The organism is Streptomyces sp. CB01201, assembly GCF_002803085.1.
Lineage (GTDB): Bacteria > Actinomycetota > Actinomycetes > Streptomycetales > Streptomycetaceae > Streptomyces > Streptomyces hundungensis.
This window is the reverse complement of record NZ_NNBJ01000012.1, coordinates 229835-270424: the sequence shown is the minus strand read 5'-3', so window position 1 is coordinate 270424 and position 40590 is coordinate 229835. Positions and strand designations below refer to the sequence as shown.

The 40590-nt window shown below is 71.8% G+C and carries 33 protein-coding genes and 2 pseudogenes (1 of these 35 running past the window's edge); 16 read left to right on the top strand and 19 right to left on the bottom strand.

What is annotated here, in order from left to right:
• The 8 genes and pseudogenes from CG740_RS25655 to CG740_RS25620 form a co-directional block, all read left to right on the top strand.
• Positions 1 to 1440 (top strand): annotated as a pseudogene (locus CG740_RS25655) (nitrate- and nitrite sensing domain-containing protein); the annotation flags it as partial.
• A 9-nt stretch (positions 1441 to 1449) separates the two neighbouring features.
• The gene (locus CG740_RS25650) at positions 1450 to 1863 is read left to right on the top strand and encodes a roadblock/LC7 domain-containing protein (protein ID WP_100577622.1); all 414 of its coding nucleotides are present in this window, start codon (positions 1450 to 1452) and stop codon (positions 1861 to 1863) included.
• 179 nt (positions 1864 to 2042) lie between these two features.
• Positions 2043 to 2450 carry a DUF742 domain-containing protein gene (locus CG740_RS25645; protein WP_053727885.1) on the top strand — a complete coding sequence of 136 codons (408 nt, stop codon included), beginning with the start codon at positions 2043 to 2045 and terminating at the stop codon, positions 2448 to 2450.
• Positions 2431 to 3012, top strand: a complete 582-nt coding sequence (locus CG740_RS25640) for a GTP-binding protein (protein WP_100577621.1) — start codon at positions 2431 to 2433, stop codon at positions 3010 to 3012. The genes CG740_RS25645 and CG740_RS25640 overlap by 20 nt, the downstream gene beginning before the upstream one ends.
• A 355-nt stretch (positions 3013 to 3367) precedes the next feature.
• Positions 3368 to 6586 carry a sensor histidine kinase gene (locus CG740_RS25635; protein WP_100577620.1) on the top strand — a complete coding sequence of 1073 codons (3219 nt, stop codon included), beginning with the start codon at positions 3368 to 3370 and terminating at the stop codon, positions 6584 to 6586.
• 10 nt (positions 6587 to 6596) lie between these two features.
• Entirely contained in the window at positions 6597 to 7010 is a 414-nt protein-coding gene (locus tag CG740_RS25630) for a roadblock/LC7 domain-containing protein (protein ID WP_053725133.1), read from the top strand.
• Positions 7011 to 7121: 111 nt separating this feature from the next.
• Positions 7122 to 7706 (top strand): DUF742 domain-containing protein, encoded by a 585-nt coding sequence (locus CG740_RS25625; protein WP_100577618.1) that lies wholly within the window; start codon positions 7122 to 7124, stop codon positions 7704 to 7706.
• On the top strand, positions 7687 to 8268 hold the full coding sequence (locus CG740_RS25620) for a GTP-binding protein (protein WP_100577617.1): 582 nt from the start codon (positions 7687 to 7689) through the stop codon (positions 8266 to 8268). The genes CG740_RS25625 and CG740_RS25620 overlap by 20 nt, the downstream gene beginning before the upstream one ends.
• A gap of 93 nt (positions 8269 to 8361) precedes the next feature.
• Here CG740_RS25620 and CG740_RS25615 read toward each other — a convergent pair whose 3' ends face one another.
• From CG740_RS25615 to CG740_RS25595, 5 genes and pseudogenes are all read right to left on the bottom strand, one after another.
• Complete coding sequence (locus CG740_RS25615) at positions 8362 to 9144, bottom strand: alpha/beta fold hydrolase (protein WP_324901157.1); 783 nt, start codon at positions 9142 to 9144, stop codon at positions 8362 to 8364.
• A pseudogene (locus CG740_RS25610) lies at positions 9137 to 9559 on the bottom strand (TetR-like C-terminal domain-containing protein); the annotation flags it as partial. The pseudogene CG740_RS25610 and the gene CG740_RS25615, both read right to left, overlap by 8 nt.
• Before the next feature lie 56 nt (positions 9560 to 9615).
• Positions 9616 to 9831, bottom strand: a complete 216-nt coding sequence (locus CG740_RS25605; RefSeq protein WP_100577616.1) for an acyl-CoA carboxylase subunit epsilon — start codon at positions 9829 to 9831, stop codon at positions 9616 to 9618.
• A 36-nt stretch (positions 9832 to 9867) separates the two neighbouring features.
• Complete coding sequence (locus CG740_RS25600; protein WP_100577615.1) at positions 9868 to 11451, bottom strand: acyl-CoA carboxylase subunit beta; 1584 nt, start codon at positions 11449 to 11451, stop codon at positions 9868 to 9870.
• 242 nt (positions 11452 to 11693) lie between these two features.
• Positions 11694 to 14084: a polysaccharide lyase 8 family protein gene (locus CG740_RS25595; protein ID WP_100577614.1), complete on the bottom strand. Its 2391-nt coding sequence runs from the start codon at positions 14082 to 14084 to the stop codon at positions 11694 to 11696.
• Positions 14085 to 14330: 246 nt separating this feature from the next.
• On the opposite strand from CG740_RS25595, the gene CG740_RS25590 reads away from it, so the two are divergent.
• On the top strand, positions 14331 to 15386 hold the full coding sequence (locus tag CG740_RS25590) for a substrate-binding domain-containing protein (protein ID WP_100577613.1): 1056 nt from the start codon (positions 14331 to 14333) through the stop codon (positions 15384 to 15386).
• A 756-nt stretch (positions 15387 to 16142) separates the two neighbouring features.
• Here the strand turns inward: CG740_RS25590 and CG740_RS25585 are convergent.
• Positions 16143 to 17450, bottom strand: coding sequence for a M64 family metallopeptidase (locus CG740_RS25585; protein WP_234376479.1), 1308 nt, complete (start codon positions 17448 to 17450; stop codon positions 16143 to 16145).
• A gap of 235 nt (positions 17451 to 17685) precedes the next feature.
• Here CG740_RS25585 and CG740_RS25580 point away from each other — a divergent pair, with 235 nt between their 5' ends.
• Both CG740_RS25580 and CG740_RS25575 read left to right on the top strand, forming a co-directional pair.
• Complete coding sequence (locus tag CG740_RS25580; RefSeq protein ID WP_100577611.1) at positions 17686 to 19017, top strand: helix-turn-helix domain-containing protein; 1332 nt, start codon at positions 17686 to 17688, stop codon at positions 19015 to 19017.
• Between the two features lie 197 nt (positions 19018 to 19214).
• The gene (locus tag CG740_RS25575; protein ID WP_100577610.1) at positions 19215 to 19844 is read left to right on the top strand and encodes a YceI family protein; all 630 of its coding nucleotides are present in this window, start codon (positions 19215 to 19217) and stop codon (positions 19842 to 19844) included.
• A 49-nt stretch (positions 19845 to 19893) separates the two neighbouring features.
• Here CG740_RS25575 and CG740_RS25570 read toward each other — a convergent pair whose 3' ends face one another.
• On the bottom strand, positions 19894 to 20208 hold the full coding sequence (locus tag CG740_RS25570) for an ArsR/SmtB family transcription factor (protein WP_100577609.1): 315 nt from the start codon (positions 20206 to 20208) through the stop codon (positions 19894 to 19896).
• Between the two features lie 158 nt (positions 20209 to 20366).
• On the opposite strand from CG740_RS25570, the gene CG740_RS25565 reads away from it, so the two are divergent.
• Positions 20367 to 21080 (top strand): SDR family oxidoreductase, encoded by a 714-nt coding sequence (locus tag CG740_RS25565; RefSeq protein WP_100577608.1) that lies wholly within the window; start codon positions 20367 to 20369, stop codon positions 21078 to 21080.
• 19 nt (positions 21081 to 21099) lie between these two features.
• Here CG740_RS25565 and CG740_RS25560 read toward each other — a convergent pair whose 3' ends face one another.
• The 8 genes from CG740_RS25560 to ureA form a co-directional block, all read right to left on the bottom strand.
• Entirely contained in the window at positions 21100 to 21996 is an 897-nt protein-coding gene (locus CG740_RS25560) for a hypothetical protein (protein WP_100577607.1), read from the bottom strand.
• Positions 21997 to 22091: 95 nt separating this feature from the next.
• Entirely contained in the window at positions 22092 to 23435 is a 1344-nt protein-coding gene (locus CG740_RS25555; RefSeq protein WP_100577606.1) for a hypothetical protein, read from the bottom strand.
• A 163-nt stretch (positions 23436 to 23598) separates the two neighbouring features.
• Positions 23599 to 25242, bottom strand: a complete 1644-nt coding sequence (gene cimA / locus CG740_RS25550) for a citramalate synthase (RefSeq protein WP_100577605.1) — start codon at positions 25240 to 25242, stop codon at positions 23599 to 23601.
• A gap of 309 nt (positions 25243 to 25551) precedes the next feature.
• Entirely contained in the window at positions 25552 to 26865 is a 1314-nt protein-coding gene (locus CG740_RS25545; protein ID WP_100577604.1) for an MFS transporter, read from the bottom strand.
• Between the two features lie 99 nt (positions 26866 to 26964).
• Positions 26965 to 27570, bottom strand: coding sequence for a TetR/AcrR family transcriptional regulator (locus CG740_RS25540; protein WP_100577603.1), 606 nt, complete (start codon positions 27568 to 27570; stop codon positions 26965 to 26967).
• 44 nt (positions 27571 to 27614) lie between these two features.
• A complete protein-coding gene (locus tag CG740_RS25535) occupies positions 27615 to 28652 on the bottom strand; it encodes an agmatine deiminase family protein (RefSeq protein ID WP_199846569.1) in 1038 nt (345 codons plus the stop codon).
• A gap of 11 nt (positions 28653 to 28663) precedes the next feature.
• The gene (locus CG740_RS25530; protein WP_100577601.1) at positions 28664 to 30346 is read right to left on the bottom strand and encodes an urease subunit alpha; all 1683 of its coding nucleotides are present in this window, start codon (positions 30344 to 30346) and stop codon (positions 28664 to 28666) included.
• Entirely contained in the window at positions 30346 to 31041 is a 696-nt protein-coding gene (gene ureA, locus CG740_RS25525; RefSeq protein ID WP_100577600.1) for an urease subunit gamma, read from the bottom strand. Before ureA ends, CG740_RS25530 begins: the two co-directional genes overlap by 1 nt.
• 139 nt (positions 31042 to 31180) lie before the next feature.
• Between ureA and CG740_RS25520 the strand changes: the two genes are divergently transcribed.
• Positions 31181 to 32626: a cytosine permease gene (locus CG740_RS25520; protein WP_100577599.1), complete on the top strand. Its 1446-nt coding sequence runs from the start codon at positions 31181 to 31183 to the stop codon at positions 32624 to 32626.
• 34 nt (positions 32627 to 32660) lie between these two features.
• Here the strand turns inward: CG740_RS25520 and CG740_RS25515 are convergent, their stop codons facing one another.
• Both CG740_RS25515 and CG740_RS25510 read right to left on the bottom strand, forming a co-directional pair.
• The gene (locus CG740_RS25515; protein ID WP_100577598.1) at positions 32661 to 33746 is read right to left on the bottom strand and encodes a branched-chain amino acid aminotransferase; all 1086 of its coding nucleotides are present in this window, start codon (positions 33744 to 33746) and stop codon (positions 32661 to 32663) included.
• Between the two features lie 235 nt (positions 33747 to 33981).
• Complete coding sequence (locus tag CG740_RS25510; protein ID WP_100577597.1) at positions 33982 to 35031, bottom strand: 3-isopropylmalate dehydrogenase; 1050 nt, start codon at positions 35029 to 35031, stop codon at positions 33982 to 33984.
• 164 nt (positions 35032 to 35195) lie between these two features.
• Here CG740_RS25510 and CG740_RS25505 point away from each other — a divergent pair, with 164 nt between their 5' ends.
• Entirely contained in the window at positions 35196 to 36770 is a 1575-nt protein-coding gene (locus CG740_RS25505; RefSeq protein WP_100577596.1) for a purple acid phosphatase family protein, read from the top strand.
• Between the two features lie 21 nt (positions 36771 to 36791).
• Here the strand turns inward: CG740_RS25505 and CG740_RS41605 are convergent, their stop codons facing one another.
• Together CG740_RS41605 and CG740_RS25500 are read right to left on the bottom strand one after the other, a co-directional pair.
• Entirely contained in the window at positions 36792 to 36920 is a 129-nt protein-coding gene (locus CG740_RS41605; protein ID WP_267895424.1) for a hypothetical protein, read from the bottom strand.
• A gap of 193 nt (positions 36921 to 37113) precedes the next feature.
• On the bottom strand, positions 37114 to 38553 hold the full coding sequence (locus tag CG740_RS25500; RefSeq protein WP_100577595.1) for an MFS transporter: 1440 nt from the start codon (positions 38551 to 38553) through the stop codon (positions 37114 to 37116).
• An 85-nt stretch (positions 38554 to 38638) separates the two neighbouring features.
• On the opposite strand from CG740_RS25500, the gene CG740_RS25495 reads away from it, so the two are divergent.
• Positions 38639 to 39589, top strand: a complete 951-nt coding sequence (locus tag CG740_RS25495) for a LysR family transcriptional regulator (protein WP_159030404.1) — start codon at positions 38639 to 38641, stop codon at positions 39587 to 39589.
• 167 nt (positions 39590 to 39756) lie between these two features.
• Positions 39757 to 40590: the start of a phosphocholine-specific phospholipase C gene (locus CG740_RS25490; RefSeq protein WP_100577593.1), read on the top strand. It continues 1212 nt past the right edge of the window; 834 of the gene's 2046 nt are visible here — the first part of the coding sequence; it begins with the start codon at positions 39757 to 39759; its stop codon lies beyond the right edge, outside the window.

Below are 40590 nucleotides of genomic sequence, written 5' to 3'. Positions count from 1 at the left end.
CCCGGCGGTCGGCTCGGCGCGGGCGCCCCGCGCGGCCAGGTCGCCGGCGGCCAGGGCCCGCGCGCGGCCCTTCCGCCCCGCAACGGCGGCCCCCAGCAGGGTCAGGCCCCGCAGCAGGGCCAGCAGAACGCGTTCGGCAGCGCCCCGGCGGCCCCCCGCCGCGGTGACCGTCCGATGACCCCGCCGCCCGGCGCCCCGCGTGCCGAGCTGCCCGGCGGCAACCCGCAGGCGCAGCAGCCGGTCCGGCCGCAGGCCGCGAGCTGGGGCACCGACCCGTCGTCGGCCCTGGACGCGCCGCGCGGCCACGAGGAGCCGGAGCAGCACACCGGCCAGTACCCGCGTCCCGCCCTCGACGACCGCCAGGGCCCGGCCGCCACGGCCGAGTTCGCGCGCCCGGACTTCGACGGCCCCCCGCCCGGCGCCCAGCAGGACCAGGGTTCGGGCACCGGCACGTTCGTACGCCCCGACGTGTTCGGCGCGCCGACCGCGCAGGACCCGGCCGCGACCGGGCAGTTCGAGCGCCCCGGCACCTACAACGGCTACGGCGACCAGGCCTCCAACACCGGCTCGTTCGCGCGTCCGGACCAGGACCCGTCCGGCACCGGGCAGTTCGAGCGCCCCGCGCAGGACCCGTCCGCCACCGGCTCGTTCGCACGGCCCGGCCAGGACACCGACCCGTACGGGCGGCCCGCGGCCGACGGCCGGCAGAACCCGGCGGCGACCTCCGGGTTCGCCCGCCCGGACTTCAACGCGCCGCGGCCGCCCGCGCCGCAGCCGGTCCAGCCGCAGCAGTACCAGCAGCAGCCCCAGCAGGTCCAGGACTTCGGTCCCGGTCCCGGTGCCCCGCGCCGGCGCCCCGAGGCCGACGGCTTCGGCGCCCCGCGGCTGCCCGCCGCGAGCCTGCCCGCACCGTCGGGGCCCGAGGACGGGGGCGCCGCGGAGCGGCTCGACGAGGCACGGCGGCCCGGCGACGGGTGGGCGCTGCCGCCGGCCGGCGCCGGTGACGGACGCACCCCGCTGTACGACACGCTGGAGACCAACTGGTTCCAGCAGCAGGGCGGCCAGCAGCAGGGTGGTGCCCCGCAGGCACCCCAGGACCCCCAGCAGCCGGCCCCCGAGCGGCTCCCCGTCCGCGAGGGCGGCGGCGCCTGGCGCAGTTCGCCCAACGACGACCTGGTCCGCCAGGCCGAGCGGGCCCGCAAGCCCGCCGCCGGCGGCGTGACCACGTCCGGACTTCCCAAGCGGGTCCCGCGCGCCAACCTGGTGCCGGGCACCGCACAGCAGCAGAACCACCAGGCAGGACCCCAGGTCTCCCGGGCGCCCGATGACGTGCGCGGCCGACTGACCAATCTCCGCCGGGGCATCCAGCAGGGCCGGCAGGCCAACAACGGCTCGACCGGCAGCTTCCACGTGGACCCCACTCACCAGCAGGAGCGTTAGTTGAGTCCGATGAGCCAGGCGGCACAGAACCTGAACTGGTTGATCACCAACTTTGTGGACAACACCCCAGGGGTGTCCCACACGGTGGTGGTCTCCGCCGACGGCCTGCTCCTCGCCATGTCCGAAGGTTTCCCGCGCGACCGCGCCGACCAGCTGGCCGCCGTGGCGTCCGGTCTGACCTCGCTGACCGCCGGGGCCTCCCGGATCTTCGAGGGGGGCAGCGTCGCCCAGACCGTGGTCGAGATGGAGCGCGGTTTCCTCTTCCTGATGTCCGTGTCCGACGGTTCCTCCCTGGCCGTGCTCGCCCACCCGGAGTGCGACATCGGCCTGGTGGGCTACGAGATGGCCCTCCTGGTCGACCGCGCGGGCAGCGTCCTCACTCCGGACCTGCGCGCCGAACTCCAGGGCAGCCTGCTCCACTGACCGCAAATCCCCCGGCCGAGCCGCTCGCGAGGCCGGGGGTCGGGAGCCGAGGTGCCGCCCCCTCCGGCGCGTACGACTCCCGCACGACGCAGAACATCCGTCCTGGCCGCACCACTTCCCCCCCACCGGCCCTGTCAGACGGCTTGCAGATGCCTTGCTGTCCCCGCCCGGAGGAACCAATGACCCCGCCACCCGCCTCACACGATTCGTACGGCGCGCTGCACGACGCGGCGTACGACGGTGAAGGCGACCAGCCGCTGGTCCGTCCGTACGCCATGACCGGCGGCCGGACCAGGCCGCGCTACCAGCTCGCCATCGAGGCGCTGGTCAGTACCACAGCAGACCCGGCGCACCTTGCCACGCTGCTTCCCGAGCACCAGCGGATATGCCACCTCTGCCGTGAGGTCAAGTCGGTGGCCGAGGTCTCCGCGCTGCTCCAGATGCCGCTCGGGGTCGCCCGGATCCTCGTAGCCGACCTGGCCGAGGCCGGCATGGTGGCCATCCACCAGCCGGGCAATGGAGAGACCGGCGGTACGCCGGACGTAACGCTGCTTGAGAGGGTGCTCAGTGGACTTCGCAAGCTCTAGCGGCGGTGCCGCCCGTTCCACCACGTCGGCGAAGATCGTGGTGGCGGGCGGCTTCGGCGTGGGCAAGACCACGTTCGTCGGCGCGGTCTCGGAGATCAACCCCCTGCGCACCGAAGCCGTCATGACCTCCGCCTCCGCCGGAATCGACGACCTGACCCACACCGGAGACAAGACCACCACCACCGTGGCCATGGACTTCGGCCGCATCACCCTCGACCAGGACCTCATCCTCTACCTGTTCGGCACCCCCGGACAGGACCGCTTCTGGTTCATGTGGGACGACCTCGTCCGCGGCGCCATCGGCGCCGTCGTCCTCGTCGACACCCGCCGCCTCGCCGACTGCTTCCCCGCCGTCGACTACTTCGAAAACTCAGGACTCCCCTTCGTCATCGCCCTCAACGGCTTCGACGGACACCAGCCCTACACCCCCGACGAAGTACGCGAAGCACTCCAGATCGGACCCGACACCCCCATCATCGTCACCGACGCCCGCCACCGCGCCGACGCCAAGAGCGCCCTCATCACCCTCGTCGAACACGCCCTCATGGCACGACTCAAGTAGGCAGCGCCCTACGGCAGTTGTCGTAGGCGAAACGGGGGCGGACTGTGTCCTTTGCCACGATCCGCCCCTGTGTTCATAACGTTTCGACAGAGAATTCCCGTGTCACCGCAACCCGCCGCGTTCATCCGGTGTCACTGCGCTCACAACAGCCCCGTCATTTGGCGGGGCTCGCTCTTTATGCCCGTTTTATCTGAGGTCTTGGCCACTCGGAACCCGAGATTCCAGACGTTTGGATGGCGACCGTCCCACGTGCTGGAATTCGACGAACTCCCGAGTAGTACGGCCCCGAGAAGTACGGCTCTGAAAGACACGCGGCACGCCCCACGGGTGCCGGCTCCGAGAGGTTGTTGGTCGAGTGAAGCGAAGCAGGACGAGCTCCGCGACGCAGCAGGCGCGGGGCAACTTCACCCCGCCGCAGCGCACGGCGGTGGCACAGCCCGCGCCCCAGACCTCTGCCCCGGACAACGGCAAGAAGGCCGCCCCGGGCAGCAAGAGCCGCTTCTCGCCGCGCAACTGGCGGGTGGCCACCAGGCTGAACGCGATCCTCCTCATCCCCGTTCTGGTCGGCCTCGTCATGGGCGGCTTCGAGGTGAACGGATCCATATCCACCTGGCGCGACGCCCGCAACGCCGAGAAGGTCGCGAACATCGTCCGCGCCGCCTCCGACTACGGCCAGGCCCTGCTCAACGAGCGTGACCTCACCGCTCAGCCGCTCCTGGAGAACAAGCGCGACAGCGACGTCGTCAGCAAGGCGTACGCGACCTCCGACGCGGCCCGCGCCAAGTTCGACCAGGCCGTCCAGGGCATGCCGGACACTCCCAGCCTCAAGCGCCGCCTCGCCAAGGTCCACGAGGCGGAGAAGACCCTCGACGACCTGCGCAAGACCGCGTACGCCAAGGGCGTCGAGGCCAAGAACCCGGTGCTGACCGAAGAGGGCTACACCGCGATCCCGCACTACCTGAGCACGTTCTCCAACGAGCTCGGCCTGGGCACCGGCAACATCACCAGCTACGGCCGCATGGTGTACGCGGTCGACCTCGCCAAGTCGGCGGAGTCGCTCCAGCGTTCCATCGGCCTGCACCTGCTGCTGCGGCCGAGCGACGACCCCAAGACCTTCCAGATGCAGGTCAAGGCGTTCAACTCGTACAACTACCTGGAGTTCATCGCCCTGGGCGAGTTCGACGCGGGTGGTACGGACGCCGACAGCAAGCATCTCAAGGACGTCATGGCGGAGAAGGCCAAGAAGGCCGCCCAGGACTTCCCCGGCGTGAAGCTGAAGGCCGACGACGGTCCGCACATCAGCGCGGCCCCGTCCGCCGACGGCTCGATCTACAGCGGGATGGCCGCCGCGATCGGCGATGCCCAGAGCGTCCAGAGCCTCAAGCAGCTCAAGGCCCAGGGCATCACCCCCGAGTCCTGGACGGCCGCCGCCACCTCCAAGTTCGACGGCTACAGCCAGGTCGAGGACGAGCTGGTGACCCGGGCCGTGACCGAGGCCGGGCAGATCGCCGACGACGCCAAGACCACCGCCTACGTCAACGGCGCGATCGTCGTGGTCGCCCTGCTCGCCGCGTTCATCCTGGCCGGCATCGTGGCCCGCCAGATGAGCCGCTCGATGCGCCGGCTGCGCAACGCCGCCTTCGATGTGGCCGAGCAGCGCCTGCCGATGCTCGTCGACCAGCTCTCGCGCACCGAACCGGGCCGGGTCGACACCCGGGTCGAGGCGATCCCGATCGACTCCACGGACGAGATCGGCGAGGTCGCCCGGGCCTTCGACCAGGTCCACCGCGAGGCCGTCCGGCTCGCCGCCGAACAGGCCCTGCTCCGGGGCAACGTCAACGCGATCTTCACCAACCTCTCGCGCCGCAACCAGTCCCTGATCGAGGGCCAGCTGACCCTCATCACCGATCTGGAGAACAACGAGGCCGACCCGGACCAGTTGGAGAGCCTGTTCAAGCTCGACCACCTGGCGACCCGTATGCGCCGCAACGGCGAGAACCTCCTGGTCCTCGCCGGCGAGGAGCCGGGCCGCCGCTGGGACCAGCCGGTCCCGCTGGTCGACGTGCTGCGCGCCGCCTCCTCCGAGGTGGAGTCCTACGAGCGCATCGAGCTGTCGGGCGTGCCGGAGGCCGAGATCCACGGCCGGGCCGTGACCGACCTCGTGCACCTGCTCGCCGAGCTCCTGGAGAACGCGACCACGTTCTCCTCGCCGCAGACCAAGGTCCGCGTCACCGCGACCCGTCTTCCCGACGGCCGTGTGATGGTCGAGATCCACGACAAGGGCATCGGCCTGACCGCCGAGGACTTCGCGGACATCAACCACCGCCTGGCCAACCCGCCGACCGTGGACGCCGCCGTCTCGCAGCGCATGGGCCTGTTCGTGGTCGGCCGCCTCGCCGACCGGCACGGCATCCGCGTCCAGCTGCGCCCCTCGGGCGAGCAGGCCGGAACCACGTCCCTGGTCATGCTCCCGGACCCGATCACCCACGGTGGCGGCGGCGAGAGCGCGCCGATGGGCGACGACTTCACGGTCTCGTCGATCATCCCCGCACAGCAGCACCGGGAGCAGCCCTACGAGGCCGTGCCCGCGCCGATGCGCACAGCGGCCGAACTCGGCTTCGACGACTCGCGGTACGAGAACGCCGAGCAGTCCGACCCCCGTGAACTCGACCCGGTGAACCGGTCGTTGATGCGCGAGGAGCGCCGAGCGGCCCTGGAGGCCCAGGCGCAGGGCGGCGAACGCCCGCTGTTCCGGGACGAGATCGAGTCCCAGCAGAACCCGGCGTACGACGGCGCTTACCAGAACCAGCAGCAGTACCCCGCGCAGGAGCAGTCCTACGAGGGCTCCTACGAGCCCCAGCAGGGCGCCGGCTACGACGGCTCGTACCAGAACCAGGGGTACGCCCCCGAGCACACCGGGGGCTACGCCCAGGACTCCTACGCACCCCGTGACGGCTACCGTGAGTCCGCCTATCCGGAAGGCTCCTACCGGGAGCCCGCAGCCGACCAGGGCCCCTACGAGGCTCCCTACAACGGCCAGGCGCCGCAAGGCGATTGGCCGGGGGCGAGCACCTACCAGGAGCCGTACGCGGCTCCCTTCCAGCCGGAAGCGGAATCCGTGGAGGAATCCCGGGGCGTTCCCGCGGGTGCCGCGGACCGCGTAGGCTTCGACCGTCCGGGCCCCACCCCGGCCCCCGCCCACGAGATGACCGACGCCGGTCTGCCGAGGCGCGGCAGCCAGCAGAGCTGGCCGGCCGAGCCCGAGCAGGAACAGCAGGCCGAGACGCCGGACGGACCGGCAGGCGACTGGCGTTCGACCAACGACGAGCGCTGGACGCGGGCCGAGAAGCTGCGTGAGCCCAAGGCCGGCGGGGTCACTCCCTCCGGTCTCCCCCGGCGGGTGCCCAAGGCCAATCTGGTCGAGGGCGCGGCCGAGCAGACCCCGCAGGGCGGCCCCCAGGTCTCCCGCGCTCCGGAGGACGTGCGGGGCAGGTTGAGCAACCTGCGCCGCGGTGTCCAGCAGGGCCGTAACGCGGGGTCGGACACCAGTAACACCTACAACCAGGAGCGTTAGTGTGAGCCCGATGAGCCAGGCGGCGCAGAATCTGAACTGGTTGATCACCAACTTCGTGGACAACACCCCCGGGGTGTCCCACACGGTGGTGGTCTCCGCCGACGGACTCCTGCTGGCGATGTCCGAAGGCTTCCCCCGGGACCGGGCCGATCAGCTGGCGGCCGTGGCCTCCGGTCTGACGTCCCTCACCGCGGGCGCCTCCCGGATCTTCGAAGGCGGCGCCGTCAACCAGACGGTGGTGGAGATGGAGCGCGGCTTCCTCTTCATCATGTCGGTCTCCGACGGTTCCTCCCTCGCCGTCCTCGCACACCCCGAGGCCGACATCGGCCTGGTGGGCTACGAGATGGCACTGCTCGTGGACCGGGCCGGAAGCGTGCTGACTCCCGACCTCCGCGCCGAGCTTCAGGGAAGCCTTCTTAACTAGTTACCGATCAGTTCTCAATCAGCAGACAGGCCGTGCGTTTCTCGCCACCGCCCCATAAGGTGCGGTGGCGCGGCCCCAATGGGACGGGCACCGGTAGTCGGAGGAGGAAACGTGACAACACCCCCAGGCGGGCACCCCTACAGCGGTGGACAGCAGTCTCCGGGTGAGCACGGCCAGAACCGCTTCAACTACCCCTCCACTCCCGGCAGACAGGGTCAGGGCCAGGGCGGCCACTACCAGCAGCCCTATCAGCAGCCGAACCGCCGGCCCAGCCCGTACGACCAGCCGCCGCAGCCCCGGATCGAACCGGTGCAGCCGAGGCAGACCCCCCAGCCCTCCCCTGCGGGCGGCGCGCACAACCCGCTTGTGCGCCCGTACGCCATGACCGGCGGCCGGACCAGGCCGCGCTACCAGCTCGCCATCGAGGCGCTGGTGCACACCACGGCCGAACCGTCAAGGCTGCAAGGGCAGTTGCCCGAGCACCAGCGGATCTGCCATCTGTGCCGCGAGATCAAGTCGGTCGCCGAGATCTCGGCACTCCTCACCATCCCCCTCGGCGTAGCCCGGATCCTCGTAGCCGACCTGGCCGAGGCCGGACTTGTCGCCATCCATCAGCCCGGCGGCGACGAGTCCGCCGGCGGACAGCCAGACGTGACACTGCTCGAAAGGGTGCTCAGTGGACTTCGCAAGCTCTAGCGGCGGTGCCGCCCGTTCCACCACGTCGGCGAAGATCGTGGTGGCGGGCGGCTTCGGCGTGGGCAAGACCACGTTCGTCGGCGCGGTCTCGGAGATCAACCCCCTGCGCACCGAAGCCGTCATGACCTCCGCCTCCGCCGGAATCGACGACCTGACCCACACCGGAGACAAGACCACCACCACCGTGGCCATGGACTTCGGCCGCATCACCCTCGACCAGGACCTCATCCTCTACCTGTTCGGCACCCCCGGACAGGACCGCTTCTGGTTCATGTGGGACGACCTCGTCCGCGGCGCCATCGGCGCCGTCGTCCTCGTCGACACCCGCCGCCTCGCCGACTGCTTCCCCGCCGTCGACTACTTCGAAAACTCAGGACTCCCCTTCGTCATCGCCCTCAACGGCTTCGACGGACACCAGCCCTACACCCCCGACGAAGTACGCGAAGCACTCCAGATCGGACCCGACACCCCCATCATCGTCACCGACGCCCGCCACCGCGCCGACGCCAAGAGCGCCCTCATCACCCTCGTCGAACACGCCCTCATGGCACGACTGCGGTAACCAGACGCACCTGCGTGCGGAGCCCCGGGGTGCGGGGCTCCGCGTTTCAGCGCAGCAACTCGCCCAGTTCGAGGGCGAATTCACGGGGGCGGGTCACCACACCGACGTGGCCCCGGGGAACTCCGCGAGAGCGACCCCGTACCGCTCGGCCAGCCACGCCGCGGGCCGGTACAGCCGCAGCCGGTACGACGCCCAGCCCGCGGCGGGCACCAACTTGCCCGCACTGGCGTCGAGTTGGGCCAGATCCGGTGCGTGGGCGCTGAACTGCCCCAGGATCCGGCCCAGGAAGAACGCCGAGTTCCCCCGCACCCGCGACAGCGTGGCGAGCATCCGCGGCGAGAGCCCGGACAGGTCCGGCTCCTCGCCCCGCTCCTCGCCGCACCCCGCACCCATTTCGGCCATCGCGGCATCCACTCCGGCCCGGTGGAAAGTGGATACGACCTGGCTGAAAAAGGTGTGCTGCTCGGCCGCGTCGGGCAACAGCGAGACCAGCACGGGCTCGTGGGCGACCACTCTCGCCAGCCGCTCGGGGTGGCGGGTGAGCAGCTCCACCGCCACGATCGCCCCCGAGCTGGTCCCGAAGACGTACGCGGGCGGGCCGTCGGGCGCGACCCGTTCGAGCAGCCGGTACGCGTCGTCGGCCTGTGTCTCCACGCGCTGGTCCACATCGGGCCCGTCGAGCGGGCTGCGGGAGTGGCCGCGCGGATCGTAGGTCACCACCGTAAACCGGTCGGCGAGCGCGTCGGCGACCGGTTCGAAGATCCCCGCGTCCCCGCCGCCGCCCACGATGAGCAGCAGCACGGGCCCGGCGCCGCGCACCTCGTAGCGCAGGCTCGCGCCGGGGACCTCCAGGGTGCCGATGGCCGGTTCAGTCATGGTGTTCGTCCCCCTCTTCGCTCCTGGGCCAGTGCTCCAGGAGAACGTGCAGCGCCTGGACCCCGCGCTCCCACGACCTCCGCACCTCGCGGGGGTGGCCGAAGCCGCCCTCCGCTTCGAGCGTGAGGTAGCCGTGGAAGGTGCTCCGCAGCAGGCGTACCGCGTCGGTCAGGTCGGGCTCCGTGAGGCCGTAGCCGCGGAGCATTCCGTACGTGGTGTCCACCGTGCTCGCCAGCACGGTCGTGCCGGCGAGCAGCTCGGGGTCGATCTGGTACTGGGTAGCGGCGTACCGGCCCGGGTGGGCCAGGGCGTAGGCCCGGTAGGCGTCGGCGAAGGCGATGAGCGCGTCCTTGCCGACCCGTCCGGCGACGGCCGCCGCGATGGAGTCGATGAACTCTCCGGCTGCGGGAACAGCGAAAAAGCCCCCGCCTGTCGAGGCGGGGGCTTTCTGCGGACGGCTCCTGGGCGGGGTCAGCCCTGCCAGGAGTGGGGAGCGCGGAAGCCGGGGGTGCGCTCCAGGCGGCGCCAGCCCGCGGTGGAGCGGCCGCGCTTGGGGGCGGCGGCGGCCGGCTGGGCGGCGGCGCGGGCGAGCAGCACCGCGGTGATCGCGGCGAGCTCCTCGGGAGCGGCTTCGCCCTTCTCCACGCGGAGCAGGGACTCGGACGAGTTGGAGTTCGGGGTGGTCAAGTTCGTCTCCTCTTGGCTGAGGTCCGGTAGGCCCTCTTACTGAGGCGGGTTGCCGTGCTTGCGGGAGGGCAGGTCGGCGTGCTTGGTCTTGAGCATCGCCAGCGAGGCGATGAGGACGGCCCGGGTCTCGGCGGGGTCGATCACGTCGTCCACCAGGCCGCGCTCGGCCGCGTAGTACGGGTGCATCAGCTCGGCCTTGTACTCCTTGACCATGCGCGACCGCATCGCCTCCGGGTCCTCGGCCTCCGCGATCTGGCGGCGGAAGATGACGTTGGCGGCACCCTCGGCACCCATCACCGCGATCTCGTTGGTCGGCCACGCGTAGGTGAGGTCCGCGCCGATGGACTGGGAGTCCATGACGATGTACGCGCCGCCGTAGGCCTTGCGCAGGATCAGCGAGATGCGGGGCACCGTCGCGTTGCAGTACGCGTAGAGCAGCTTCGCTCCGTGGCGGATGATCCCGCCGTGCTCCTGGGAGACACCCGGCAGGAACCCGGGGACGTCCAGCAGGGTCACGATCGGAATATTGAAAGCATCGCACATCTGGACAAAGCGGGCAGCCTTTTCGCTCGCCTCGATGTCCAGGACACCGGCCAGGGACTGCGGCTGGTTCGCCACGATGCCGACGACCTGGCCGTCGAGCCGGGCCAGGGCACAGATGATGTTCCGCGCCCAGCGCTCGTGGATCTCCAGGAAGTCGCCGTCGTCGACGAGCTCCTCGATCACCTTGTGCATGTCGTACGGCCGGTTGCCGTCCGCCGGGACCAGGTCCAGGAGGATGTCGGAGCGGCGGTCGGCGGGGTCGTCACTGGCGTGGACCGGCGGGTTCTCCCGGTTGTTCGACGGCAGCATCGAGATCAGGTAGCGCACCTCCGCCAGGCACGTCTCCTCGTCGTCGTACGCGAAGTGCGCCACGCCGGAGGTCTCGGCGTGCACGTCCGCGCCGCCGAGGCCGTTCTGGGAGATCTCCTCGCCCGTCACCGCCCGCACCACGTCCGGACCGGTGATGAACATCTGCGAGGTCTCGCGGACCATGAAGACGAAGTCCGTGAGGGCGGGGCTGTAGGCCGCGCCGCCCGCGCAGGGGCCGAGCATCACGCTGATCTGCGGGATCACACCCGAGGCGCGGGTGTTGCGCTGGAAGATGCCGCCGTAGCCGGCGAGCGCGCTGACGCCCTCCTGGATCCGGGCACCGGCGCCGTCGTTCAGCGAGACCAGCGGGGCGCCGGCCGCGATGGCCATGTCCATGATCTTGTGGATCTTCGTGGCGTGGGCCTCGCCCAGCGCGCCGCCGAAGATGCGGAAGTCGTGCGCGTAGACGAAGACCGTGCGGCCCTCGACCGTGCCCCAGCCGGTGATGACACCGTCGGTGTACGGCTTCTTCGCCTCCAGGCCGAAGCCGACGGCCCGGTGCCGGCGCAGCTGCTCGACCTCGTGGAACGAGTCCGGGTCGAGCAGCAGGTCGATGCGCTCGCGGGCGGTCAGCTTGCCCTTGGCGTGCTGCGCCTCGGTCGCCCGCTCGCTCGGCCCGCGACGGGCTTCCTCACGCAGGGCGAGAAGTTCTGCCACACGGCCACGCGTATCGCTCGGCTCACCCGGGGTCTGGTCCACAACGGTCATGTACCGACCCTACGAAAGGGACCAAGGATTTCCTCCGTCGACTCCGAACAGTCTCGGGACCGCTTTCCTAGTGAGGCCTGACAGTAGACCCACGCCGGGCAGCCGACTCGACAGCGCAAGGACCCCGAGATCTGTTGGGTTCCGACAGCGACTCCGCACCGGTCCCGCAACGTCCCGTCGGCGTCCGGTCGGCGTCCGGTCGGCTCCGGTCGGCGCCTCGCCGGGGCGGGACCGGGCCCGGGTCAGCCCAGGACGACCTCGGTTCGCACCGTGTCGCAGGACGTTCCGGGCGTGACGCGCAGCCGCAGCGAGCGCCCGGTGGACAGCACCTCCACCCGCGGATCCCGGGTGGCGACCGAGCGCACCGGCCGGTCCCAGGTCAGCTCGACCGGTGTGCCCGAGCGCTCGGGCGCGGCGAGCGACAGTGTCGCCGTGCGGTGCGCGGTGTGGACGAGGACGCTCGCCGGGCCGTCCACGCCGAGACCGCCCGTCGCGCCCGCCGTCCAGAAGTTCGCCGCGAGCAGCCCCAGCCTGCGGGCCCACATGGCCTGCACGGAGGCCGAGTTGGCGAGAACGCGGATCTTGTCGCGATCGGCGGCGCGGACCGCGGTCTCCAGCTGACGGGCCCCGGGCAGCAGGACGTAGGCGTACGAGGCGTCGGTGGGGTCGGTGCCGTGGTCGAACCAGAGCGTGAGGTAGCGACGGGTGACGGGGTCCGCGGTGCCGCCGGTGTTGATGGCCTTCCACGTCCCGGTGCGCTCCTCGCGCAGGGCCTGTACGGCGGCACCGTCGGGGAAGACATAGCCGCCGTGGCCCGCGAGGTGCGCCCAGCGGGCCCGCCGGAAGCTGTCGTGCCGGCCCAGGGTCGTGGGCAGTCGGCGGCCGTCGACGGTGAGGGCGTCGGTGCCGGTGGCGCCGAGGTTGCGGTGGTCGGCGACCGTTTCGACCGGGGCGCCGTCCGCGGCGGTGATCCCGGCGCCCAGGCAGACGATCTCGTCGCCGACGAAGAACCAGGACTTGCGGGCGGTGAGGGTGGAGGACAGCCCCTTGAGGTGCTGGCCGACGGCCGCGTACGTACCGTCGCCGGCGCCGCCGACCCAGGTCGTGGCCGGCCTGGCCGCGCCCCACGCGCCGCCCTCGCCGTCGGCGAGCGGTTTGCGCGAGACGGTGGTGCCGGGCATGCGGTACGGGTCGGCGGTCGGCCAGAAGCCGTCGCTGTACTGGTCCCCCGCGAAGCCCTCGCCCCACCAGGCGAGCATCCCCGAGCCGGTGTGCCAGCCGCGCAGGTTCTCGCCGTTGCCGTTCTCGTAGTACGCGATCCGGCTTGAGGACATGCTCAGGGAGGCGGCGAAGCGGGCGCCGCGGTGCACCGCGCGGTCCATCGCGGGGAACAGGCGCGGTCCGGTGGGCGCGGGGGCCGCCGAGGGTGCGGCATCCACGGCCGCGCGCAGCAGGGCGAGGTTGGCGACGGAGAGGCGCTGGTCGGTGAGGACGGGGGTGGTCCGGTTGCGCTGCACCCAGCCCTTGATGAGCGCGCGCCAGCGGTCGCGTTCGGCGGCCGAAGCGCCGAGGGCCAGCATGGCGATATGGGCCATGATCGTGCGGCCCATCAGCTGGTCGTCGGTGGTCTGGCGGGAGATCGCGCGGCCGTTGACGCAGTCCATCATCAGGCCGTCGTGGAGGAAGGGCGCGTAGCTGCGCTCGACGGAGTCCAGGATGATCTGCCGGTTGGGGTCGGTGACCGCCCAGGTGGAGCCGGCGAGCAGCGCGAACAGCCGGGACAGGCCGTCGATCTGCACCTCCCCGTACGAGCCGGTGTAGGCGATCCAGGTGTGCTGGACGAACGAGCCGTCGGCGTACAGGCCGTCGCCGCCGGTGACGTACGGGAAGACGGGCGAGAGGGCGTCGCGGGCGAGCGCGATCTTCGCGGCGTTGCGGCCGAGCACCCCGCGGGTGGCGAGCACCCGGCACAGATCGGTGCGGTTGGCGCCGGTGGAGGTGCCGCTGTAGACGGCGACCGCGCTGTCCGGCACGAAGTGGTCGATGGCGGCGGTGCAGTGCCCGATCTGTTCGGCGGTGAGGGTGTCGTAGGCGATGACCGCGGTGTCGAGGACGAGCCGGGAGCTGCCGATCTGCCAGTCCCACCAGTTGCCGAAGGACTTGGTGTTCTCGTTGTAGATCTGTGTGTAGAGGTGGTCGAGTCCCTTGCCGACGGCGGCGATCAGGGCGGTGTCATCGGTGGATCCGGTGCCGGGCTGGGCCCAGGCCTGCGCCATGGTGTTGAGCCGGCCGTAGCTCGCGGTCATGTTGGCGGAGCCGGTGGCGGGGTTGGTGAGCGGCTGGTCGGGCCAGAGGGAACCGGTCGCGGGGGCCATCGCGGCGAGCGCGGCGCGGGCCGAAGTGCCCAGGGCGGCGAGCTTGGTGGCGTAGGGCTCGGCGGTGGCGTCGTATCCGGTACCGAGCGTCAGATCGCGCCAGCGCAGGCGCAAGCCGTCGAACTCATCTGCCGTCGGGGCGAGTTGGGCCGCGACGGCCGGTGCGGCGGGCAGCGTCAGACCGAGGGTGACGGCGGCGGCGCCGGTACCGGACGCGGCGAGGAAGGTACGGCGTGAACTGCCCTGCGGGGATGGCATGGTGGCGGACCTCCGGAGCGAAAGCGAGGAAGGAGGGACGGGCGAAGGAGGGCGAGCGGGAGAGGCGAGCGCGGCGCGATGGAGCGGTTTCTCTCATGAGATCGAAAGAACGCGCAATACTTCGCACATTCATCAAGGAAATTGATCGTTCGCGCAGAATCGTGCACGAACGATCTAACGAGGGTTACGCTCCTGGTCAGCGGTTGACGGCGGTCGGCGGAGGCCGGCGGGGAGGGGCGGAACCACGTGCATGCCGAGGACAGGCACCAGGCGATACTGCGGCGGCTGCGGGAGCGCGGCTCGCTTCGAGTGACGGACTTCGCCGAGGAGTTGAAGGTCTCCGCGGTGACCGTGCGCCGGGACGTCGAGGCACTCGCCGAGCGGGGTCTGGTGGCCCGGGTGCACGGCGGTGCGCTGCTCCCCGAGACGGCGTCGGCCCCGGCCGCGTTCCAGCCGCCGCCTCCGTCCGGCCCCGGGCTGGTCTTCGGCCTCGTCGTGCCGACGGCCGACTACTACTACCCCGAGGTGATCAGGGGCGCGAGGGAGGCGGCGGCCGCCCGGGGCGTCCGGCTGGTCCTCGGCCTCTCGCAGTACAGCCCGGACGAGGAGAGGGCGCAGGTCCGCCAACTCCTGTCCCACGGAATCGACGGGCTGCTCATCGCGCCGTGCGGAACGCCCGGCGACCAGGACTGGCTCGCGGCGCTCGGCGTGCCGTACGTCCTGGTGGAGCGGCGCTCCGGGGACGACGTACCGGGCGCGGAGCGGGTGGTGACCGACCACGCCCACGGCGCCCGGCTGGCCGTCCGCCACCTCGCCGGCTCCGGCCGCGAACGGATCGGGCTGCTCCTTCGCGCGGACAGCCCGCACAGCGCCCTGGTCCAGGAGGGCTACCTCGCCGGCCTCGCCTCGCTCGGCCTGTCCGCGCCGGATGCGCTGCGCTTCACGATCGCGGCGCCGGAGACCGACCCGGTGCGCCGGGACGCCCAACTCGACGCGTTCACCGCGGCGGTCGAGGCGCGGCTGCTCGACGCGGTCCTGGTCCACAACGACCACGATGCGATCGTGCTGCTGCCGCGGCTGCGGGTGCGGGGGCTTTCGGTGCCGGGGGATCTCGCGATCGTGGCGTACGACGACGAGGTCGCGGCGCTGGCCGACATCCCGCTGACGGCGGTGGCGCCGCCGAAGCGGGCGGTGGGGGTGGCGGCGGTGGACCTCCTCGCCCTCCGGCTCACCGACCCCGGGCGGCCTCGGCACCACCTCTCGATCCTCCCTGAGCTGAAGATCCGGGCTTCCAGCACGTAGGCCCGTCCGGGGGTTGGGGGGGGCGGGTTTGCGTACGCGTGCGGGGTTGGTTGCGCGGGGCGGGCTTGCTGGCGCGGGGCGGGGTTGGTTGCGCGGGGCGGGGTTGCATGTGCGTGCGGGCTTGCTGGCGCGGGGCCCTTTTTTGCGCAGTTCCCCGCGCCCCTGACCCCCATTCCGTCCGCGGACCGTGCTCGCTTCTCGCGCAGTTCCCCGCGCCCCCAACCCCCTTTCGGCCCCGCACCATGCATGGTTGCTCGCGCACGTCACCCCCATTTCGGCTGCGGGTCGTGCTCGCTTCTCGCGCAGTTCCCCGCGCCCCAACTCCCTTTCGCCCTCGCACCGTGCATGGTTGCTCGCGCAGTTCCCCGCGCCCCCAACTCCCTTTCGCCCTCGCACCGTGCATGGTTGCTCGCGCAGTTGCCCGCGCCCCCAACCCCCTTTCGGCCTCGCACCGTGCATAGTTGCTCGCGCACGTCACCCCCATTTCGGCTGCGGGTCGTGCTCGCTTCTCGCGCAGTTGCCCGCGCCCCTGTAAGTGGTCCCGAATGCCTCGGTGCTGGCCGGCGCAGGCATTCCCAGCCCGTCCGGCGATTGAGGACGAGCGCCCTTAAGGCGCGACGGGGGTGCAGGGGGCGGAGCCCCAGGGGCTGGGCCCTTCAGCGCGCTGCACGGGCGGGTGGGTGGGCAGGATGGCCGGGGCCCGGGGCGGAGCCCCAGGGGCCGGCCGGGGCCCGGCAACCCCGGGCCGTGGGGGAATCAGCGGTGGACCCCCCAGCGCACCACACCCCGCAACCCCGCCCCCAGCAGGGGATCCCGCACCGAGGGCGTCCGGTCGGACACCAGGACCGAGAGGGTGTGGGACCCCCGGCCGAGGCCGAGAGCCCGCACCGACAGCGACGTACGGCCGTCGTACCGCCGCAGCTCCCGCCCGTCCAGGTACCAGCGGACCGTCAGCTGCCGGGCCCCGGCGAGCCGCGGCACCACGACCCGGGCCGTGTCGGACGGGCGCAGCGTCCGCGCCGTGGAAACCCCCGGCGTCGCGATCGACGCGTGCCGGTAGAACCCCGCGATCATCGCCTCCACCCCCGGCAGATTGAACGGTTTGCCCAGGATCCGCATGATCGACCCGTCGGTCGGCCGGCTGAGCCCGGTGACGTAGTAGCCGCCGCCCTCGTACGCCCCCACCGTCCCGCCGTCCGGCGAGGTCTCGCCGAGCCACCGGTACCACTTGGTCCGGTCCGCGGCCATCCGGTCCGCCGTCAGGATCGAGATGTTGGACTGCCCGGCCTCGGGCCCCGAATAGTGCTCGTAGCCCGGCGTGCCCGGATAGAAGTACTCGTCGGCCAGCTTGCCCAGCGAGTGCCCGGTCTCGTGGATGGCGACCTGGCCGGACTTCGCGTTGCCGGCCGACGCCGTGGATATGCCCTCGTAACCCAGCTTCGCGGACGGCTCGTTGTACCCGGCGCCGCCGTACTTCGCGCTGTTGGCGAGGACGAGGACCAGATCGGCCTGGGGCGCCTTCGCCACGTAGGAGTCGACCTTGTCCTGGTCGACGCAGAGCAGCCGCTCGACGCCGTCGCACCAGAAGTACGAGCCGAGCGCGGTGTTCCTCGTATCGCCCTGCGCCGGGTCGCCGGAGACGCCGCTCTCGGGCGAGACCGCGTCCACCGTCCATACGTTGAAGAGGTTCTGGTACGTCGTGTACGGCTCGACGCCGGTGATCTCGCCCCACTTCTCCTTGGCGTCGGCGTGGAACCGGTCCAGCTGGTCGGCCGTGTAGCCGTCGCCCACGACCACGATGTCCAGGCGGTCCGCGGTCGAGCCGTTGTCCACCACCTTGGTGACCCGGCCGTCCGCGGCGACCGCGGCCGGCGCCGAGAGGTGCGGGGCGGGCCCGCCCCGCCCCGCCACCGGCACCAGGGCGTGGCCCGAGCCCGCGGGGGTGGCCCCGGAGGCGGCTTCCGGGCCCGGTATCTCGACTTGGACCAGCGGCCTCGGCGGGGGTGGGTCCGCGGCGGCCGCGGTGCCGGGCCCGGCGGCCAGCGCGGCCAGCGCGGCCAGCACGACGGCGCCGGCGAGCGTGACCGCGCCGGCCCCTCTCCGCGCGAACGGGCGCCTGGACGGACTGGACGGAGGCGCGGACGGAGGCGCGGACGGAGGCGTGGACGAAAGCGTGGGTGGGCGCATGAAGTCCCTTTCCTGCAACGGAAGTTAAGCATTCGGGTAAACGCATTGAACGGGCTGCTTAAATTAGGGGGCGCACGGGGCGTGCGCAATGCCCTGGGGCCAAGGGGACGCCATGGATGAACCTGCCGTGATCGGCCGCCGAGTTCAGCGACTGCGCTCCCAACTGGGCCTGACTCAGCGGCAGTTGGCCGAGCCGGCCTATACGCCCGCCTATGTCTCCACGCTGGAGTCCGGCAAGGTCCGCCCCTCCGAGGCGGCCCTCCGCCATCTCGCCGAGCGCCTCCGTACGACGTACGAGGAGCTGACCACCGGGCGCCCGGCCCGCCTTGCCACCGAACTGCGCCTGGGCCTCACCGACGCCCAGCGCGCCCTCGCGACCGGCGAGGCGGACGAGGCGGCGGTCCGCTTCCGCCGGCTGCTCACCGAGGCCGAACTGCACCACCTCGACGAGGAACGCGCCGAGGCACTGCTCGGGCTCGGCGACTGCGCGCTCGAAACCGGTGAACTGACCGACGCCGTCCGGCACTTCGAGGCCGCCGAGCAGCTAATGGCCGCCGAGCCGCTGCCCCGCCGGGTGCGCGCGGTCCGGGGCCGGGCGGTCGCCCACATCCTGGCGGGAGAGCTGCGCTACGCCTGTTACGTGCTGGAGTCGGCCATCGACGAGCTCGGCACGAGCGGCCTCGCCGACCCGGAGGCGCTGGTGCTCCTGTACGCCGCGATCATCGGGCCGTATCTGGACATGGGCGCCCAGGCCCGCGCGGCCCGGGCCGCCGAGCTGGCGCTCGCGCTCGCCCCGCAGGTCTCGGACCCGGCCCTGGTCGCCGGGATGCACCGGCAGGTGGCCCGCACCTTTCTGGCCGAGGGCCGGCTCGCCGACGCCGACGCCTCGCTCGCCAAGGCCCAGTCGATCTACCGCCAGCTGTGCCTGCGCACCGATCTGGCGCACTGCCACTGGATGCGTGGCTACGTCTACGCCCAGCAGGCCCAACTGGAGCTCGCCGAGCGGGAGTTGCGTACCGCACGCGACATGCTCGCGGCCAAGCGGGCGGCGCTGTTCACGGCCCAGGTCGAGGTGGAGCTGGCGGACGTGCTGCGGCGCCTGGGGCAGCACGAGGAGTCGATGGCCCTGCTGGCCCCCCTCACCGAGCTCGGCGACCAGCACGGCGCGGTGCACGCGGGCGGCGCACACCGGCTGCTCGGCCTGATCCGCGAGGAGCAGGGGGACGCCGAGGCGGCCGAGGAGCACTACGTCACCGCGCTCGGCCTGCTGGAGCGCAGCGGGGCGAGCGGCGATCTGGCCGACCTGTGCCGGCTCCTCGGCGACCTGCTGCGCCGCACCGGCCGCGTCGAGGCCGCCATGGACGCCTACCGCACCGGCCTCGGCCACCGCGCCGCCCCCGGCACCACCACCCTGGGCCCGGCCCCGCTGCCGCCCCGCCCCTGACACCCGCCCGGGCACTGGACCCGCCCAGCCTCTGACGCCCGCCCCCTTCCGGGGCCCGGCCGCCCAGGGGCCGACACGCCATCGCGTCGAAGTAGTTGAATCTCGAACGGAATAGTCCTACAGTGAATCCCGTTGAACTCGTTGAAACTTAAACCGCTTCGGCGCAAGGCCGCGGCACGTCCCCCAAGGAGCACATCATGGGTCTCTTCGGCCGCAAGAACAGCACCGACACCACGCTCGACTCCGCCGCGCCCGCGGCCACCGCGCCCGTCGCGGTCGACCCGGCGCTGGCCGCGCTGAGCGGTACGTACGCCATCGACCCGGCGCACAGCAGCATCGGCTTCACCGTGCGGCACGCCATGGTCACCAACGTCCGCGGCTCCTTCACCGAGCACGAGGGCACCCTCACCCTGGACGGCGCGAACCCGGCGGCGTCCACCGCCTCCCTCGACGTCAAGATCGCCAGCGTCGACACCGGCATCGCCGACCGCGACGCCCACCTGCGCAGCGGCGACTTCTTCGACGCCGAGCAGTTCCCGCTGATGACGTTCCGCTCGACCGGCGCCCAGCAGCTCGGCGGCGACAAGTACCGGATCACCGGCGACCTCACGATCAAGGACGTCACCCGGCCGCTCGCCATCGACCTGGAGTTCAACGGCACGGCCACCGACCCCTACGGCAACCAGCGCGTGGGCTTCGAGGGCGGCGCCGAGATCCTGCGCTCGGACTGGGGCCTGACCTGGAACGCGGCCCTGGAGACCGGCGGCGTCATGGTCAGCGACAAGGTCAGGCTCACCTTCGACATCTCCGCGATCAAGTCCGCGTAACACCTGGCCACACCCGCGCGGCACCCGCCCCGGATCCCCGCCGGGAGCCTCAGGGCTCCCGCGGCGGGGCCGCGGCCAGGACGGCCGCGAGCAGTCCCGGGAAACGGGCGTCCAGTTCGGCCGTGCGCAGGGTGATCTGCTTCTCCCGGCCGGAACGGCTCTCGCGGGTCAGCCCGCTCTCGCGCAGCACCCGCCAGTGATGCGTGGCGGTGGCCTTGGTGACCTCGATGGGCAGGCTGCCACAGCTGCGCGGCCCGGCCGAGCCGGCGAGTTCGCGCACGATCGAGATCCGCACCGGATTGCCCAGGGCGGCCAGCACGTCTTCGACGGCGACACGGTCGAGATCGGGGTGGTGGGTCGGCATTCCCCCAGTGTAAGCGCCATGGTAAGAGAGATCTCGTACTGTACGATGTCTTACGTACTTTCGTACCATGCTGTGCCGTGCCCTCCCCTACGGCAGGTACGGCAGCACACTGCGGACCCCCCACGGCCCCCGCCGACCGGACCCCGGAGCGCTCCCCCATGCCCCACCCGACCCAGCCCGTCGCCCTCGTCACCGCCGCGAGCCAGGGCATCGGCGCCGCCATCGCCCGCGAGCTCGCCGCCGACGGCTACCGGGTGGCGCTGCTCGCCCGCTCACCGGGCGTGCTCGACCTGGCCGGGCAGCTGGGCGGGATCGCGGTGCGCGGTTCGGTGACCGAGCCGGCCGATCTGGAGCGCGTGGTCGCGGCGGCCCTCGACGCGTACGGGCGGATCGACACGGTCGTCAACAACACCGGGCACCCCGCCAACGGCGGCCTCCTGGAGACCAGCGACGCCGACTGGCACGCGGGGCTCGACATGCTGCTGCTCAACGTGGTGCGCATGGCCCGGCTCGTCACGCCGCAGCTGACGGCCAACGAGCACGGCGGCACGATCGTGAACATCTCCTCGTACACGGCCTTCGAACCGCTGGACTTCATCCCGGTCTCGTCCAGTCTGCGCGCCGCCCTGACCTCGTTCACCAAGCTGTACGCGGACGAGTACGCGGCCCGGGGCGTCCGGATGAACAACGTGCTGCCCGGCTACGTCGACAGCTGGCCCGAGGACCCGGACACCGTCGCGCGCATCCCGGCCGGCCGGTACGCCACCGTCCGGGAAGTGGCCCGCGCCGTCGCCTTCCTGGCCTCGCCGGCCTCCTCGTACATCACCGGCCAGAACCTCCGCGTGGACGGCGGTGTGGCCCGCACGCTGTAGCGGCCCCGCCCTGCCCAGATCAGTGCGCGATACGCGCCACGAAGACGGCGAGCGTGACGGCGACCGTGAGCACGACCAGCGCCGCGGTCGCCTTCTCACGGGTGGTGTACGGCGGCACGGGCGGCAGCGACGGGAACGCCTCGTGCACGGGCGTCGACGCGGGCCCGGCGGGCGCGCGCCCGGCCGCCCTGCGGCGGGCGCCGCGCAGCAGCCCGTACAGGAGCGGGAAGATCGCCGGGCCGAGCAGCGCGGCCAGGCCCGTCCAGGCCGGCAGATGCAGCGCGGCCACCGTCAGGAGCACCGCGTCGAACCACGCCCAGCAGCCGAGGGCAGCGGTCAGCGGGGCCCGCACGAGCAGCCGCAGCGGGGCGCGGCCCCTGCGGGCCAGCGTGGTGAGGGTCTCGGCGAGTACGGCGGTCCGGTCGTCGGTGGGCCGCGCCCGCGCCCGGTCCCAGGCCTGTTGCGCGGCGCCGACCGGGTGGCCGATCACGGTCAGGACGAGGCGGGCGTCATGGCGCTGCATCCGGCCGCCGGGCCGGGACGCCGTCTGGGGGCCGGTCGGCTCGGGCACCGCGTCGGGGTCCAACTCCCGTATCCGTGCGACGAGTTCGGGCAGGCGGCGACTGCGCTCGGGGTCGTCTCCGGTCCGGCACAGCTCGTGGTAGGCCAGGAGCAGGCCGAGATCGTCGGGGAAGGTCGCGAGACCCTCGGTGAAGACCGCCTCGGCCCGGTCGGCGTGGTCGCCCGTGCCCTCGGCCGCGTGCGCGCGGCCGAGCAGGGCGTACAGGGCGGGATCGGGCCCGTCCGTGTAGAGCGCGGCGCGTGCCGCCTTGCGGGCGGCGCTGGTGCGGCCCGCCCGCAGCAGCGCCTCCGCGTCGGCGCAGGCGGCCGTGACGTCTTCGTGCCCGGCTTGCAATGTGTCCCCAACCCTGGATGTGCGGCTCGCAACTATCACCCGTTGGAACGGGGCGGGTCAACAGCGGCCGGGCAGGTCAGGCGGGTTGGGGCGGGCTACCAGTCGCCGCCGCCGAAGCCCCCGCCGTCGCCGCCACCGCCCCCGTCGCCCCAACCGCCGCCGAAGTCGGACGGGTTGAAGTCGGAGCCCGACACATCGCCGCCGTCGAAGCTGGAGCCGGCGTCGTAGGACCCGGCCCCGTAGTCGGCCGCGTAGGCGGGGGTCGACAGCATCGAGCCGAGCATCGTGCCCATCAGGAGGCCGGGCAGCATGCCGCCGCCGAAGTAGCCGCCGGCCCAGGGGCCGTAGGCCGGCCCCGCGTCGTAGTACGGACGGCGGCCCTGGTCGGTGTCGACCTCGCGGACCATCGGGTCCTGCCCGTCGCGCAGCCGGGTCGCGTCCGCCTGGCACACCGGGACCTGGCGCGGGGCGCCGCCGGCCGGGGTCCAGGTGGCGTCCTCGACGGAGGGGCCGTGGCGCGGGTCGAAGAAGCAGGGGGCGCGGCGCTCGGGCAGCGGCCGGTGCTCGCGCCGGGCGGCCAGGGTGGCGAGCGAGAACCGGCCGTCCTCCAGGGCCTGGGTCACCCCGGTCACATCGGCGGGGCGCTCGGCCTTGGCCATCAGCGTCTTGGCCGTCTCGTACGAGTCGAGGGCGCGTTCGTAGTCGGCGCGCATCGCGTCGTCGGCGCCGGCCTCGGCCGGGTGGAAGTCGAGCCGGTCGAGCTCCTCGCCGAAGGCGGTGATGTCCTCGTCCACGACGACCTGGAGGCGCTGGAGCGCGGCCCGCTCCTCCTCGGCCTTCTTCTTGCGGTTGCGGCGCACCAGGGCGTACGCGCCGGCGCCGCCCGCCACGACCACGGCGCCCACCGCGATCAGCGCACCGCTGCCGTCCCCGCCGCCGGAGCCCGAGCCACCGCCCCACGAGGCGGGGGCGTGGCCCTTCATCTGCGGGAGCGCCTTGTCGACGAAGGCGTTGAGCTGGGTGGCGGCGCTCTCGCCGGTACCGGGGGCGCGCACCGCGCTGTTCAGGTTCTGGACGGCCTGGCGCTGCATGACCTTGCTGTCGGCGCCGGAGGTGAAGGCGTCGCCGAGCCGGATCGCGTACAGGCCGGTGACGCCGGTGTCGGTGCGCAGGTTCGGCAGGATCGAGTTCTTGGGGTACGCGGTGCTGTTGGGCAGCACGGCCACGAACAGCGGCTTGTCCGCGTCCTTGATCTTCTTGGCCAGGGCGTCGGCCTGGGCCTGGCTGAGCTGGTTCGCGGCTCCGGGGTCCACGTAGACCGGGCTCTTCTTGAGGTGGTCGGCCACGTCGGACGCGCCGCTCGCGGCCATGGCGGGACCCGCCGTGGCCAGTGCGGCGAGTGCGACGGCGGAGAGTGCGGAGAAAACCCTGAGCCTCATGGTCCCGACGCTACCCGAGGCCGCGCGGAAACGGACATACGGGGTGGCGCGGCCGGGGTCGGCGGGGCGCCCGGAGGACCGGGGTCCCGCCGTGACGCGGGCCTTTGGTCCACCCCCGTCCGCTCCCCCCGGGCCCCGGAAGACCGCGTCCGCCGGACAGCGCCTAGCGGAGCGGCTGGGTCCCGGCGCGCAGCAAGCCGTAGGTGTACGCGTCCTGGAGGGCTTCCCAGGACGCCTCGATCACGTTGGGTCCCGCGCCGACCGTGGTCCACTCGCCGGTGCCGTCGGTGGTGGTGATCAGGACCCGGGTGGTGGAGGCGGTGCCGTGCTTGCCCTCCAGGGTGCGGACCTTGTAGTCGACCAGCTCGAACTTGGCGACCTGCGGGTAGAAGCGCTCCAGGCCCTCAAGGAGCGCCGAGTCCAGTGCGTTGACCGGGCCGTTGCCCTCGGCGCTGACGATGATGCGCTCCTCGCCGACCCAGAACTTCACGGTGGCGCCGTTGGCGTGGGTGCCGTCCTTGAGCGTCTCGATGATCGCCCGGTAGGACTCGATGCGGAAGTAGTCGCGCGGGCCGCCCTCCACCTCGTCGCGGAGCAGCAGCTCGAAGGAGGCGTCGGCGGCCTCGTAGGTGTAGCCCTGGAGTTCGCGGGCCTTGACCCGCTCCACGACCCGGGCCACGACCTCGCGGTCGTCGCCGAGGTCGACGCCGAGCTCCTTGCCCTTGAGCTCGATGGAGGCGCGGCCCGCCATGTCGGAGACCAGCATCCGGATGCGGTTGCCGACCAGGCCCGGATCGATGTGCTGGTACAGATCGGGGTCGACCTTGATCGCGGAGGCGTGCAGGCCGGCCTTGTGCGCGAAGGCGGAGACGCCGACGTAGGGCTGGTGCGTGGAGGGGGCGAGGTTGACCACCTCGGCGATGGCGTGTGAGATGCGGGTCATCTCGGCGAGCGCGCCCTGGGGCAGCACCCGCTTGCCGTACTTGAGCTCCAGGGCGGCGACGACCGGGAACAGGTTGGCGTTGCCGACCCGCTCGCCGTAGCCGTTGGCGGTGCACTGCACGTGGGTGGCGCCCGCGTCGACCGCGGCCAGCGTGTTCGCGACCGCGCAGCCGGTGTCGTCCTGGGCGTGGATGCCGAGCCGGGCGCCGGTGTCGGCGAGCACGGTGGCGACCACGGCCTGGATCTGGGCGGGCAGCATCCCGCCGTTGGTGTCGCACAGGATGACCACGTCGGCGCCGGACTCGCTCGCGGCCCGCACGACGGCCTTGGCGTACTCGGGGTTGGCCCGGTAGCCGTCGAAGAAGTGCTCGCAGTCCACGAAGACCCGGCGGCCCTGCTCGCGCAGGTACGCGACGGTGTCCCGGACCATCTCCAGGTTCTCGTCCAGGGTGGTGCGCAGGGCCAGTTCGACGTGCCGGTCGTGCGACTTGGCGACCAGAGTGATCACGGGGGCGCCGGATTCGAGCAGGGCCCGCACCTGCGGGTCCTCGGCGGCTCTGCCGCCCGCGCGGCGGGTCGCGCCGAACGCCACGAGCTGGGCGTTGCGGAAGCTGATCTCCTGCCGCGCGCGGGCGAAGAACTCCGTGTCGCGGGGGTTGGCGCCGGGCCAGCCGCCCTCGATGAAGCCCACCCCGAACTCGTCCAGGTGCCGGGCGATCGTCAGCTTGTCCGCGACGGTGAGGTTGATGCCCTCGCGCTGTGCCCCGTCGCGCAGCGTCGTGTCGAAGACGTGGAAGCTGTCGTCGACCCGGAGGCCGTCGCGAAGACTCTCCTCGGCGGCTTCGTTCGCCTCGTTGGTCGTCATGCTGATCTGACTCCTGTCGGGTGAGTGGCTCCGAACTCATGGCTCCACTTGCCCCCGTCGTCGCGCTCCTCGCCCCGGCCGTGGTGGGGGCCGGTAAACGAAAAGACCCCTCGCGGGTGCGAGAGGTCTGCGCGCGGGTCTGGGGCACGATGTCCGCTGCCGCGGGAGGTGTCCACGGTTTCAGCGGTCACTGCGGACCGGCGCGCTGCTGTCCATAATCATGTCGGAAGCGAGCACGCTGGCAGTCTGCCACATGGGCCGGGGGGCCCGAGCCGGGGTCTCACCATCCGGGCGCCCCGCCGACCTGCGCTAATTCGTCGGAACCGGTTCGGCCTGGGTGCGCAGGGGCTCGTCCTTGACCCGGTGGAGATCGATGTCGCGCGTCTCGCGCATGGTCAGGTAGACGACCAGGGACACGGCGGCGCAGCCCGCCACGTACCAGTAGAACCCGGACTCGGCGCCGGCCTTCTTGAACCACAGCGCCACGTATTCGGCGGTCCCGCCGAACAGCGCGTTCGCGAGGGCGTAGGGCAGGGCGACACCGAGGGCGCGGATGCCGGTCGGGAAGAGCTCGGCCTTCACGCAGGCGTTGATCGAGGTGTAGCCGGTGACCACGAGCAGGGCGAGCAGGGCGAGGCCGAAGGCCGGCCAGAAGGTGCCCGCGTGCTTGAGCATCGTCATGATCGGCACGGTCAGGAAGGTGGAGCCGACGGCGAAGGTGATCAGGAGCGGGCGGCGCCCGATCCGGTCGGACAGCGCGCCCGCGAGCGGCTGGACGCACATGAACACGAACAGGGCGCAGAAGCTCACGAGCGAGGCGGTCGACTTGTCCATGCCCGCGCTCTTGGACAGGAACTTCGTGAGGTACGTCGTGTAGGTGTAGTACGCGACCGTGCCGCCCATGGTGAGCGCCATGACCAGGAGCGCCTCGCGCTTGTGGGCCCACAGCGCCTTCAGGGTGCCCCGGTCCTCGTCGCGGGCCGCGCCGGACTCCTCGTAGACCTCGGTCTCCAGCATGGAGCGGCGCAGATAGAAGACGACGGCCGCCCCGAGGGCGCCGACGATGAAGGGGACGCGCCAGCCCCAGCTGTGCAGGGCCGCGTCCGAGAGGCTGCGCTGCATCACGATCTGGAGGCCGAGGCCGATGAGCTGGCCCGCGGTCATCGACACGTACTGGAAGCTGGAGGCGAAGCCGCGCTTCTTCGGGTCGGATGCCTCGGTGAGGTAGGTGGCGCTGGCCGCGTACTCGCCGCCGACGGAGAGCCCTTGCAGCAGGCGGGCGACCAGCAGGACGGCCACTCCCCCGTATCCGGCGACCGCGTAGGTGGGGGCGGCGGCGATCAGGATCGCGGAGGCGGACATGAGGGTGACGGTCAGCGTGAGGGCCGCCTTGCGGCCCTTGCGGTCGCCGATCCGGCCGAGCAGCCAGCCGCCGACCGGCCGCATGAAGAAGCCCACCGCGAAGATCCCCATGGTGTTCATGAGGTTGGCGGTCTCATTGCCCTTCGGGAAGAACGCGTCCGCGAAGTAGACGGCGAACGTGGCGTACACGAACCAGTCGAACCACTCGACCATGTTGCCGGCCGAACCGACCCAGATCTTCTTCCACTGCTCTCGTCCCATGGACGCCCACGGTGGCGCAGGGCCGCCCGGCGGACAAGGCGTCCGGGCGCAACGATCGGGCCTACTTGCGTGCGTTGCGTTCCCCGCGCCGGGCACGGCTCAGCGACGCATCAGCGTCTCGTCCACGAACTCCCTTACGTGGTCGAGCACTTGGGCCCTTCCGGTGCCGGGCAGGCCGACGGCGACATGCACGCTGAACCCGTCCAGCAGGGCGCGCAGGCGGTGGGCGAAACGGTCGGCGTCGACCGGGCGGAACTCGCGGCGCGAGACGCCCTCGGCGAGTATCGCGGCCAGGTCGCGGTGCCAGGCGCCCTCGATGGCGGCCTGGCGGGCGCGGGCTGCCACATCGGCGTTCTGCGAACGGTTCCAGACCTCAAGCCACAGGATCCAGTGCGGATCGCTCGGCCCGTCCGGCACGTACAGGTCGACATAGGCGTCGAGGCGCTCGCGGACGGTGCCGGGCCGGGCGAGCAGGGCGCGCCGCTCGGCGCCGAGGCGGCCCTCGCTCCACTCCAGGGTCTGGAGCAGCAGCTCGTCCTTGGTGCGGAAGTAGTAGAGGAGGTGCCCGCTGGACATGCCGACCTCGCGGCCGAGCCCGGCCATGGTGAGTCCGTCGAGTCCGCGTTCGGCGATCGTGGCCATGGCGGCGACGAGCACCTCCTCGCGGGGCGGAGCGGTGTTGCGGCGGCGGGCGGCGGGACTCATCACCCGTCAGTTCTACCCGATGCGCCCGCCGGCGCCGCCCGCGGTCACACCTTGGGCTGCTGCTGGGTGATGCAGTGGATGCCGCCGCCGCCCGCGAAGATCGTCCGGGCGTCGACGAGGGTCACCGTGCGCTCGGGGAACAGCCGGCGGAAGACGCCTGCCGCGTTCTCGTCGCGCGGGTCGTCGAAGGCGCACAGGACCACTCCGCCGTTGCAGAGGTAGTGGTTGATGTACGAGTAGTCGACCCAGCCGTGCTCGTCCTTGATGACGGTGGGGGCGGGGATCTCGACGACTTCGAGGGAGCGGCCTCGGGCGTCCTTCTGGGAGCGCAGCAGGGCCGCGTTCTCCTTGCCGAGTTCGTGGTCGGGGTGGGCCGGGTCGGGCTGGGTGTGGACGACCACGACGCCGGGCCGGGCGAAGGCGGCCACGATGTCGACGTGGCCGAGGGTGCCGTAGCCGTGCGGCGGGTAGTCGGCGGTGAGGCCGCGCCGCAGCCAGATCGCCTTGCTGGTGCCGAGCATGGCGTGGATCTCCGTCTCGACCTCCTCGCGGGTCCAGTCCGGGTTGCGCTCGGGGCCGAGCTGCACGGTCTCGGTGAGCAGTACCGTGCCCTCGCCGTCTACGTGGATGGCGCCGCCCTCGTTGACCAGGCGCGAGCTGTAGGTGCGCGCACCCGCCAGGTCCGAGACATGGGCGCCGATCTTGGCGTCGTGCTCCCAGGTCGCCCAGTCCTGGGCGCCCCAGCCGTTGAACGTCCAGTCCACGGCGGCCAGTCGGCCCTTGCCGTCGGTGAGGAAGGTGGGCCCGATGTCCCGCATCCAGGCGTCGTCGAGTTCACGCTCGACGAGGTCGATGTCGGGGCCGAGCAGGGCGCGGGCGCTCTCCGCCTGGCCCGGTCCGACGACCATGGTGACCGGCTCGAAGCGGCGCACCGCGCGGGCGACGGAGGCCCAGGCGGCGCGGGACTCGGCCAGCTCGGCCTCGTTCGGGAAGGTGACGTTGGGGCCGGGCCACGCCATCCAGGTCCGCTCGTGCGGGGTCCACTCGGCGGGCATGCGGAAGCCGTCGGCGGCAGCAGACATCAGCGTGGTCCTTACAGGAAGTAGAGGCGGTTGAGGGAGACGGAGTCGGCCGGTTCGGAGCGCAGCGGGTCGCCGTCGAGGGTGACGAGTCCGGTGCGGCCGTCCACGCCGACCGCTCCGGTACGGGAGTTGAGCAGCAGGTCGGCGGGGCCGATGCCGCGGGTGCCGCGTACCGCGACCCGGCGGCGGCGGGTGGGCAGCTGGTCGCCGCCCTGGTCGAGGGCGGCCTTCGCCACGAAGGCGACGGACAGCTCGGCGGCGGTCCCGCCGTGCGCCCCGAACAGGGGCCCCAGGACGAGCGGTTCACAGGTGTCGGTTGCCGCGTTGGGGTCGCCGGTGACGCCCCAGGCGGGGAAACCGGACTTGAGGACCATCTGCGGTTTGGCGCCGAAGTAGGCCGGGCGCCACAGCACGATGTCGGCCATCTTGCCGATCTCGATGGAGCCGATCTCGTGCGCGAGGCCGTGCGCGATGGCGGGATTGATGGTCAGCTTCGCCATGTACCGCAGGACCCGCGCGTTGTCGTCACCGTCCCCGTCGCCCTCCAGCGGACCCAGCTCCGCCTTCATCTTCCCGGCCATCGCGAACGTGCGCCGCACCGTCTCACCGGCCCGGCCCATGCCCTGCGCGTCCGAGGACGTGATCCCGATCGCCCCCAGATCGTGCAGCACGTCCTCGGCACCCATCGTCCCCGCCCGGATCCGGTCCCGGGCCATCGCCGCGTCCCCCGGCAGATCCGTCTTCAGATCATGGACCGAGACGATCATGCCGTAGTGCTCCGCGACCGCGTCCCGCCCGAACGGCAGCGTCGGATTCGTGGACGAACCGATCACATTCGGCACCCCCGCCATCTTCAGCACGTTCGGCACATGCCCACCACCACACCCCTCGATGTGGAAGGCGTGAATGGTCCGCCCCTCCAGCACCTTCAAGGTGTCCTCGACCGTCAGGCACTCGTTCAACCCGTCACTGTGCAGGGCGACCTGCACATCGTGCTCCTCCGCCACCCGCAACGCCGTGTCCAGCGCCCGGGTGTGCGCACCCATGTCCTCGTGCACCTTGAACCCGCACGCACCGCCCTCCGCCAAAGCCTCCACCAGCGGAGCCCCGTCCGAGGACGAACCCCGGCCCAGGAAACCGATGTTGACCGGCCACGCATCGAACGCGGCGAAGGCGTTGCGCAGCGCCCAGGGCGAGTTGACGCCCACACCCCAGACCGGGCCGAACTCCTGCCCGATGATGGTCGTGACGCCGGACGCGAGCGAGGCCTCCATGATGCGCGGGGACAGCAGATGCACATGGGTGTCGACGGCACCGGCGGTGGCGATCAGCCCCTCACCGGAGACGATCGAGGTGCCGGTGCCGACGACCACGTCCACGCCGTCGAGCGTGTCCGGGTTCCCGGCCCGCCCGATCGAGCAGATGCGTCCCTCGCGGATGCCGATGGACACCTTGCGGATGCCCTGCACCGCGTCGATGACGACGACGTTGCTGATCACGACGTCGCAGGTCTCGCGGACGGCGGCGGCCTTCAGATGCAGCCCGTCCCGGGCCGTCTTGCCGAAGCCCGCGAGGAACTCGTCACCCGGCGCCTGCGAGTCGGACTCGACGCGCACGGTCAGGCCGGAGTCCCCGAGCCGGATCCGGTCCCCGGCGCGGGGGCCGTGCACGGAGGCGTACTCGTACGGGTCCATCACTTGTCTCCCTCTCGCACGCCGGTTCCGAGGTATCCGCAGGCGGCGGCCCTGCGCAGGGCCTCGTCCTTGGCGCCGGGCGCGTCAAGGGGGCCGTCGACCAGGCCCGCGAAGCCGATCGCGACACGGTCGCCGCCGATGGGGACCAGGCCGACCTCCTCGCTCTCGCCGGGCCCGAACCTGACCGAGGAGCCGGCGGGCACGCACAGCCGCATGCCGTAGGCGGCGGCCCGGTCGAAGTCGAGCCGCGGGTTGGCCTCGAAGAAGTGGAAGTGCGAGGTGACCGAGACGGGCACGGTGGCCGTGTTGGTCACGGTGAGCCGCACCACCGGGTCCGCCTCCGGGTAGCCCGCGCCGGGAAGGAGCGCGCCGGGCGCGTTCCGCCCGGCCGTGCCGCCGATGGGGTCGGAGACCACCGCGAGCCGGGAGCCGTCGTCGAAGACGGCCTCCACGTGCACCTCGGTGACCACGTCGGACACGCCGGGCAGCACGTCGTCGGGGCCGAGCACGGACCGGGCCGCCTCGATGGCCTCGGCCAGCCGCCGGCCGTCGCGGGCCGCCTCGCACACGGTGTCCGCGATCAGCGCGGTCGCCTCCGGCACGTTCAGCCGCAGCCCCCGGGCCCTGCGGGCCCGGGCCAGTTCCGCGGCACCGAACAAAAGCAGCCGGTCACGTTCCGTCGGGGTCAGTCGCACGTCACCACACCTCCTGTTTGAACGTCACTCTAACCAGAGATTTCACAGACGGGAAGCATTGACGTCATGGCTTGGTGTGCGTCACATTGAGCGGCACTCAAACTCCACGACGAGTGACCCCAGAGCGAGAGGCCCCGGCATGCCCATAGAACAGCGCGGAGTCGATACGGTCCCGGAGGCGGAACGCACCAGCGGGCCGCGCGACCTCGTGTCGATCCTGCTCGGCTCGAACCTCTGCCTCGGGGTGATCGTCTTCGGCTGGCTGCCGGTCTCCTTCGGGCTCGGCTGGTGGGCCTCGATCGGCGCGGTCGCGGCCGGCACCGCGCTCGGCACGCTCCTGACGGCCCCGCTCGCGCTCGTCTCACTGCGCACCGCGACCAATCTGTCGACGTCCTCCGGCGCCCAATTCGGCGTACGGGGACGGCTGGTGGGCTCGATCGTGGGCCTGCTGCTCTCGCTCGGCTACACCGCCCTGACCGTGTGGATCGGCGGGGACGCGATGACGGGCGTACTGCACCGGCTGTTCGGCCTGCCGACCGGCGGGGTCTCGTACTCGATCGTGTACGCGCTGCTCGCCGCCGCCACCGTCATCGGCGCGGTCTACGGCTACCGCGTGATGCTGCGGCTCTCCCGCATCCTCGCGGTGGGCATGACCGCCCTGCTGATCCTCGGAGTCGTCGCCTACGCACCGCACTTCAGCACCGCCGCGCTGCCGGACGCGGGCGGCTATCTGCTCGGCTCGTTCTGGCCGACCTGGCTGCTCGCGCTCGTCGCGGCCGGGCTCAGCGGGCCGATCGCGTTCATCACCCTGCTCGGCGACTACACCCGCTACATCTCGCCGACCCGCCACCGCCCGCGCCGCGTCCTGCACGCCACCTGGCTGGGCCTGACCGCGGGCCTGCTGATCCCGCAGCTCTTCGGCACGTTCACGGCGTACGCGGCCCGCGCGGCCACCGACTACGCGGGCCCGCTGGTCGCCGCCGCGCCCGGCTGGTACCTGGTGCCGCTGCTGCTCGCGGCCTCGGCCGGCTCGGTGGGCAACGCGGGTCTGATGCTCTACTCGATGGGCCTGGACCTGGACGCGATCCTGCCGCGCGCCTCGCGCACCCAGGCCACGTTCGCGGTGGCCGGCGTCGCCACGGTGTGCGTCTTCGCGGGCCACTTCGCCTGGGACGCGCAGGCCGCGATGACCTCGTTCGTCCTGCTGCTCACGGCGATCGGCACCCCCTGGGCCGTGATCACCCTGATCGGCTTCGTGCGCTGTCGCGGCGTGTACGACGCGGACGCCCTCCAGGTCTTCAACCGCCGCTCCCGGGGCGGGATCTACTGGTACCGCTCCGGCTGGAACCTGCGCGCGGTGGCCGCCTGGGCGCTCGGCGCGGGCGCCGGCCTGCTGGCCGTCTCCCTGCCCAACTACCAGGGCCCGCTGCTGAGTTGGACCGGCGGGGTGGACTGCAGCTTCCTCATATCGGGGGTCGTGGGAGGGCTGGCGTACCTGATCCTGACGCCACGCCGGGCGGACGCGCCGGAGGGGCTGGATGCCGGGGCTGAGATCAGCCCGGCATCCAGCCCCTCCGGCGTTTAGCCGTTCCGGGGGCGCGAGCCCCCGGAAGTGCCGCCTAGCCCAGCGGGTGCATCCAGCCGTGCGGGTCCGGGGTCACCCCGGTCTGGAGGTCGAGCAGCGCCTTGCGCAGCTTCATCGTGACCTCGCCCGGCTCGCCGTCGCCCTGCGTCCAGTTGGCCCGCGCCGACTTCACCGAGCCGACCGGTGTGATGACCGCGGCGGTGCCGCAGGCGAACACCTCGGTCAGGGTGCCGTTCTCGTTGTCCCGCTTCCAGTCCTCCGTGGAGATCCGGCCCTCGACGGCCTCGTAGCCGAGGTCGCGGGCGATCTTCAGGAGGGAGTCACGGGTGATGCCGGGGAGCAGCGAACCGGTCAGCTCGGGCGTGACGATCTTGTTCCCGTACACGAAGTACAGGTTCATGCCGCCCATCTCCTCGATCCAGCGGTGCTCGACGGCGTCGAGCCAGACCACCTGGTCGCAGCCGTGCTGGGCGGCCTCGGCCTGGGCGACGAGGGAGGCCGCGTAGTTGCCGCCGGTCTTGGCCGCGCCGGTGCCGCCCTTGACGGCGCGCACGTACTCCTCGGACAGCCAGACCGAGACGGGCTGCACGCCGCCGGGGAAGTAGGCGCCGGCCGGGGAGGCGATCACGATGAACAGGTACTCGTTCGCCGGGCGCACACCCAGGCCGACCTCGGTCGCGATCATGAACGGGCGCAGGTAGAGGGAGGCCTCTCCGGTGGACGGGACCCATGCCTTGTCCTGCTGGATCAGCGCGTCACAGGCGGCGATGAAGAGGTCGGTGGGGAGCGCGGGCATCGCGATGCGGCGGGCCGAGTTCTGGAAGCGCTCGGCGTTGGCCTCGGGCCGGAAGGTGGCGACCGTGCCGTCGGGCTGGCGGTACGCCTTCAGGCCCTCGAAGATCGTCTGCGCGTAGTGCAGCGTCATGTTGGCCGGGTCCATGGACAGCGGGGCGTACGGCACCAGCTGGGCGTCGTGCCAGCCGCGGCCCTCGGTCCAGCGGACCGTCACCATGTTGTCGGTGAAGTGGCGGCCGAAACCGGGGCTGGCCAGAATCGCCTCGCGCTCCGCGTCGGACAGCGGGTGCGAGGTGGGCTTGAGCTCGATCGTGGGCGTCGTCATGAGTGCTGTGTCCTTCACCGGTGGATAGTGACGGACCGCGCTCACGCCGCTGCCTGTACTGGACGTCCGAGCTCCGCATGCCGCGGCCCCAGGTCCGATTATCGCTCTTGCCTGGGCCTTGGACATAACGGTGTGATGTGCGGTCCGGGGTTGATGGTGTCACCCGGTGGCCGCATGCGAAAAGCCGCCGGGTGCGAAATGCGACCCGGCGGCTTCTCGTGCGTGTGCCGCGGGGTCAGCCGGCTACCGCTACGGCGAGGGCGTCGCCGATCTCGTCCGTGGTGCGGACCGAGTCGCCGCGCGATGCCAGGTCGGCGGAGACGGCGCTCTCGATGCGGACCGCCTCGGCCTCGTATCCGAGGTGGCGGAGCAGCAGGGCGACCGAGAGGATCGTGGCCGACGGGTCGGCCTTGCCCTGGCCCGCGATGTCCGGTGCGGAGCCGTGCACGGGCTCGAACATCGACGGGAACTCGCCGCTCGGGTTGATGTTGCCCGAGGCGGCGACGCCGATGCCGCCGGAGACGGCCGCGGCGAGGTCGGTGATGATGTCGCCGAAGAGGTTGTCGGTGACGATCACGTCGAACCGCGCCGGGTCGGTGACGAGGAAGATCGTCGCCGCGTCCACGTGCAGGTAGTCGGTGGTGACGTCGGGGAACTCCTTGGCCACCGTGTGGAAGATGTTGGTCCACAGGTGCCCGGCGTAGGCCAGGACGTTGTTCTTGTGGACCAGCGTCAGCTTCTTGCGGGGACGGGCCTGGGCGCGGGCGAAGGCGTCCCGGACCACGCGCTCGACACCGTAGGCGGTGTTGACCGACACCTCGGTGGCGACCTCGTGCGGCGTGCCGGTACGGATGGAACCGCCGTTGCCGGTGTACGGGCCCTCGGTGCCCTCGCGCACGACGATGAAGTCGATCTCGGGCTGTCCGGCGAGCGGGGTGGAGACGCCGGGGAGCAGCCTGCTGGGGCGGAGGTTGACGTAGTGGTCGAAGAGGAAGCGGAGCTTCAGCAGGAAGCCGCGCTCCAGGACGCCGGACGGGACCGTGGGGTCGCCGATCGCGCCGAGCAGGATCGCGTCATGCTGCTTGAGGGCCTCGACGTCGGCGTCGGTGAGGGTCTCACCGGTGGCGTGGTAGCGCCGGGCGCCGAAGTCGAACTCCCTGGTCTCCAGCTTCACATCCTGCGGAAGGACGGCGGCGAGGACCTTGAGGCCCTGGGCCACGACCTCCTGGCCGATGCCGTCACCGGGGATCACTGCGAGATTGATGCTGCGAGAACTTGCCGACATGGGGGAACCCTACGCGCCGTCCCAGCCATTGACATCCGATGTCCACAGTGTGGACGCCCCTGCGGGCGGTCCGGAAGTGCTCGGGGAATCGCGTAGGCAGTTGTACGCCTCGCGTTCATCCGCCGGAGAGAATCGCGTCGACTCGATGGAGGACTTTTTCGGCCATGGACATCCCCAGATTCGGCATTCCCGACAAGCTCGCCGAGCGCATGAGCATGGCCGAGCAGCACGAATACCTGCGGAGCAGGCTGAGCCGTCGCGGTGTGCTGCGGACCGGCGCGGCCACGGCCGCCGTCGCCGGAGCGGGTCTCGCCACGGCCGGGGCGGCCTCGCCCGCCTACGCCGCGCCGACCGCGCTCACCTCCACGTCCCGGCACGGCGTGGACGGCTCGCTGGCCGCGCCCTTCGGCCGCCACCTCGCGTACGGCGCCGATCCCAAGACGCAGATGCGGGTCTCCTGGCAGGTCCCGTTCGCGGTGAAGAAGCCCTACATCCGCATCGGCACCAGCCCCTGGTCGCTCAGCCGGAAGATCGACGCCGAGGTGCGCCATCTGACGACGCCCGCGCTGAACGGCGGGAAGATCGCGGCGGCCGAGCAGTTCTACGTGCACGCCGGCCTCGACCGGCTGCGGCCGGGCCAGACGTACTACTACGGCGTCGGCCACGACGGGTTCGACCCGGCGGACCGCCGCAACCTGGGCACCCTCGGCACCTTCACCACCGCCCCCGCGCACGCCGAGAACTTCACCTTCACGGCCTTCGGCGACCAGGGCGTCAGCTACCACGCGCTCGGCAACGACCAGGTGATCCTGGGCCAGAACCCGTCCTTCCACCTGCACGCCGGCGACATCTGCTACGCCGACCCGTCGGGCTCGGGCCAGTCCTCGGACCAGTACGACGCGCGCACCTGGGACCAGTTCCTCGCGCAGACCGAGTCGGTCGCCAAGACCGTGCCGTGGATGGTCACGACCGGCAACCACGACATGGAGGCCTGGTACTCGCCGCAGGGCTACGGCGGCCAGAACGCCCGCTGGTCGCTGCCGGCCAACGGTCCGGACCCGGTGAACCAGCCCGGCGTCTACTCCTTCGTGCACGGCAACGTCGGCGTGATCGCGCTCGACGCCAACGACGTCTCGTACGAGATCCCCGCCAACTTCGGCATCAGCGGCGGCAAGCAGACGAAGTGGCTGGACAAGCGGCTCGGGGAGCTGCGCGCCAACCACGCCGTCGACTTCATCGTGGTCTTCTTCCACCACTGCGCGTTCTCCACGACGAACTCGCACGCCTCGGAGGGGGGCGTGCGCGACGCGTGGGTGCCGCTGTTCGAGAAGCACCAGGTGGACCTGGTGATCAACGGCCACAACCACGTCTACGAGCGCACCGACGCCATCAAGGGCAACAAGGTGGGCCGCAAGGTCGCGATCGGTGAGCGCACCGACCCGACCCGCGACGGCATCGTGTACGTGACGGCCGGTGCGGCGGGCCGCTCGCTCTACAGCTTCCCGGTGCCGGACTCGTACGAGGGCCATGTCGCGGACCGCGACAGCGTGGACACCTACCACTGGGCCAACGGCGGCGCGAAGGTCACCGAGACCGTGGAGTGGTCGCGGGTGCGCTACACCAACTACTCGTTCCTCGCGGTGGAGGTCGAGACCGGCCGCCACCCGAGGATGAAGGTCAGCGCGCTCGCCGAGACGGGCGAGCGCATCGACCACTTCGAGATCCAGCGCGGACGCTAGTCCCGGTGCGGGACCCGGGCCTCAGTGCCCGGTGGCGCCGCCGTTGTCCCTGCGGTCCAGCGCACGCTGGAGGGCGGCGGCGGCGTTCTTGCGGTCGGACTCGCTGCTGCGCGAAGAGTGGCGGACTCGGCGGGCGGGCTGCTGGACCATGGGGATTCGACTCCTCTGCTGGGGGGTCCGGGGGCATGCCCCGGCGGATGCAGTGAGGTGCCGGAAGGGGCGGGGAGCGCGGCCGCAGGGGTTGCCTGCCAAAGGGCACTGCGCTCTCGACCGCCATTCGCTGGATCAGCGAGACGTTCGGCTCCTACAAAGCTAAGCCTTCCGCTGGAGTCTGTCTCCACAATTACTCGGACTTCCTACTATCTGAGACGACCACCCCCGCCGAGGCCCTGGCAGCGGTCCGCGCGGGCCCGCCGCGCACCGCGTCCCCGGCGTCCCCGCGCAGCCGCAGGGCCCCGGCCGTAGCGGCCAGGCAGACCGCGCCGAGCAGGCAGAACGCCACCGCGTAGGAGCCGGACTGGGTGGTGGTGACGGCGCCGCCCAGGCGCAGCGCGACCGTGGCGACGGCCACCCCGAGGCCGGCCCCGAGCTGGTTGGCGGTCGCGGACAGCGCGTTGGCGTCGCGCAGCCGCTCGGCCGGCACCTCGCTGAACGCGATGGTCGAGTAGCAGGTCAGACCGAGTGAACGCGCCGCGCCGCCGAGCAGGACGAGGGCGGCGGTCACCGCGAGGGGTGTCGCCGCCGTGAGCAGGGCGCAGCCGGCGACCGTGACGGCGAGGCCGAGCGTGGAGACGAGCAGCAGCGGGCGGAACCCGAAGCGGTTGAGCAGTGCGGTGGTCGCGGGCTTGATCCCGATGTTGCCGACGAAGACGAAGAGCACGACCGCACCGGACTTCACCGCGCTCCAGCCGAAGACCTCCTGGAACAGCAGGGGCAGCAGGAACGGCATCGAGCCGACCACGATCCAGAAGAGCGAGCCGCCGGTCACACTGGCCCGGAACGAGGCCACGTCCAGGGTGCGCAGGTTCACCAACGGGTGCGCGGTGCGCAGCAGATGGCGTCCGGCCGCGCCGAGCGCGAGCACGGCGAGCGCGGCGACGGCGGCCACGGTCCCCCGGCCGCTGTCGGTCTCGGCGACCAGGTGGGCGGCCCAGGTGAGGGCGCCGAGGCCGGTGCAGGTGAGCAGTACGCCGGGTAGGTCGAGCGGCGGCGGGGTGGCGGTGGGCCCGGCCGCCACCAGGCGCCGGGCGACGAGGAAGGCGATCGCGCCCAGCGGGAGGTTCACCAGGAACATCCAGTGCCAGCTCGCGTACGTGGTGAGCACTCCGCCGAGCAGCGGGGCGACCACGGGCGCCATGAGCCCCGGCCACACGATGTACGCCATGATCTTCGGCAGATCGGTCCTGGCGGCCCCGGCGAGCACGAGCAGCCGGCCGACCGGGACCATCATCGCGCCGCCCGCGCCCTGGAGGACGCGCATCGCGACGAGCAGGCCGAGGCTGTCGCTCGCGGCGCAGGCCGCCGAGGCGAGGGTGAACAGGACGATGGCGGTGAGGAAGATCCGCCGGGCGCCGAAGCGCGCGGTGAGCCAGCCGCTGAGCGGTATGAGCACGGCGAGGGTCAGCAGATAGACGGTGATCACCAGGCCCACGGAGGAAGGGGTGGTGTCGAGGGAGGCCGCCATCTGCGGGGCGGCGGTGGCCACGATGGTGCCGTCGAGCATCTCCATGAAGAAGCAGCCGGCGACGAGCAGGGCGGTGGCGCGCTGTCGGGTGTCGAGCATGGGATTCAGCGTGGCCGTCACCATTGCTGCACACAAGGTCCGGTTGGTTAACCGAGAAGTGCGCGCGGCGCAGCATACTGGTGCCATGCAACAGCTCCCCGACATGAATCTGCTGCCCGCGCTCGACGCGCTCCTTCGGGCCGGGAGCGTGGCCGGGGCCGCCGCCGAGATGCGGATCTCCCCGTCCGCGATGAGCCGGACGCTCGGCCGGCTGCGCCGGGTGGTGGGCGACGAGCTGCTCGTTCCCTGCGGACGTGGCCTGGCCCTGACGCCGCGCGCCCGGGAACTCCAGCCGCGCGTGGAGGCGGCGCTCGCCTCCGCACTCGCCGCGCTCCGCCCGCCGCCGGAGCTCGAACTGGCCACGCTGCGCAGGGAGTTCAGGATCCGGGTCAATGACTCCGTGGCCATCATCTTCGGCTCGGCGCTGACCGGGCGGGTGCTGCGCGAGGCCCCCGGCGTACGGCTGCGCATGCTGCCCGAGGGCGACGAGGACCCGGCGGACCTGCGCGACCGCATCGACCTCGACGTGGGGCAGATGGGCGAGCTGCCGCACGACATCCGCAGCGAGTCGCTCGGGGCCTACGGCTATGCGGCGATCGCCCGCGCCGACGGACCGTACGCCACCGAGCGGCTGACCCCCGAGCGGTTCGCCGCGCTCCCCCACATCACGGTCACGCGGCGCGGCCGGGTGCGCAGCGTCGTCGACGAGAAGCTCGCCGAACTCGGCCTGGAACGCGACGTGTTGGCGACCGCGCCGACGTACACCGCGGCCTGCTTCCTGGCCCTGCGCTCGGACGCGCTCGCGCTGGTGCCGCGCGAGTTCGCGGTCGAGGCGGCCCGGGCGATGCCGCTCGCGGTCCTGGACATCCCGCTCGACCTGCCGGCCAGCCCCTACCGCCAGGCCTGGCACCTCCGGGTGGACGCCGACCCGGCCCACCGCTGGCTGCGCGGTGCGCTCGCGGAGATCGTCGCCGAGCTCGGGCCGCCGGACGCCGAGCCCGGACCGGCGTCCCAGGGCGGCCCGCCGCCACGCTGAGTCGATGGCGCGATAGGGCCGAAGGTTCTCATCGAACCTTAAGAAACCCTGGCGTTGACCGACTGTTCACAAATCCATCCCTGTAGAGGTCTAGCTTCAGACCATTGGGCGGCGTCACTCTTGCGCTCGATGTGCCGCAGGGGCACATGCGACGAAGAGGCGGGCGGATGACTCCGATCAGTCGTAGAGGGTTCGTGGCCCTCGGTGCGGGCATGGCGGCCGGCGCGGTGCTGCCGGCGGGGACGGCGGCGCAGGCCGCCGGTGCGGTGGTCACGAGCACGGCGGCCGCTTCGGCGACCGGCACCATCAAGGACGTCAAGCACGTGGTGATCCTCATGCAGGAGAACCGCAGCTTCGACCACTACTTCGGCCGCCTCAAGGGCGTCCGGGGCTTCGGCGACAAGAGCGGCATCCTGCTCTCGGGCGGCCGGCCCGTCTTCAACCAGCCCAACGGCCTCGGCCGCCAGTATCCGTGGAAGCTCAGCTCCACCCCGGCGGCGGGCGGCGCCGACGGCGAGACCCTCGCCCAGTGCAACGGCGACCTGCCGCACAGCTGGACCTCGCAGCACTCGGCGTGGAACAAGGGCCGGATGGACAACTGGGTCGCCGGCGTGGGCAACGTCCGCTCGCTCGGCTACCTCGACCGCGGCGACATCCCCTTCCACTACGCGCTCGCCGACAACTACACCATCTGCGACGCCTACTTCAGCTCCACGCTCAGCGCCACCGGCCCCAACCGCACCTTCCTGTGGAGCGGCAAGGTGGACGCCACCAGCAATGACGGCGGCGACGAGTCGGGCCTGACCTGGGAGACGTACGCGGAGGCACTCCAACGCGCCGGGGTGAGCTGGAAGGTCTACCAGAACGCGAACGACAACTACGGCGACAACGGGCTCGCGTACTTCACGCAGTTCACCGGCGCCAAGGCGGGCGACCCCCTGCACGACCGCGGCATGGGCTCCGTCCCGGCCACCACCGGCTCCACCCCCGACGACATCGCG

Coding starts and splice junctions, on each gene's coding strand:
- CG740_RS25555 (WP_100577606.1), bottom strand. CDS start 23,435: ATGAGGCTCAGGGTTTTCTCCGCACTCTCCGCCGTCGCACTCGCCGCA.
- CG740_RS25645 (WP_053727885.1), top strand. CDS start 2,043: ATGACCCCGCCACCCGCCTCACACGATTCGTACGGCGCGCTGCACGAC.
- CG740_RS25595 (WP_100577614.1), bottom strand. CDS start 14,084: ATGCCATCCCCGCAGGGCAGTTCACGCCGTACCTTCCTCGCCGCGTCC.
- CG740_RS25540 (WP_100577603.1), bottom strand. CDS start 27,570: ATGAGTCCCGCCGCCCGCCGCCGCAACACCGCTCCGCCCCGCGAGGAG.
- CG740_RS25565 (WP_100577608.1), top strand. CDS start 20,367: ATGCCCCACCCGACCCAGCCCGTCGCCCTCGTCACCGCCGCGAGCCAG.
- CG740_RS25545 (WP_100577604.1), bottom strand. CDS start 26,865: ATGGGACGAGAGCAGTGGAAGAAGATCTGGGTCGGTTCGGCCGGCAAC.
- CG740_RS25505 (WP_100577596.1), top strand. CDS start 35,196: ATGGACATCCCCAGATTCGGCATTCCCGACAAGCTCGCCGAGCGCATG.
- CG740_RS25510 (WP_100577597.1), bottom strand. CDS start 35,031: ATGTCGGCAAGTTCTCGCAGCATCAATCTCGCAGTGATCCCCGGTGAC.
- CG740_RS25535 (WP_199846569.1), bottom strand. CDS start 28,652: ATGTCTGCTGCCGCCGACGGCTTCCGCATGCCCGCCGAGTGGACCCCG.
- CG740_RS25570 (WP_100577609.1), bottom strand. CDS start 20,208: ATGCCGACCCACCACCCCGATCTCGACCGTGTCGCCGTCGAAGACGTG.
- CG740_RS25495 (WP_159030404.1), top strand. CDS start 38,639: ATGCAACAGCTCCCCGACATGAATCTGCTGCCCGCGCTCGACGCGCTC.
- CG740_RS25515 (WP_100577598.1), bottom strand. CDS start 33,746: ATGACGACGCCCACGATCGAGCTCAAGCCCACCTCGCACCCGCTGTCC.
- CG740_RS25520 (WP_100577599.1), top strand. CDS start 31,181: ATGCCCATAGAACAGCGCGGAGTCGATACGGTCCCGGAGGCGGAACGC.
- CG740_RS25500 (WP_100577595.1), bottom strand. CDS start 38,553: ATGCTCGACACCCGACAGCGCGCCACCGCCCTGCTCGTCGCCGGCTGC.
- cimA (WP_100577605.1), bottom strand. CDS start 25,242: ATGACGACCAACGAGGCGAACGAAGCCGCCGAGGAGAGTCTTCGCGAC.
- CG740_RS25600 (WP_100577615.1), bottom strand. CDS start 11,451: ATGACCGTTGTGGACCAGACCCCGGGTGAGCCGAGCGATACGCGTGGC.
- CG740_RS25580 (WP_100577611.1), top strand. CDS start 17,686: ATGGATGAACCTGCCGTGATCGGCCGCCGAGTTCAGCGACTGCGCTCC.
- CG740_RS25575 (WP_100577610.1), top strand. CDS start 19,215: ATGGGTCTCTTCGGCCGCAAGAACAGCACCGACACCACGCTCGACTCC.
- CG740_RS41605 (WP_267895424.1), bottom strand. CDS start 36,920: ATGGTCCAGCAGCCCGCCCGCCGAGTCCGCCACTCTTCGCGCAGCAGC.
- CG740_RS25650 (WP_100577622.1), top strand. CDS start 1,450: ATGAGCCAGGCGGCACAGAACCTGAACTGGTTGATCACCAACTTTGTG.
- CG740_RS25530 (WP_100577601.1), bottom strand. CDS start 30,346: ATGGACCCGTACGAGTACGCCTCCGTGCACGGCCCCCGCGCCGGGGAC.
- CG740_RS25615 (WP_324901157.1), bottom strand. CDS start 9,144: ATGACTGAACCGGCCATCGGCACCCTGGAGGTCCCCGGCGCGAGCCTG.
- CG740_RS25630 (WP_053725133.1), top strand. CDS start 6,597: ATGAGCCAGGCGGCGCAGAATCTGAACTGGTTGATCACCAACTTCGTG.